The sequence below is a fragment of the Xanthomonas fragariae genome (assembly GCF_017603965.1).
In the GTDB taxonomy this organism is placed as follows: Bacteria; Pseudomonadota; Gammaproteobacteria; order Xanthomonadales; family Xanthomonadaceae; genus Xanthomonas; species Xanthomonas fragariae_A.
Genome location: NZ_CP071955.1, coordinates 627,118 through 684,788 on the forward strand (window position 1 = coordinate 627,118; position 57,671 = coordinate 684,788).

Below are 57,671 nucleotides of genomic sequence, written 5' to 3' on the forward strand. Positions count from 1 at the left end.
GTCATGACGTAATAAGCCAGCAGGACCAGCGTGAACTCAACGCTGCAGGCCAACGAAAGCAGAAGTCCGGCGACGGTCAGCGCGGGAGCGACCAATAGACCTTGCAACAAGGGAAGTCGACCAGCGGCGAAAGGCCGCTCGCGCTTGCGCGGATGCTGGCGGTCCGGCGTCAGGTCGAGTAAATCATTAAGGACATACACGCCAGAAGCGCACAGCCCGAATGCGATCAATGCGATCGTGGATTGCACGACCCATTCCAGATCGAGGAAGCGGTGCGCTGTGAGCAGCGGGACGAACACCAGCAGATTCTTCAGCCACTGATGCAACCGCAGGGCCTTGAGCCACGCGCGGGCACGTGACGGTGCAGGCCAGTGCGCGTGAACGGTCGTGCGTTGTGCAGCTCCCCTGGCAAGTAAGGTTCCGTTGTTGACGACCCAGGCGCCGCCCGCCTTTTCCCACACATGCAGATCCACGCTGCCGTTGCCGGCGTAATCGAAGTTGCCCTGTCCAAAGATTTCGACTAGCACATCTGCCTTGTTACGGCCTGAGAGATTGCGTTTGCCGTCACTGGCTATGACCTGTTCGAACAGGCCCAGATGGTCGGCAATGGGCTGCACCAGCAACGCATCGGATGCGGTGCACAGTACCCGCGGGCGTTGTGTTGTGGTACGCAGCAGCTCCAGTACCTGGTGGTTGTATGGCAGGGTTTCGGCAGGCAAGGACACGCGCGAAGCCAGCTCGCGCTTCAGCGCAGCCTTGCCGCGCAACAACCACAGCGGTAGCAAAAATACGTACAGCGGGTTGCGTGCCAGCAAGGCAAGCACCGACTCGTAGAGGATGTCCGAATTCAGAAGCGTGCCATCCAGATCCACGCACAAGGCGCGTCCCGAAACAACTGGACCAGTGGAACTGTTGGTAGGGGCGGGCATCGACGACCTAGCGATCCATGGCAAGGCGGCAATTATACCTAGTCGATCAACCTGCTCTCTTGCGAGAGGCAAATTCCGCAATCGGCATTGCCAATGCACCGACCAGAATCGCGTACCAGAGCGTGACCAAGCGCGCCGCGACAGCCACCGCAATTGCGTCTGCAGTGGAGATCCCGAGCCGGTTGAGCATCAAGACGATAGCCAGTTCGGTGGTGCCGACGCCGCCGGGAACGAAAGACAGAGCGCCGATCAGCATCGCCAGCGGATAGATGCCGAACGCGACAACAGGATCCAGAGGTAAGCCCATCCCGACGCACAATCCCACGAAGACAGCCGATGTCAGTCCCCAGGCAATCGATCCGGCGAGCATGCTTTGCCCGAATGCCTGCAGGTCCAGGCAGCTACGCAGTTCCAGCACTGCGGCAAGGCCCAAGCGCATCAGGCGTTGCAGCCAACGGCCCGGCAGGCGTTCAGTCAAACGCTTCAACTGGCCAAGCAACTGAGGCCACGCCGCTGCGCCGAACAACACACAGACAAATCCTAAAACCACCGCAACCAGTGTGCCCAGCGTTGGAAACACTGCTGCGGCCAATAACGAAAGAGCGAGGATGACCAGCAAGTCGGAAGCACGCTCGAACACGAACACGCCCAACGTGCGCTCAGCAGGTACACCCATGCGCGCGAAATAGCGAATCCGCATCAGTTCGCCTGCCTTGCCAGGCGTGGCGGTCAGCGCGAAGCCCGCCAGATAGCCGGCCAAGCCAGGCAACACCGGTACCCGATGCCCCTTGCGGCGCAGCAGCCACTGCCAGCGCCAGTAGCGAAACAGATAGGTGATGGAGACAGGCACGATTGCGAGCGACATCAACTGCCAGACCTCGCTCAGGCGCGAAAATGTGCCGTTTCCGTGATCCACCCACACCAGTGTGGCGACGTACCCGGCACATAACACGAGGACGAAAACGGCCAGATAATCCAGACGGTGCCGCAGCGTTGCGGCACCGTTGATGTTGGGGGGCGAGAATAACGCCATTGCAGCCGATGGGCCTTAGCCCAGCGCTGCCTCCAGCTCCGGCAGCAGAGAGAACAGATCACCCACCAACCCGATATCGGCAATCTCGAAGATCGGCGACTCCGGGTCCTTGTTGATCGCCACGATCGTGCCGGCGTCCTTGATGCCGGTCAGATGTTGGATTGCGCCGCTGATGCCGATGGCCATATACAACTCGGGCGCGATGATCTTGCCGGTCTGGCCGACCTGCAGCTCATTGGGCACATAGCCCGCGTCCACCGCCGCGCGCGATGCACCGACGGCGGCACCGAGTTTGTCGGCCAGGCTGTAGATATGCTGGAAATTCTCGGCCGAGCCGACGCCGCGGCCGCCGGAGACCACGCGCTTGGCGCTCTGCAGGTCCGGGCGGTCGGAGCTGCCTGCGGCCAGGCCGATGAAGCGGGTGTGGGTCGGTAGCGTGGCATCGACTGTGACGGGCTCTACCGTTGCGTTCCCGCCAGTCGCCGCTTCCGGCCACGAGGCGCTGCGCACAGTCGCCACCACGATCTGGTCGGCCGGCGCCTGTACGGTGATAATCGCGTTGCCGGCGTAGATCGGGCGCTTGAAGGTATGCGCATCCTCGACCGACATCAGGTCGGAGATCTGGTTGACGCCAAGCAATGCTGCCACGACCGGCATCAGATCCTTGCCGAAGGTCGTAGAGGGGCCGAAGACATGGGTGTAACCCTGACCGGCGAGCTGGGCGATCTGCGGGCCAAGCACCTGTGCGATGGCGTGTTCGTTGGCAGCATTGGCCACCGTCAGCACGCGTGCAACGCCCGCCAACTGCGCGGCCTGGGCGGCAACCGCGGCCGGATCTGCCGCCAGCACGACGACGTCGATGGATTCGGCCGACACCGCCAGTGCGGCGCTGAGGGTCTTGGCGGTGGCTGCATTGAGCTGGCCGTTGAAATGTTCGGCAACAACGAGAACCTTGACCATTACAACAACCCCTTCTGCTTGAGTGCGGCCACCAGTTCGGCGGCGTCCTTGACCATCACGCCGCGGCTGCGCTTGGACGGCGCGGCGTAGTGCGTGGTGCTGAGGCTGTCATGCGCAGCAACGCCAAGGTCGGCAAATGCCAACGTCTCCAGTGGCTTGCTCTTGGCCTTCATAATATCCGGCAGCTTGATGAAGCGCGGTTCGTTCAGGCGCAGATCGGTGGTGATCACCGCCGGCAGATCCACTTCCAATGTTTCCAGGCCGGCGTCGACTTCACGGGTCACCGTGGCTTTGCCACCGGCGACGACCAGCTTGCCGGCAAAGGTCGCCTGGGGGCGGCCCCACAGCGTGGCGAGCATCTGGCCGGTCTGGTTGGCATCATCGTCGATTGCCTGCTTGCCCAGGATAACGAGGTCCGGTTGTTCTTTCTCGACCAGCTTGAGCAACGTGCGCGCTGCGGTCAGCGGCTGGATGGCCGCGTCGGTGACCACATGGATGGCGCGATTGGCGCCCATGGCCAGGCCGTTACGCAGATGGGCGGCAGCATCGGCCGGTGCCAGTGTGGCGACGACGACTTCGGTGGCGATACCGGCGTCGCGCAGGCGCAGGGCCTCTTCCAGTGCGATTTCGTCGAACGGATTGGGCGACAGCTTGACGCCGTCGGTGACCACACCGGAGCCGTCCGGCTTGACCTGAATGCGGACGTTGTAGTCCACCACGCGCTTGTAGGCGACGAGGATTTTCATCGTGTACGAGATCCTTCAGCTATTGCGGGAAGGCCCGGCCGCGGCGGCGGGCCCGGGAGTGCCGTCATTCTAACCGGGCAAGGCGCACCATGCGATGGCGTATGGATGCGACGGCGCAGCACTTCGATGCGTCGTTGGATCAATGCCTAGGCCCGATATTGCTCTGACCGTATATCCTGTGCGGTCTGAAAACGCAGCGCGGTTCGCGCGCGACCAATGAGGGTAGACAGTGGCGACTTGGTTAGTAACCGGCGGTGCCGGCTTCATCGGCGGCAATTTTGTTCTTGAGGCGGTCTCTCGCGGTATCCGCGTGATCAATCTGGACGCGCTCACCTATGCCGGCAATCTGAACACGTTGGCACCGTTGGAGGGAAACCCCGGCCATGTCTTCGTCAAGGGCGATATCGGCGACGGTGCGCTCGTCACCCGCCTGCTGCAGGAGCATCGGCCGGACGCGGTGCTGAACTTCGCTGCAGAAAGCCATGTGGACCGCTCGATCGAAGGCCCTGGCGCGTTCATTCAGACCAACGTGGTCGGCACCTTGGCCTTGCTTGAGGCCGTGCGCGATTACTGGAAAGCACTGCCGGACGTGCGTCGTGATGCGTTCCGTTTCCTGCATGTGTCCACCGACGAGGTCTACGGCACGCTGGGAGAGACCGGCAAGTTCACCGAAACCACGCCGTACGCGCCGAATTCGCCGTATTCGGCATCCAAGGCGGCATCGGATCATCTTGTACGTGCGTTCCACCACACCTACGGGCTGCCGGTGCTGACTACCAACTGCTCGAACAACTACGGTCCGTACCACTTCCCTGAAAAACTCATCCCGCTGGTGATTGCCAAGGCGTTGGCAGGCGAGCCGCTGCCGGTATACGGCGACGGCAAGCAAGTGCGCGACTGGCTGTTCGTCAGCGATCACTGCGAAGCGATCCGCACCGTGCTCGCGAAAGGCCGGATCGGCGAGACCTATAACGTGGGCGGCAACTCCGAGCGCCAGAATATCGAGGTCGTCCAGGCGATCTGCGCGCTGTTGGATCAGCATCGCCCGCGTGAAGACGGCAAGCCGCGCGAGAGCCAGATCACCTACGTCACCGACCGACCTGGACATGATCGCCGTTATGCGATCGATGCTTCCAAGTTGAAGAACGAATTGGGCTGGGAGCCGGCGTACACCTTCGAGCAGGGTATCGCGCAGACGGTGCAGTGGTATCTGACCAACCAGGCGTGGGTGCAGGGCGTGCTGGATGGCAGCTATCGGCTGGAACGCATCGGCGCCGCGGCATAAGCGAGCCCCTCGCAAGCGTTCGTGCACTCGTGTGCGGGCTTTAACAGGAATACCTCATGACACAACGTAAAGGCATCATTTTGGCGGGCGGGTCTGGCACACGCCTGTATCCGATCACCAAGGGCGTCAGCAAGCAGCTGCTGCCGGTATACGACAAGCCGATGATTTATTACCCGCTGAGCGTGCTGATGCTTGCGGGCATTCGCGACATTTTGATCATCAACACGCCGCACGAGCAGGCGCTGTTCCAGTCGTTACTGGGCGACGGTGCGCAGTGGGGGGTCAATATCCAGTACGCCGTGCAACCGAGCCCGGACGGGTTGGCGCAGGCCTATCTGATCGGCCGCGATTTCGTCGACGGCAAGCCGAGCTGTCTGGTGTTGGGCGACAACATTTTCCATGGACACGGTTTGACCGATACCTTGCGTCGCGCCGATGCCCGCGAGCAAGGCGCAACGGTGTTCGGCTACTGGGTCAACGATCCTGAGCGCTATGGCGTTGCCGAATTCGATCAGCAAGGCAAGGTCATCGACATTGCCGAAAAGCCGGCGCAGCCGCGTTCCAATTATGCGGTCACCGGTCTGTATTTCTACGACGGAAAGGCCAGCGACTACGCCGCTGCCTTGAAACCGTCGCTACGCGGCGAGCTGGAAATCACCGATCTCAATCGTTGTTATCTCGATGCTGGCGACCTGCACCTTGAGCCCTTGGGGCGCGGATATGCGTGGCTGGATACCGGCACGCATCAGTCGTTGCACGAAGCGTCCAATTTCATCGAAACCATCCAGATGCGCCAGGGTCTGCAGGTGTGCTGCCCGGAGGAAATCGCATTCGGTCAGAGTTGGATCGATGCGGAGCAGCTGGAGCGTCTGGCGGCGCCGTTGTTGAAGAATGACTATGGCAGGTATCTGCACGAATTGGCCGTACGAGGAGTAGTGCCTTGAAAGTGATCGAAACGCGTCTACCCGGTTGCGTCGTCATCGAGCCGGCGGTGTTCGGCGATGCGCGCGGCTATTTCTTCGAAACATGGAATGCCGAACGCTTCGGCCAGCACGGCTTGCCGACGCAATTCGTGCAAAGCAACGTGTCCACCTCCGCCAAGGGCGTGCTGCGTGGTCTGCACTACCAATGGCCGCGTCCGCAGGGCAAGTTGGTCAGCGTGCTGGAGGGCGAGGTCTATGACGTCGCCGTCGATGTGCGCCACGGCTCGCCCAACTTCGGTCAATGGGCGGCGGTGGTGCTTAGCGCGGAGAACAAGAAGCAGTTCTGGATTCCGGAAGGCTTCGCGCACGGTTTTGCGGTCTTGTCCGAACGTGCAGTGTTCAGTTATCTGTGCACCGACGTCTATGTCAAGGAAGCCGATGCCGGCGTGCGCTGGGACGACGCTGCGATTGGGATCGATTGGCCGATCAGCGATCCGTTGCTGTCTGCCAAGGATGCCGACGCGCCGTTCCTGGGCGACGTATCGGTCGATCGCTTGCCGGTGTTTACCCCTTGACCACATTGGTCTTTGGGGCGAACGGGCAGGTCGGCACCGAGCTGCTGCGCGCACTGGCAGCCGATGGTGCAGTACAAGCCACCACGCGCAGCGGTCGGTTGCCTGACGGCAGTGCCTGCAAGGTAGCGGACTTCGACGCACCGCAGACGCTGACGTCCTTGCTGGACCGGATCGGCCCGAGCCGTGTCGTCAATGCCGCCGCCTATACAGCAGTGGATCGCGCCGAGCAGGATCGGGATGGCGCATTGCGTGCCAATGCGACTTCGCCCGGCGTCATCGCGGCATGGTGTGCATCCAACAACGTACCGTTGGTGCACTACTCGACCGACTACGTCTTCGATGGTCAGGGCAACGCGCCGTATCCGGAGGATGCACGAACCTCGCCGCTGGGCGTGTATGGCGAGACCAAGCTTGCTGGCGAGGATGCGATCCGCGCTTCCGGCGGGCAGCATCTGATCCTGCGCACGGCATGGGTGTATGCCTCGCATGGCGCGAATTTCCTGCGCACCATGTTGCGTGTCGGTGCCGAGCGCGAGGAACTGCGTGTGGTGGCCGACCAGGTCGGAACACCGACACCCGCCGCCCTGATCGCCGATGTCACCGCGCAGTTGCTGCGCCAACGCACATCCGACACTTCGGGTACCTGGCACCTCACGGCTGCAGGGCAGACCAGCTGGTATGGCTTTGCCGAGGCGATCTTCCAAGAAGCTGTCAGCGCAGGCTTGCTGTCGCGCGCACCGCGCGTGGTGCCGATCACTACCGCCGACTACCCGACGCCCGCAAAGCGGCCCGCGTATTCGCGGCTGTCGATCGACAAACTGCAGCGCGATTTCGATATCGTGTTGCCGGACTGGCAGGTCGGCCTGCAACGCGTGATTGCCGAAATCGCCGCTGCCAGGTAGTAAATCGGCGACTCTGGGCGGTGGCGATATTTCCGCCGACCAATGCAAGCCGCAAAAACAAACAGCCGGAAATCCCCGGCTGTTTGCTTATGTGTTGCAGAGTCTTGCAAGCGACCTATCAGGTGCGCCCGTAGGTGTCTTCGAAACGCACGATGTCGTCTTCGCCGAGATAGCTGCCGGACTGCACTTCGATCAGCTCCAGCGGCAATTTGCCCGGGTTTTTCAGGCGATGGGTGACGCCCAGCGGGATATAGGTACTCTGGTTCTCGGTCAGCAGCAGCACTTCTTCGCCACGGGTGACCTCGGCGGTGCCGCTCACCACGATCCAGTGCTCGGCGCGGTGGTGATGCATCTGCAGGCTGAGCGTGGCGCCCGGCTTGACGGTGATGCGCTTGACCTGGAAGCGCTGGCCCATGTCGATCGAATCGTAGGCGCCCCACGGGCGATAGACCTTGCGGTGCCAGGTCGCCTCGGAACGGCCGGCCGATTTGATCTGGCTGACCACTTCTTTGACTTCCTGGATACGGTCACGATGTCCGACCAATACCGCGTCGTCGGTTTCTACCACTACCACATTCTCCAGACCAACCATGGCGATCAGGCGCGAGCCGTACGCGTAGGTGTTCTGGCAATCCAGCTGGATGACATCGCCGTGGTGGGCGTTGCCCTGGGCATCCTGCTTGGACACATCCAGCAGCGACGACCATGAACCGACATCGTTCCAGCCGGCATCCAGCGGCACCACCACCGCATCGGCGGTCTTTTCCATCACCGCATAGTCGATCGAATCCGACGGGCTGGAGGCGAACGCATCCTTGTCCAAGCGGATGAAGTCGGCGTCGCGCTTGCCGCCTTCCCACGCCTTCTGGCACGCATCGGCAATGGAGGGCTGGAACTTGCGCAGTTCTTCCAGATAGCGCGAGGCGCGGAACAGGAACATGCCGCTGTTCCAGTAATACTCGCCGCTGGCCAGATAGCCTTGTGCGGTAGCCAGGTCGGGCTTTTCGACGAAGCGCTCGACGGCGCTGACGCCTGTACCCGCGCTTGCTTTGATATAGCCGTAGCCGGTTTCAGGCGCGGTGGGCTTGATGCCGAAGGTGACCAGCTTGCCCTGTTCTGCCGCAGTCGCCGCCAAGGCGACCGCTGCCTGGAACGCAGCTTCATCCTGAATCACGTGATCGGACGGCAGCACCAGCAACAGCGGGTCACTGCCGTTGCGAGTAGCTTCCAGTGCAGCAACGGCGATGGCCGGTGCGGTATTACGACCCTTGTGCTCCAGCAAAATGGCCGACGGCTTCACGCCCAACTGCTGCAGCTGCTCGGCGGCCATGAAGCGGTGTTCTTCGTTGGCCACCACGATGGGTGCATGCGCCGCCACCGGGGCGGAACGCAGCCAGGTGGCCTGCAGCATGCTGTGCTCGCCGACCAGCGGCAGGAACTGCTTCGGATACGATTCGCGCGACAACGGCCACAGGCGCGTGCCGGAACCGCCGGACAGGATAATGGGGAGGATGTCGCTCATGGGCGGGGGAAACTCCAAAGTGCGTCTAAAGATGGGAGAGGGGGTGAATCAGCCGCGCAGCAGATTGGAAATTTCCTGCGTACGCGTTTCCAGCAGTGCGGCGTCGCCGCGCGTTTCCACGTTCAGACGCAGCAGCGGCTCGGTGTTGGAGCTGCGCAGGTTGAAGCGCCATTGGCCGAAGTCGGCACTGATGCCGTCGGTGTAGTCCAGTTCCGGCGACTGATCGCCGTAGTGATCCATCACGCGGGCAACCGCCGCCTTGGCATCGTCCACCTTGAAGTTGATCTCGCCGCTGCAGGGGAATTTCTGCATGCGCGCTTCGACCAGATCCGCCAGCGAACGACCCGACTGCGATACCAGCTCGGCGATCAACAACCACGGAATCATGCCGGAGTCGGCGTAGGCGAACTCGCGGAAATAATGGTGCGCGCTCATCTCGCCGCCATACACGGCGTTTTCGCTGCGCATCTTTTCCTTGATGAAGGCATGGCCACTCTTGCACAGCACCGGGATGCCGCCGGCGTCCTCGACCATCTCGACGGTGTTCCAGGTCAGGCGCGGGTCGTGCACGACCTTGCCACCCGGCTGCTTGGCCAGGATCGCCTGGGCCAGCAGGCCGACCAGGTAATAGCCTTCGATGAAACGGCCGGTGTGGTCGAAAAAGAAGCAACGGTCGAAGTCGCCGTCCCAGGCGATACCGAAGTCGGCGCCGTGTTGCTTGACCGCCTTGGCGGTGGCATCGCGGTTTTCCGGCAGCAAGGGGTTGGGAATGCCGTTGGGGAAGTTGCCATCGGGCTCGTGGAAGACCCGCACGAATTCGAACGGTAGATGCGGCGCGAGCAGATCGACAATCAAGCCGGCGCCACCGTTGCCGGCGTTGACCACCAACTTGAGCGGCTTGAGCGTGCTGCGGTCCACGTAGCTGAGCAGATGCTCCAGGTAGGCGGTCTTGTCGGTGCGGCTCTGCTCGTTGGCGGTGGGCTCGCCTGGCGCCGCCGTATCGGCCGAAACCGTGTCGCGGATCGCAAACAGGCCGGTGTCGGAACTGATCGGTCGCGCCTGCTCGCGGACCAGCTTCATGCCGTTGTAGTCCATCGGGTTATGGCTGGCAGTGACCATCACGCCGCCAGCTGCCTTGAGGTAATCGGTCTGGAAATAGACCTCCTCGGTGCCGCACAGGCCGATGTCGATCACCTCGCGGCCGCTGGCGCGCAGACCGGCCGAGAGTGCTTCCTGCAGCCCGGGGCTGGCCAGGCGCACGTCATGGCCCAAGACCACGGGTCCTTGATCTAGCTGTGCCGCCAATGCCACGCCGATGCGGCGCGCCAAGTCCTCGTTGAGTTCATCCGGCACGCGGCCGCGAATATCGTAGGCCTTGAAGGCGGGTAGCGTCATGGGCAATTCCTACAGTGGGGGACGGATGAGTTTAGCGGCTGCGCCGCGTCTTGGGTGTTGCAGAATTGCGACCGAGGACAGGGAACAGTCAGCGGCTAGAATGAGCGCTTCACACCAGCGGGCGAGGGCAGTGATGCGCAATCATGCATGTGGTGCGGCAAGCGATAAGCGCTATACCGATGCCAAAGCGGCGCTGGATGGAGTGCTGGCCGATGGTCAAACTCTGGCGGTCGGCGGCTTTGGATTGTGTGGAATCCCGGAGGCATTGATTGCAGCCGTACGCGCCAGTGGAATCAGCGGGCTGACGGTGATCTCCAACAACGCCGGCATCGATGGCTTTGGGCTCGGTCAATTATTGGCCACCCGGCAAATCCGCAAGATGATTTCGTCCTACGTGGGCGAAAACAAGGAATTCGAGCGGCAATATCTGGCCGGCGAACTCGAACTGGAGTTCAACCCACAAGGCACATTGGCCGAACGCCTGCGCGCTGGCGGTGCCGGGATTCCAGCGTTCTACACAGCGACCGGCTACGGCACCATCGTTGCCGACGGTAAGCAAACCCGCCAATTCGACGGCAAGCATTACGTGCTGGAAACCGCGCTGCATGCCGACCTTGCACTGGTCAAAGCTTGGCGTGGCGATACGGCCGGCAACCTGGTGTTCCGCAAGACCGCGCGCAACTTCAATCCGGCCTGCGCCATGGCCGGTCGCGTCTGCATTGCCGAAGTGGAGGAGATTGTGGAATTGGGTACGATCGATCCCGACCAAGTGCATCTGCCCGGCATCTACGTCGACCGCATGGTGCTCAATGCCACGCCGGAAAAACGCATCGAACAGCGCACCGTGCGCGAAGGACAGCAGTGATGGTCTGGACCAGAGATCAGATGGCCAAACGTGCGGCACGCGAACTGACCGATGGCGCTTATGTCAACTTGGGCATCGGCCTGCCGACGCTGGTGGCCAATCATATTCCCGATGGCGTGGACGTGTGGTTGCAATCGGAAAATGGCCTGCTTGGCATTGGCCCATTTCCCACGGAAGACGCAGTCGATGCTGACCTGATCAATGCCGGCAAGCAGACAGTCACTGCGCGCGCCGGTGCGAGTTATTTCGGTAGCCACGATTCGTTCGCGATGATCCGCGGCGGTCATATCGACCTGGCGATCCTCGGCGCGATGCAGGTCACCGAGCGCGGCGACCTGGCCAACTGGATGGTGCCCGGCAAGATGGTCAAGGGCATGGGCGGGGCAATGGATCTAGTTGCCGGCGTCAAGCGCGTGGTGGTGTTGATGGAGCACGTCGCCAAAGACGGCAGCCATAAGATCCTGCGCGAATGCGACCTGCCGCTGACGGGCGTCGGCGTGGTCGATCGCATCATTACCGACCTTGCGGTGTTCGACGTCACCGATCGCGGGCTGGTGTTGGTGGAGTCGGCCGATGGAGTAGACCTGGAGGAGTTGCGCGCCAAAACCGGTGTCGCATTCGTTGTGCAAACACTAGACTAGTTGCGTTGCAATCCGCAAGGCGCCGTCACGGCGCCTTGCGTGCATACCGATAAGGCTCGGCTGATGGTGTTTTGGTAATGCCCAGTGTTTGTTCGATCGTGGTGACGCGATGCCCGGAACTGGTCACTGCAAGACCGACGAAGCGCTCGATTGCATGCGCAAGGGTGCCGTCGATCTGTCCTTGTTCGCTTTCAAACTCGCTCGGATGAAGATGCGCATCCAGCAATGGGCGTAGCGCCTCCAGCCGTGTCCAGAACATGCTGCCGGAAGCAAACAAGCTATTTGCGTCCGGTGCATCCGTGCCTGTGCGAATAGCAAGATAATCCAGTGCGTCAGCGTTGCCGCCGATAAATTCGGTTACCGGTAATAGATGGCCGTCAGGTGCCACGAGACCGACAAGCGGATCGGTAGAGAAAGCGTTCACGATCGCATCGACCCGCTGCGGTTCAAGCAATGCTGCGAGCATCTCGTTCCGCCATGCATTTCCGTCATCGCGATGGGTCGATTTCTTGGTATGCAGCTTCAAAACCAGCTGCACGCCCTCATCGAGTAGCCGGTTGGCCACTTGTAGGAAAGGCAGGATGTCGCGGCCACGATTTTCAAAGCCTTCCACCTCGGCCTGGATGCCGCGCTGCTGTATGCATTTATTGACTTCGATGACCTGCGTGAGGTCGGTCGTGATGATGATGCGCAGTGGAGTTGCGCACTCAACAATTGCATCGAGCATCTCGTTCAGTACATCAAGATACCAGGCGTGCAAGACCACGCATGCGCTTGGCGAATGTGCTTTGGTTGCAACCTCTGGTGTACGCGTCAGCGCCTGACGTGTTGCCTCCAGCCACGCATGTCCCAAGCGCGCATCTGGTTCGAGTACCGCACCTTCGGCCCACTCGTTCCATGCATTGATGAACACCATGCGGTTAGCCTGCGGCGTACTGGCGAGGCGATGTCGCAGGGTGCGCGATAGCCAGTCCCGATAGCGACGGGGGGATGCATGCAGGTAGATGCGCCCTTTTCCCGAGCGTCGTGGTTCGTTGTCCCAGCCCGGATTTACGCCTGGATATAGCGTGTAATCGCGTAGCGGTCGCTGTTCCATGTCGCGCGCAAGTTCTCGCCAATCGAGTACATCGCCATTGAACTCCGGGTTCACCAATCGCTGCCTGGCAGTGACCGACGCTGGCGTACTCATATTGGGAGGGAATTCGACTGCGGCATCGAATCCGATGTCGCGCGGATCGGGGCGCTCAAAACCCTGCACGTAGGCCAGGTGAATTTCGCCGACCCCGTTATCGCGACACCACTTGCGCCAACGCGCTGCGGTCTGTGCGGGATCGGGCAATAAATGTGGCCGATACACCAACAGCAATGGGCGGCCATCCACGCGCAGATACGTCGGATTACGTAGATATGTCGCGACATGGGCAATAAAGGCGAGGTCGTCGTCGGCGCTGTGCGACTGGTCGATCAGAATGTCATCGCCACGGCCATCCCAGCGGCGTGCCCACTTCTCGTTTGCCCAGCAAAGGCAGAAAGGCAACGTGATCGAGGCATCTTCGTGCCATTGGGTAATCGGCGTTTCCAGCAAGGTTTTGCCGGCAAACCAGTAGAAATAAAAGCAAAACGCGCCAAGGCCATACTCCTTTGCCAAACGTGCCTGTTCGCGCATGACCTGCGGAGTGCGAAGGTCATAAAAGCCCAGATCCGCCGGAAGGCGCGGTTGTTGGTGGCCTTCAAATTGTGCGAGCGCGCGGCTGACGTTGCGCCATTCGGTAAAGCCTTTGCCCCACCACGCATCGTTCTCCGGGATGGGATGAAATTGCGGCAAATAGAACGCAACCAGGGTTGCCGGAAGCGTCTCGGGCAATGCGGCACTGCGATAAGGTACGTGGCCGATCGCCGCTTCGTCACTGCGTGTTGCAGGGCGTCGCGAGATGCCATGGGCTGCACGGCCGCGTACAGGCTCAGGTACCCAGTCGGCATGTCGGTCCAGGAACCAGCTACGCCACCGGTCACGTGTTGCATCATTTAAAGGAATTGCACGAAACCCCGCGCGTAACAGTCCAAACAGTTGCGCGCGCACACGTGACTGCATCGAGCGTCCAGCTGTACTCACAGATTCTGGTAGTTCGGGCCCGAGCCACCCTCCGGCGTGACCCAGTTGATGATCTCGTAGGGGTCCTTGATGTCGCAGGTCTTGCAATGCACGCAGTTGGCGGCGTTGATCTGCAGGCGTTTGCCGGAGGGGCTGCTGGCGTCTGCGACCATTTCGTAAACGTTGGCCGGGCAGAAGCGGGTGCAGGGGTTGTCGTATTCGGCGACGCAGCGTGTGGCGCAGATCGTGGTGTCGAGAACCTGCAGATGTACGGGCTGGTCTTCGTCGTGTTCGGTGGCGGCGAAGTAGACCGCTTGCAGACGATCGCGTGGTGCGAGCTCGCGTTGTCCGTAGTCGCGCTTGGGCTGCTCGTAGTCGCCGATCTTGTGCAATGCCGACCAGTCGGGTTTGTTCTTCAGCGTCCATGGCGAGGCGCCCTTGAGCGCAGTTTCCCAGGCGGCGTTGAGCAGGCCGAACCACAGGCCTTTCTTGAAGCCTGGCTTGATGTTGCGTACCTGCTTCAGCTCGGCCATCGCATCTGACGCGCGCAGTTTCGCGTCGAAGCCTTGCGGCGCCAGCTGCGATTGCACCAGATGTTCGGCGGCCAGCATGCCGCTGCGGATCGCTTGGTGGGTGCCCTTGATCTTGGGAACGTTGAGCAGGCCTGCAGTGTCGCCGATCAGCAAGGCGCCGGGCATCTCCACTTTCGGCAGCGACTGCCAGCCGCCGGTGACGATTGCGCGTGCGCCGGCCGAGAGGATGCTGCCGCCTTCGAGCAGCGATTTGATCAGCGCATGGTTCTTCCATTGCTGGAAGGCTTCCCACGGCTGATATTGCGGGTCGCTGTAGTCCAGTCCGCTAACGTAGCCGAGCGCGATCTGGTTGCTGTCCAAGTGATACAGAAAGCTGCCGCCGTAGGTGCGGTTGTCGGCCGGCCAGCCAAGCGTGTGTACGATCTTGCCGGGGCTGACGCGGCCTTCGGGCACCTGCCACAGCTCCTTGATGCCGATCGAATAGCCCTGTGGGTCGGAGTCGGCAGTCAGGTCGAACCGCTTGAGCAGGCGCTTGGTCAGATGGCCGCGTGCGCCTTCGGCCAGCACGGTGACCCTGGTGCGGATGTCGATGCCGGCCGTATAGCCAGGTTTGTGCGATCCATCCTTGGCCACGCCCATGTCGCCGATGCGCACGCCCACCACCTGACCGCTGTCGTCATGCAACGTTTCGGCGGCGGCAAAGCCGGGGTAGATTTCCACGCCCAGAGCTTCGGCCTTTGGCGCGAGCCACGCGCACATCGCACCCAAGCTGACGATGAAGTTACCGTGGTTGCGCATGCCCGGTGGCACCACCGGGAACTTGCGTGCGCTGTCCTTGCCGAGAAACCAGAATTCGTCGTCGGTGGCCGCCACGCAGATCGGCGGCGGGTTGTCGCGCCAGCCCGGCAATAAGGCATCCAGCGGGCCGGGCTCGATCACTGCGCCGGAGAGGATATGCGCGCCGATGATGCTTGATTTTTCGATCACGCATACGCTGATGGTCGGATCTAGCTGCTTGAGCCGGATCGCAAAGGCCAGCCCGGCCGGGCCGGCGCCGACGGTGACGACGTCGTACTCCATCACGTCGCGCTCGACCTGCTCTGGCGCACGTGCGCCGACTCCTGCTTCCGACATTGTTCCGCTCCCGTTGGCTCGATGGCTGACAGGCATTTTCCGGGATTCGGTGTGATGGCGGCAAATCGCGGTGATTCATCCCTCTGCCATCGGCACGGCTGAGCGCGCGCGTGCTAGCGTTTCGGGCATGAAGATGCGCGTTGCACTGCCTGGGGCGGAGATCGGTTGGTGTCGCGGTTGGTTGCAGGGCGCGCAGGCCGATGCACTGATGCAGGTGTTGCTGGTGCAGGTGCAATGGGACGTGCACCGCATCCGCATCTTTGGACGGCTCGTGGATTCGCCGCGCTTGAGCAGCTGGATCGGCGATCCGCAGGCGAGCTATCGCTATTCGGGCACGCAGTTCGCGCCGCATCCGTGGCTGGAGGTTCTGCAGCCATTACGTAGGCGCCTGCAGGAGGAGACCGGGCATTGGTTCAACAGCGTGCTGGTCAATCGCTACCGTTGCGGCAGCGATGCCATGGGCTGGCATAGCGACGACGAGCCGGAGCTGGGGCCGCAACCGCTGATTGCGTCATTGAGCCTGGGCGCGATGCGCCGCTTCGCGTTCAAACATCGCGACGATGCTACGTTGAAGCAGACGTTGGAGTTGGGGCATGGCGATCTGTTGCTGATGGGCGGCGACACCCAGCGACATTACCGACATGCCTTGCCGCGCACCGCAAAGCCGATCGGCGAGCGCATCAATCTGACGTTTCGCCAGATTGCGCTGCGCTTCCCCGAGCGCTAGGTCGGCTCTTGCTGTTACAGCGAACGCGGCAAGCGTTCGCTGTCATGCTGCCCGGTGATCAAAGTCCAACCGACCAGCTCGGTCGTGACCTGCGTCATCGCCTGTTCGAACGCCGCCGCAACCGCAGCAATATCGCTGCCACTGGACGGGCGCGCGACCATGAAGGTGCGCGAGGCCACCACGCGCTGATCGGCGGCGTGCAGCAGTTTGGCGTTGAGTTCGATGGTAGCCGACGGCAGCGACTGGCCGGCATAGTCGGACTCGAAGCGGCGCAGGTCGATCGCCAGCCTGTAGTCCGAGCGAATGCCGATGCCGATGCGCGCGACCGCGGCGATTTTGCCGGAATCCTCGAACGCACGCACCACGCTGTCTTCCAGCATGTCGGTGGCCGGTTGTGCCCAGCCGGCGCCGTGATACACCTGCAACTCGCCCGGGGTCGGGCGCACATTGATGCGCGGGCTGTCGATAACGCGCGCCGAGCTGGGCTTGGAGACCGACAGCTGCCAGGTCACCTGCGGCCAGGCGGGATTCGGGGCGACCCGCACGTTGGGGGCGTAGATCGTGGCCGGTTTCTGGTCGCCGCCGGTCAGGGCCGAGCAGCCGCCCAGCGCCAGTAACCAGACGCACAAAAAGGGACGTAACAGGCGCATGGCAGTCATTTCGGTTCGAACTCCTTCGGTGCGTCGCGGCCGAGCAGGTAGCGCGCAGGGTTGTTGTCCAGTTTGTCGCTGACCCGGCGCAGGTCGCGGATCAGGCCGCGCAATTCGGTAAGCGTGGGGCCGAGCTGGCCTAGTCCGTCATTGGCAAAACTATTGATGGCCGCGCGGTTCTCGCCAAGGATGTTGTCGGCGTTGCCGGCTGCAGAATCCAGCTTGAACAACGTGGCATCGAGCTTCTCCAAGATGCCCGGCAGCTGCTGTACCAGATTCTGATCCAGCCGCTTGATGGTGCCGTTGGTGGTGGTCAGGGTGGTGTCAAGATTGCGCGCGGCATTGCGCGCGCTGACGATCAGCGCCTGCATGCCCTCGTCACGATCGGCGATGCCGCCGCTGATCTTTTCCAGGTTCTGCAAGGTGGCAGTGATGCTGGCGACGTTTTTGTCCGACAGCATCTGATCCATGCGCTCGACGATGCGGTTGGCGATGTCGGTGATGTTTTGCAGCGCCGACGGCGTGGTCTGGATGATCGGTGCATCGCTCTTGTCGAGGGTGGTCAGCGACGGTGCTTCGGGCGTGCCGCCGGAGAGCTGGATGATCGACGGGCCAGTCAGGCTGGTGATCGCCAGCTTGGCGCGGGTGTCGCTCTTGATCGGCGTGGTGGAGTTGACCCGCACATGCGCGACTACTTGACGCGGGTCGTTCGGCGCCAGCGTCAGCTCGGTGATCGAGCCGACCGCGATGCCGTTGTATTGCACGGGGCTACCGACCGACAGGCCGGTCACCGCCTCTCGAAATACCACCCGGTATTGTTGCCAGGTGCGGTCGGAGGAGTATTTGGCCGCCCAAAGACCGAACAGCAGCAGGGCCAGGCCCGCCACGATGGTGAAGGCGCCGATCAGCACGTAATTGGCTTTGGTTTCCATGCTCAGGCGGTCTCGGTGGAGTCGGTCTTGGCCGCGCGCGCGGCGCGCGCGCGCGGACCGTGGAAATATTCCTGGATCCAGGGGTGATCGATCTGTTCGACCTCGGCCAGCGGCGCGTTGGCGATGACCTTGCGATCGGCCAGCACCGCGATGCGGTCGCAGATGGCGTACAGCGTATCCAGGTCATGGGTGATTAAGAACACGGTCAGGCCCAGTGCCTGCTGCAAGGTCCGGATCAACCGGTCGAAGGCGGCTGCGCCGATCGGGTCCAGCCCGGCGGTTGGCTCGTCCAGGAACAGCAGCGGCGGGTCCAGCGCCAGCGCACGCGCCAGGCCCGCACGTTTGCGCATGCCGCCGGACAATTGCGACGGCAGCTTGTCCAGCGCGTCGGCCGGTAAGCCTGCCAGCTTGATCTTCAGCAGCGCCAGCTCGAAATGCCAGCGCTCCGGGAACTCGCCGTGATGTTCTTTCAGCGGCACCTGCACGTTCTCACCGACCGTCATCGACGAGAACAACGCGCCGTCCTGAAACAGCACGCCGGTGTTGCGGGTGATGTGCTGGCGGTCGGCGAAGCGGCCTGAGCGCGCATCCGCCCCCAGCACATGGATGCTGCCGGCTTCAGGCTCGCGCAGGCCCAGGATGCTGCGCATCAACACCGATTTGCCGGTGCCCGAGCCGCCGACTACGCCGAGGATCTCGCCATGGCGCACGTCCAGGTCCAGTTCTTCATGCACGGTCTGGCTGCCGAAGCGGTTGGTCAGCCCGCGCACGGAAATGGCCAGTTCGTCGTCGGTATCGATCTCGGGATGAGTGATTGGGGATTGGTGATGAGTCACAGCGCATTCCCCATATGTCGGGGCACGGTGCACGCGCCCGCTTTGGTTAATCTCACATTGCCAATGCCCAATCCCTCCCTCACCTCACCACCCCATCTTCATAAACCACAGCGCGGCGATCGCGTCGAGGATGATGACCAGGGAAATCGTCTGCACCACCGCCGAGGTGGTGCGCTCGCCGACCGACTGCGCGGTGCCACTGACCTTCAAACCTTCAAGGCAGCCGATCAGGCCGATCACCACCGCAAACAACGGTGCTTTCGACAAGCCGACCAGGAAATGCCGCAACTGGATGGTGTCGTCCATGCGCGCCAGATACATCTGCGGCGGAATATCCAGATCGAATGCGCCCACCGTCACGCCACCGGCCAGGCCGGCGATCATCGCGATGAATGTCAGCAGCGGAAGGGTCAGGATCAAGGCGAGCAAGCGCGGGATCACCAACAGGTCGATCGGGTCCAGGCCCAGGGTGCGGATCGCATCCACTTCCTCGCGCGATTTCATCGCACCGATTTGCGCAGTAAAGGCGCTGGCGGTTCGGCCGGCCAAGACAATTGCGGTCAGCAGCACGGCGAATTCGCGCAGGAAGGCGATGGAGACCAGTTCCACTACATAGATTTCCGCGCCGAAGTCGCGCAGGATGGTCGAACCAAGAAACGCGATCACCGCGCCAACCAGATACGACAGCAGCACCACCAGCGGCACCGCATCCAGGCCGACTTGCTCCATGTGGTGCACAGTGGAGGTTAGGCGGAAGCGGCGCGGCTCGTGGATCAGCCGCATGATCTTGACCAGGTTCTCGCCTAGGAAACTGTTCAGTTCCAGGATGTCCTTGCCCACCCCATGGGTGGCGCGGCCCAGGCGATCCAGTGCGGCGACAAAGCCGTAATCGCGCTTGGGCTTGGGGCGCTCGTCGTTGAGTTCCTCGATGGTGCATACCAGTGCTTGGTGCTCATCGCGGAAATGGATCGCGTCTTCCTTCAAGCCCATGCGGCTGGCGAAGCGCAGCAATTGCAGCACGCCGGCTGAATCCAGTTGCTTGATGCCACGCGCGTCGATGCGCCGGACGCCATCGGGCACGGCCTGCAGCAGCTCTGCCTGGGGCAGAGCGGTCGCAAGGACCCAACTGCCAGCGAGGCGGACCTGTGCGTGATCTTGCGAGTCTTGTTCGATGCGTGGAGGTTGCGGCTTGATCATTGGTGGCCTGTCCGTGGCTCCAGCATACAGCGGCTGGCGTAAGCGAATGTTGGGGGCGCTTCTCAGCCTGGGCCGTTGTACTGCCAATCGGAGCGCCGGCCGCGCGCGCGGCGGCATACACTGACAGTCTCGCCAGAAGGCATTTCTCCGATCCGACTCGCCACGCATGTCCGCTGCCACCATCGTCCTCCAGTCCGTCAGCGCTACCTACGCCCAGCGCGTCGCCTTTGTCTCGGAAATCGCCGGGCGCCTGCATTCCTATGGCACCACCTCGCAGCGTCTTGAGGCCGCGCTGATCGGCCTGTCGCAAAAGCTGGGTCTGGACTGTGAGCCTTGGTCCAATCCCACCGGCATTATTTTGAGCTTCAGCGACCCGACCAAGGTGATCGGCTCCAGCGACATCACCCGCGTGATCCGGCTGGCCCCGGGCGAAAACGACCTTTACAAGCTCAGCGTGGCCGATTACGTGGCCGACAGTGTGGCCAATGGGCGCATGAGCATCGCGCAGGGCCACACCGCGCTGCGGCGGTTGGACGGCGAGCCGGATCGACGCGGCAAGACCATGCAGGTACTGGCGTTCGGGCTGGCCGCAGCCGGCGTGGCCGGGTTGTGGAAGCTACCATGGCTGGATATCGCCACCGCCGGTGCGATCGGCATGTCGATCGGCTTGCTGACCCAATACACCGACAAGCGCGCGGCGACCAGAGAGGCTGGTGAAGCACTGGCCGGCTTGCTGGCCGGTGTGGTGGCAGCGGTGGTGGCCTCGCTGCTCGGGCCGCTGAACCTCAATACGGTGATCATCGCCTCGCTGGTGGTGCTGCTGCCGGGCATGTCGTTGACCAATGCGTTCAACGAGTTGGCCAGCCAGCATTGGGTGTCCGGCACTGCGCGTTTGGCCGGTGCGGTGACCACAGTGCTCAAGCTCACCGTCGGCGCGGTGATTGCGGTGACGCTGACCCAATTGGTAGGCCTGCATCCACAGGTGGCCGCGTTGCGACCTCAGGCCGGCTGGGTGGAATGGGCTTCGCTGCCAGTGGCCGCCTACGCGTTTGCGGTGTTGTTCAAAGCCAGTCGGCGCGATTATTTATGGGTAATGGCGGCGGCTATGTCCGGTTATGTCATTGCGCGTCATGCAGGATATGCTTGGGGTGGTCCGGCCGGTGTATTTGCCTCGGCCATGGCATTGACGGCTGCCGGGAATCTGTTCGGGCGGGTGGTGCACAAACCAGGTGCGCTGATCCGATTACCCGGCATCATCATGCTGGTTCCGGGTAGCGTCAGTCTGCGTGGCTTGTTGGCTCTGGTGCAACAACAAGATGTCAGCGTCGGAGAAAATGCGCTGTTGGCGGTCACCAATATTGTGATGGCGCTGATGGCCGGATTGCTGTTTGGCAATCTGCTGATTCCGGCCCGCAAGAATTTATGACGGGCAGAAACACAGCGCAATAAAGACGCCGGGATTGCCGGCGTTTTTATTGGTTTGAATCAAGCGGCCTTGGACTTCTTGGTGGCGCGCTTGGTGACGGCTTTCCGCAGCGAGGTCTTCTTTGCCGGTGCCTTCTTGGCGCCAGCCTTGATGATCAAAAAGTCTTCCACCTTCTTGCCGGCGGCGGTCAGCTCGGCCAGCCAGCGTGGCTGCTTGCCACGGCCGGTCCAGGCTTCCTGGGGATTGGCAGGGTTGCGATACTTCGGCGGAACCTTGCCCAGTTTGAGGCCAGCGCGAGGGCCCGGCTTGCTGGCAGCGGCCGGACGACCCGGGCCTGCACTGGCAGAAGCGCCAAACAACTCTTCAATGGAATAACCATGGGCTTTTGCAGCGCGGGTCAGCTGAGTGCGGACCTTGGCAATCGGGTCGCGCTTGGCAACCACGGTCTGCTGCTTCTTTGCATTCTTGATCAATGCAACCAACTGCTTGGCCGATAGGCCGCTAAGATCGATCGACATCACTACTCCGGAAGATGAGGGAAAAAGAATGCCGGTCCGTGGCACTGCTGACCATCATAATGTCAGAAAACCCGCGTGACAAATGCGCCGAAATAATTCGGCGTGTTGTGTTCATCCAATTGAAGCGGTTCCAGGCGGTTTGATCAACGGCCCAAGCGGGAGAATAACCCGGCCTTACCCAGGTTTTCTGTCGTATCGGCGGTACGGGCGCGATATTCAAATGTGCCGGCCGCCACTCCGCGTTCTGAGACGACCACCCGATGCGGAATGCCCAATAGTTCCATATCGGCAAACATGGCGCCTGGGCGCAGCCCGCGGTCGTCCAGCACCGCATCGATGCCGGCAGCGATCAATTCGTCCAGCAATGTCTGGGCCGCGGCAATCACCTGCGCGTCCTGCTTGGGATTGATTACGCACACCACCAGCTGCCACGGCGCCATCGGCGCAGGCCAGACAATGCCGGCGTCATCGTGGTTCTGTTCGATGGCCGCAGCCACGATGCGCGAAATACCGATGCCGTAGCAGCCCATCTTCATCACCGCGACCTTGCCGTTCTCGTCGATCACGGTGGCCTGCAGCGCCTGCGCGTACTGGCTGCCGAGCTGGAACACATGGCCTACTTCGATGCCGCGGGTCAAGCGCAGTTCGCCGCCATCGGCCGCGCGCTCGCCTTCGACCACGTTGCGCACATCGGCCACGGTTTCCGGTTCGGGCAGGTCACGGCCCCAGTTGACGCCAACCAGATGCGCGCCGGGCACATTGGCGCCAACCACGAAATCAGCCAACGCTGCGACATCGCGATCAGCGACCACGCGCACCGGGCGCGCGGTGTTCATCGGTCCCAGGAAGCCGGGCTCGCAACCCAGGTGCTCGCGGATTTCGGTTTCGTTGGCCAGGCGGTAGTCGGCCATGCCTGCGACCTTGCCTAGCTTGATCTCGTTGACTGCGTGATCGCCACGCACCAGCACCAGCACGAAGCCGGCCGCCGTCATCACCGCTACCGACTTGACGGTACGCTGCAGCGCGATGCCCAGCAACCGGGCGACGTCTTCGCAGGTTTTCTGGGTGGGGGTGTCGACCCGGCGCATCGCCTCGCCAGCCTCGGCCCGCGGGGCGGGCAGAGCGGCGCTGGCGGTTTCCACGTTGGCCGCGTAATCGGAGCCGGTGGAGAACGCTAGCGAGTCTTCGCCGGATTCGGCAATGACGTGGAATTCCTGCGAGGCGTCGCCGCCGATCGCGCCGGAGTCGGCCTGCACGGCGCGGAAGTCCAGCCCCAGGCGGGTAAAGATGCGGTGGTAGGCCGCCTTCATGTTGTCGTATTCGCGCGCCATATCCGCATCGGTAAGATGGAACGAATAGGCGTCCTTCATCAGGAACTCGCGCGCACGCATCACGCCGAAGCGCGGGCGGATCTCATCGCGGAACTTCGTCTGGATCTGATAGAAATTCCGCGGCAGCTGCTTGTAGCTGTTGATTTCCTGGCGCGCGAACTCGGCTGCGGCCTCTTCGGCGGTCGGGCTGTAGCAGAATTCCTGCTCCTTGCGGTCCTTGATCTTGAGCAGCTGCCCGCCGAACTTTTCCCAACGGTCGGTGGCGTCCCACAACTCGCGCGGCTGGATGGTGGGGAACAGCACTTCCAGCGCCCCGGCGCGGTTCATCTCCTCGCGCACGATGGCTTCGACCTTACGCAGCACACGCAGGCCCAACGGCGACCAGGTGTACAGCCCTGAGGCCAGCTTGCGGATCATGCCCGCGCGCAGCATCAGACGGTGGCTGACCAGCTCGGCATCGGCCGGGGTTTCCTTGGTGGTGTGCAGGTGGAACTGGGAAAGACGCATCTGGCTTCGCTTGAGCGGAAAGCTGCTAGTTTGCCAGTGTCGTGCCTTGCCGGTCATCGCCGACGGCGTTGCGCGGTCGCGGCAGGGCGGCAAGGGCCGGTGCGTGATCGGTCTGGCTAAGCGCACGAAGGAAGCTTTGAACAACTCGTCCATGCGCCTTCGATCAACAACCGTGGCGAACGCCGCGACGGGTTAAGAGCGGCTAACAACACGACTGCGCCGCTGTCTGGCGGGCGCGGCCGGTGCTCGGAATCGGCATGTACCACGCGTACACTTCGGTTCCTGCGCGCCGTCCGCACCCACCAGACGGTGGCTACGTGTTGTTCGCCGCTTCGGACTCAGGTGGCCGGGCCGCCGCCCGCTGCAGGCGTGCAATAGGCCTTGGCGGCAGCCTCGGCAAGATTGCGCTGGGCGGCTCGGGCCTCAGGGTTCAGCGGGGCGCCCGGATTGCCGTCGGTGCCGGCGCCCATGGTGACTTCGCCCTTGCCCCTGAGCAGTTCCAGGTTGCGGCGTGCGGTGAGGCAGTCGGCCGATTCGGGCGCCGCAGTCTCCGGCGTGGCTGCGGTGCCGGCGCGTGCGTCGATGCGGCGCGCTTCGTAACGCTGGCCTGTCGGCGGCGGGGTTTCGGTGTAGTGGGTCACGCCCTTGGCGTCTCTCCACTTATAGAGGTCGGTCGCGCCGGCGGCGGCGCTGACCAGCATCAACAGGGCGCAAACCCCGGACGACAACTGCATGTGGCTTCCCCTGGATGATTGCCCCGACAATTGCAGCATCCATGACCTGCCCTGGCAAGTGATATGGCGCTGTGGCACTGGAAGAATGAAGGGCGCGCTACCGCCGGACGGACCTCAGGCCCTACACTTGTCGCATGGATGAAATGAGACCGCCTCCGCGCTCGCGCACGATTTACCTGCTGCCGAACCTGTTCACCACCGCCGGGTTGTTTTCCGGTTTCTACGCCATCATTGCCGCCGCCAACGGGCAATTCGTCCAGGCGGCCATGGCGGTGTTCGTGGCTGCGGTGATGGACGGGCTGGACGGCCGGGTCGCGCGCCTGACCAATACCAGCAGCGAATTCGGCGTGCAGTACGACTCGCTGGCCGATCTGGTCAGCTTCGGCATGGCCCCGGCACTGGTGATGTACCACTGGTCGCTGTGGGCGCTGAAGTACGACAGCAATGTGATGGGCCGGGTCGGTTGGTCGGCTGCCTTTTTGTATGCGGCCTGCGCGGCGCTGCGGCTGGCGCGTTTCAACACCCAGGTGGGAGTGGTCGACAAGCGTTGGTTCATCGGCCTGGCCAGCCCGGCTGCGGCCGGCTTGATGATGGCGTTCGTGTGGGCATTTGCCGACGACAGCCTGGGTTTCGATGGAGCACAGCTGCGCTACCTGGCGTTGGCAATCACGGTGGTGTCTGCCTTGCTGATGGTCAGCCGGATCCGTTTCTGGAGCTTCAAGGGCGGCGCGCGTGGTCCGCGCGCCGATCGCGTGCCGTTTCTTGCACTGGCCGTCGCTACGGTGGTGATCGCGCTGCTGGTGATCGATCTGGCCCGTTCGTTGCTGGTAATCGGCATGCTATATGCGCTGTCCGGCCCGCTGATGTGGCTGTGGCGGCGCTGGCGGCGCACGCCCGAGTTGCCATGAGCGGGCTGTTATGAGCGATTGGTCATGAGTGAGATGGCGTCCGAGCCGATGTGGTCCGATTTGCAGGTGTCGTATCTGCAAGCCTTGGGGCATACCGTGTATTTGGATCGCGATGCGGTCGATGCCTTGCCTGCACCTGTGGATGTGGTCGACAGCGCACCCGTACCCGCACCTGCACGGCTGGAACGAGTACCGCACTCTGCGTCTGTCGCTGCCCCTGTCGTATGCCGCACGGTCCCGGCTGCGCGGGCCGGGGCGCCGCGTGCTGTCAATACGACACCGGCTGCTGCGCCACAGCGGCGCAGTCGTGTCGGCATGCCGGACCGTCTGCAGATGGCGTTGCTTCGTGCCTCTGGCTGCAATCCGGGCGACCCGGACACCCAAGCCTTGATGGCGTCCTGGCCGCTGGCCGATCTGCGTGGTAACCCGGCCGCCAAGCGCGCTCTATGGCCGCAGTTGCGTGCGCTGCGGCGCCGTCCGCATTCGGCGTGAGCGCATCGAACGTAACCCATCAGCCCACCTCACTGCGCGCACTGCGCGAGAGCGATCTGGATGTGGTGATGGAGATTGAGCATCGCGCCTATCCGTTTCCGTGGACGCGCAACATCTTTCGCGACTGTCTGCAGGCCGGCTATCCCGGCTGGGTGATGGAGCAGGACGGGCAGGTCATCGGCTATGGTGTGATCAGCATCGCCGCCGACGAGGCGCATGTGCTCAATGTCTGCATCGCACCGGAGGCCCAATCGCAAGGCCATGGTCGCGTGCTGTTGCGCGCGCTGATCAAGGGTGCCTGCGATCGCGGTGCACGGCGTGCGTTTCTGGAAGTGCGGCCATCCAATCCGTCGGCGATCGCGCTCTACCATTCCGAAGGCTTCAACGAAATCGGGCGGCGCCCGCGCTACTACCCGTCCAACACCGGGCGCGAGGATGCGTTGGTGATGGCGATCGAATTGTTCTTCGAAGGGTTTTCCTGAGCACAATCAGCATGTGCTGATGAGTGTGCTTTGGCGCGGTTGGTGCCATCTGTGCTTTGGTCTGCAATGGATCTCACCACAACGCGCGTATGCGCGGCGGCGCAGTAGTTTTGTTAGTCGCTCTTACAGCTTACTTTCGGTCGACAAAGTCCCTGCAGACGTCAAGGCAAAGGCTGGCGCAGTCAAGTTGTAAGCGTGGCTGCAAGTTGCAACGCTGCGATGACGGGAGCATCCTCGCACAAGAAATCGCACAACGCCTGCAGCCATGCAGGCGTTGTGCGATTGCCCAGTATCCTCATCGATGTCCCGATGTCCCGATGTCCCGATGTCCCGATGTCCCGATGTCCCGAGACATACGGTATGTACGCAACGCAGTGAATGTGCCGAACATCACGCCGCTTCGGGTCACTGCAGCAGAACGTAAGAACCCTGCAATCAATCTCAGAAGTCCACTAGGGTTGACTTTGGTTTGGTAGATCGCGCCCGTCATGGTGATCACGCTGAGTGCACAAGCAAGCCTATGACAACTCGCAACGTGGCGAGTGAACTTGAGGATGTCCGTGTGCATGGTTGCATGCAGTGCGTGAGCTGCGTCGATCGGACGATGGCGCGCCCGATCAGATTCTTCGGTCGGATCGGTTGTCCCTCCGAACACCGAGCGTGACCGCCAAGCGGCGCGCTCGAATGATCAACCGCTTCAGATCTTGGCGCGTTGCTCGCGCAAACCAGTCAACTGGGTGGTCCAGTCGTTCAAGCGCGCGCGTTCCTGTTCGACCACCACGGCCGGTGCGTTCTGCACGAAGGTGGCGTTGCCGAGTTTGCCGTTGCACTTGCCGATCTCGCCTTCCACGCGCTTGATTTCCTTGTCCAGTCGCGTGCGCTCGGCATCCATATCGACCAGGCCCTCCAGCGGCACCAGCAGCGTGAGCTCACCGACGATGGCGGCGGCCGACGGTGCGTCCTGGCCGGCCTCCAGCCAGTCGATCGCTTCGAGCTTGAGCAGGAACGATAGCTGCGAGGCGAAGCGGGCAACACGGGTGCGATCGTCGGCAGTGCCTGCCTGCAGCAGCAGGCGCACTTGCCTGGACGGCGGCACGTTCAATTCGCTGCGCACGCGGCGTAGCGCCGACACCATCGACTTTAACCATTCGACATCGGCTTCCGCCGTGGTGTAGCCACCGATGTCGATATCGCCTGCCTGTGGGAACGTCTGCAACGAGATCGTGGCGGCGTTGATGCCCAGGCGCGGGGCAACCTGCTGCCACAATTCTTCGGTGACGAAAGGAGTGAGCGGGTGCAGCAGACGTAGCAGCGCTTCGAGCGCGTAGAGCAGGGTGTGTCGGGTACTGGCTGCAGCGTCGATGTCATGACCATTGAGCGCAGGCTTTGCCAGTTCGACGAACCAGTCGCAAAACGCATTCCAGGCGAACTCGTACAGCGATTGCGCGAGCAGATCGAAGCGATAGCTGGCGTAGTGGGCATGCGTTTCTGCAGTGACCTTGTCCAGTCGTGTCAGGATCCACTTCTCCGCTTCGGTGCGCGGCTGCGGGACACCGACAAAGCGCGCGCCTTCGGTGTTCATCAGCACAAAGCGCGTGGCGTTCCATAGCTTGTTGCAGAAGTTCTTGTAGCCTTCGGCGCGGCCGAGATCGAACTTGATGTCGCGGCCGTGCGTGGCGAGCGCGGCGATGGTGAAGCGCAGCGCGTCCGCACCGTGCGCGATGATGCCGTCCGGGAATTCCTTGCGCGTGGCTTTTTCGATCTTCTCGGCCATGCGCGGCTGCATCAGCCCGCTGGTGCGCTTGGCGACCAGGTCTTCGATGCTGATGCCGTCGATGATGTCCAGCGGATCGAGCACGTTGCCCTTGGACTTGGACATCTTCTGGCCCTGCGCATCGCGGATCAGGCCGGTGATGTAGACATCGCGGAACGGCACCTGGCCGGTGAAGCTGTCGGTGGCCATGATCATGCGCGCCACCCAGAAGAAGATGATATCGAAGCCGGTGACCAGCACCGACGACGGCAGATAGCGCTCGAAACCACGCTCGGCCATCGCGTTCGCATCCGGCCAGCCCAGCGTGGAGAACGGCCACAGTTGCGAGGAAAACCAGGTTTCCAGCACGTCTTCTTCCCGGCGCAACGGGTAGCTTTCTGCGAGGCCGTTTTTCTCCCGCACTTCCTCAATGGACCGGCCAACGAAGATGCGATGCTCTAAATCGTCGTACCACGCTGGAATGCGATGGCCCCACCATAGCTGGCGGCTGATGCACCAATCCTGGATGTTCTCCATCCAGTGGCGATAGGTGTTGATCCAGTTCGGCGGCACGAACTGGATCTGGCCGCTTTCGACCAGCTCCAGCCCGCGCTTGGCCAGCGCGTCCATCTTCACGAACCATTGGTCGGTGAGATAGGGCTCGATCACTTGGCCGGTGCGGTCGCCGCGCGGTACCTGAAGTTTGTGAGGTTTTGTTTCAACTAGTAACGCTAGCTCTTCAAGATCGGCGAGCACTGCCTTTCGTGCGTCGTAACGATCCAATCCCGCGAATTTATCGAAGGAAACAATACTTTTGACTGGACTCAGTAGCTTTACGTTACCGCCCGGCTCTTGTTGATGGCTAGGATCAATGAAGCTGGAGTGTCCAAGAATTTTTGCATCAGTAGTAAGAATATTGATGGGTGATGCCATCTCATCTTGATGACGTTGCCAGACCGCGTAATCGTTGAAGTCATGCGCAGGCGTGACCTTGACCACGCCGGTGCCGAACGCGCGATCGACATAATCGTCGGTGATCACCGGCACGCGGCGGCCGGTCAGCGGCAGCACAATGCGCGCGCTGTGCAGCGTGGCGTAGCGTGGGTCTTCCGGATGCACCATCACCGCGGTATCGCCCAGCATGGTTTCCGGGCGCGTGGTGGCGACCACCAGATAATCGCGAGTTTCGCGCAGGGTCTCGACGCCGTCGGCATCGTGCTCGACGTGTTCGTAGCTCACGCCATCGGCCAGCGGATAGCGGATGGACCACAGAAAGCCGTCTTCTTCGACGTTTTCCACTTCCAGATCGGAGATGGCGGTCTTCAGCACCGGGTCCCAGTTGACCAAGCGCTGGCCGCGATAGATCAGGCCCTGCTCGTACCAGCGCACGAACGCTTCGTTGACCGCGGCCGACGGCTGCGGGTCCATGGTGAAGGTACTGCGCGACCAATCGCTGGAGGTGCCCAGACGGCGCATCTGGCGCTCGATGGTGTCGCCGGATTCTGCCTTCCACTCCCACACCTTGGCAATGAAGCCCTCGCGCCCTAGCGAATCGCGCGTGTCGCCATTGGCTCCCAGCGCCAGATTGCGCGACACCACCATCTCGGTGGCGATGCCCGCGTGGTCGGTGCCCACCTGCCACAGCGTGTCGAAGCCGCGCATGCGGTGATAACGCACCAACGCATCCATCAGCGTTTGTTGAAACGCGTGGCCCATGTGCAGTGTGCCGGTCACATTCGGCGGCGGCAGTAGCACCGTGTAGGGCTCACCCTCACCGGACGGCGCGAAATAACCGGCAGCCTCCCACTGAGCGTACAAGCGCGATTCGAAGGAAGAGGGTTCGTAGCTGGAGGCGAGTTGAGTCATGGTGGAACCGAAAGGAGGCCGGTAGTTGGTTTGGTTTGACCTTGCTGCCGTTAACGCTTTGACAGCGCTCATGTTTACAGCGGTGATGGGGTGTCGTAGATGTTGGTTCGCTTGTCAAGGGCCATTGCACTTTATATCTTCAATTAATTTACGTATCCCATCGCGGAACTTGCGGAAGCTTGGGGACTGATTGATTTCAATATCCATTTTTGGGCATATCTTTTCAGCCCAAGCATGCTTGATTTCGCCAGGCAACGGCCATCCCGCTTTGATGATGGTCGCGGATCCTCCAGGGTGGACTGCATCTGCCAATAGTTCCCAAGTTCCACAGATGCTGTCCTGTTGATAGCCTGAAAGGATATCTCTTCTTGCTCTTGGATACGCAGAAAAAATAGCTTGCTTGTCACCCAGAAACCAAGATTCCATCTCCTCGATTGCAAGACGAAAGATCGTTTTCGGCGCAGGATTGCAGCTTCTCAGCATAGCCTTCAGTTCGGACAGAAATGCAGCGCAATCGCGTTGATCGGTATCCAGAACGACGACGACCGCATCAATGCCTGGTGTCCTGCCGTAACCGCGAATTATTCTAGGCAGCTGGTTCAGTAATGCTCGCTTGGCAGGATCAGAAGAGCTTGAAAGGCCAGTGGGTAGTTTTCCAATTCCCTTATATTCATGAATGTGCCAAGTGTGTGGATCTGCATGCGTACCAATGACCTTCGGTAGCAGCATGCCAATCATTTTGGCCCCCGAGCTGTCTTCCACAAGAACTTCAATATGCATACTTATTTTGTATCCAAGTAGTCGCTATACCAAAGTCCGCCAAGGGGTAGTCCTTCTTCTACCAGATTGCGCACGAGTTCGATATCGGATGCCCGGCGAATGGCCGAAAACCCGTTTTTTCCTTTCTCAAGTATCCAAACTTCCTTTGGGGAAAGCGCATCGACAAAATAAGGTTGATGAGTAGTTACAAAGATCTGCGGCGCGTTCTTCTTTCCTGTTGCATGGCTGCGCAGTTCCCGTGCCAATGAGTCGAGTAGACGGTGGTAAAGGCCGTTTTCGGGCTCTTCGATGCAGATGAAGGGCGGTGGGTCAGGATCTTCCATCAATAACAGATATGCGAATATCTTAAGCGTGCCATCAGACATCTGGCCTGCATAAAATGGATCGTCGAATGCGCCATCGTTGAATTGAAGAAGTACCCGTTTGTCTTCGGTCACTGTTGTTTTGATGCTGTGCACACCAGGAATTTTGGCTGCGATGCGATCGAGGATGGTCTTGAAGCGTTCCTTGTGCTCGCGCTCCATGTACTGGACAACGTTTCCGATGTTGTCGCCGTGCATATCTAGATGTCGTTGAGCGCCGGCCGACGGCATTGAACGTGCAGCGTCTGGATGAAAATATGAAAGGTACCAGCCTTTCAGAAAATCACGGAAACGTTTGATGCGTGGATGCTCTTTCAGCGTACCGAGAGTTGCAATTCCCATTTGGCGCAGGTCAGTAAGTTCAACGTCTTCCTGTGCGCGATCTTCTTCGCCGCTGGACGTTTCGACTGCTTCTTCGCCAGCCCACACCTTTCCAACGCCATGATGCAGACGTAGGAAGGGATACGGTCGCCCATGCTTCTGCCCCTTGCGGCGTTGTTTGAGAACTTCTGATTCAACAAATGGCCTCCCGCTGCTGTCCAGGTTGATGGAAAGCTCATAGGTGATAGGGCGTTCGCCTATTGCTTCTCTATAGTAGATGTCGAAACGGATTGGTTCTTCAGTCCCTAACGAGCGCATACGTTCGAAACCACCGCGCTGCTTGTCATCACAAGCGGATTCAACGTCTTTTGAAAGGCAGTCCGCGACGAAACCGAAAGCATCGAATAATGTGCTTTTACCTACACCATTTTTGCCAATCACTACGGTGAAAGGAGTGAGCGGATCTCCTTGTTGCTCGGCAGAAAGCCGGCCAAGAGTGATGTCGCGCAGCGCGCGATAGTTGCGGACCCGGAAGCCTTCGATCAATGCCATTCCCTTTCCTTTCCTTACATGTCGTATTTCGTGAGTTCCAGGCCCCGGGCCTTGTACTGCTTCCAGCGTTCGCGCAGCGGTTCGCGGGCGGCGGGGTCGGCGGGGACGACTTCCAGCACGCGGTCGCAGGCGCCCAGGTAAGGGTCGTCGCGCAGGTTGATCACCAGCGGACGCGAGGGGGCGGTGAACTCGGGCGCGGCGATCAGCACCGGGGTCAGTTCGTCATCCTCATCGGTGCCGGCGATCTGGTGCGGCACATAGGCCTCGTCGTCGAACGCCCACAGCAAATCGTCCAATGCCTGCGCCTGCGCTGCGTCGCGCGCCAGGATCAACGTGGACAGATTGGCGTCGTTGGCCTTGCGCGCCAGCTCGCAGACCAGCCGCAGCGGTTCGTCGAGAAAGCGCGGTTTGGCGATCAGGTAGAAATCGGCACGGGGCATCAGGGCAGAAAATCGGGAGAGGGGAGTCGGGAATGGCCACAGTATCGCTGCGACCTCGAAGGTCGCGGCGATGCCTGAGAGAAGAGGGCTTTCACGATTCCCTATTCCCGATGCTCAATTCCCACCTGCGGCGCGATCCAGCAACCACTGCGTCAGCAAGCCCACCGGTCGTCCGGTCGCCATGCCGCGCTTGCCCTCGTCGCTGGCCACGCCAGCGATGTCCAGATGCGCCCAGCGCTGGTTTTCGGTGAAGCGCGACAGGAAGCAGCCGGCAGTGATCGCACCGCCCCAGCGGCCGCCGATGTTGTAGACGTCGGCGAACGTGGAATCCAGCAGGCCCTGGTACTCGTCCCACAGCGGCAGGCGCCAGGCGCGGTCGAACACGTGCTCGCCAGCGGCCAGCAGCTCATTGGCCAGGTCGTCGTGCTTGCTCATCAGGCCGGCGGTTTGGTGGCCGAGCGCCACCATGCAGGCGCCGGTGAGCGTGGCCACGTCCACCAGCGCTTCAGGGTTGAAGCGCTCGGCGTAGGTCAGCGCATCGCACAGGATCAGGCGACCTTCGGCGTCGGTATTGCCGACCTCGATGGTCTTGCCGGACATGCTGGTGATCACGTCCGACGGGCGGTAGGCATTGCCGTCGATGGCGTTTTCCACCGCCGGCACCACCACCACCAGATTGATCGGCAGCTCGGCCTTGACCGTGGCCACGAAGGTGCCGATGACGTTGGCGCCGCCGCACATGTCGTACTTCATTTCCTCGATGCCACCCTGCGTCTTGAGGTTGACGCCGCCGGTATCGAAGGTAATGCCCTTGCCGACCAGCACGTACGGGCGGGCGTCACCGCCGCCGTTCCACTTCAGCACGATCAGGCGCGGGCGGTTAGCCGAACCACGCGCCACCGACAGCAGCGAGCCCATGCCCAGTGCGTCCATCTGCGCCTCGTCCAGGATCTGCGCTTCGGCGCCGGGGAATTGGCCGGCGAACGCGGCGGCAGTCTCTGCCAGGTAGGCCGGGGTACAGTAGTTCGGCGGCAGGTTGCCCAGCTCGCGGGCGAACTCCACGCCCTCGGCGGTGGCCACGCCAACGGCCAATGCGCGGGCGTCGGCGCCGGCGATCGCCAGGCTGGTCAGGCCGGTCTCATCGACTTTTTTCTTGTCCAGCGTGGCGGTGTAGCGGTAGGCGGCGTGGTCGCTGACGATCACAGCCTGGCGGATGTTCCAGGCGGCATCGCGGGCTTTGACGGGGAGTTCGGTCAGGGTGAGCAGGGCAGTGCCGACCGCGCCGGTCTTCAGCGCACAGGTCGCATCGCCGATCGCCTTGAGGTAGGGCGCCACGCCAAATTTGCCGGCTTCGCCCAGGCCGACCACCAGCACGCGCGGGGCGGCCACGCCGGGCAGGTCGTGCAGCAGGGTGGTGCTGCCGGTCTTGCCGGCCACATCGCCGCGTGCCACCAATGCCGTCAAACGGCCCTGGCTGGCGCTGTCCAGCGCCTGGGCAGCAGGCGAAAGGGTCTTGTCGGCGAACACGCCAACTACGATGCAGTCGACGTGGGTGCTTGCCGGCGCGTCTTGGTTCAGGATGAATTGCAGGGCCATTGATCAGATTCCGTAGGCAAATCCGTACAATCGCGGGCTGTTTACGCCAACCGGACTAGGCTGGCGACGCCGCGAACGAATCCGAGAGTTTAAGACAAGCCCACCTCATGCCGAAGCTCGATCGATACCTGCTTAGCGATTTCACCCAGAGCTTCCTGGCCACCTTGATCGTGCTGCTGGTCGTCAGCGTGGGCGGTGTGCTGGTGGATATCCTCGGCAACATCGCCGATGGCCGCATCCCGGCACGCTTGCTGCTGTCCCAGGTTGGCCTGCAGTTCGTGGCCTATTTGCCCATCATCCTGCCGCTTGCGCTCATGCTCGGCCTGCTGCTGGCACTGGCGCGCCTGTACCGCGATTCAGAAATGCCCGTCATAACCGCCATCGGCGTTGGCCCGCGGCGCATGTTGCGGCCAATGTTGATGCTGGTGGTGCCAGTCGTGGTGGTGATCGGGCTGTGCTCGCTGTGGCTGGGTCCCTGGGCCAACCGTACCGCCGAGACGATGCTGGAAGACGCCAACCGCAGCGTGCTGATGGCCGGCCTGGAGTCGGGCAAGTTCACGCCGCTGTCCGGTGGCGGGGTGGTCTACCTGGCGACGATTTCCGCCGACGGCAAGGGCCTGGGCAAGGTCTTCATGCAGCGCCAGAAGGACGACCGCATCGATGTGGTCACCGCCGATCGCGGCGCGATGTTCTTCGAAGGCAAGACCGACCGTTTCCTGCGCCTGGAGGACGGCTACCGCATCGAAGGCCCGGCTGCCGGCGACACCCTGGACTACCGGCTGATGAAGTTCGCCAGCAACGATGTGGCCTTACCTGATCGCACCCGCGGACACGACGCCAACGATCCGGAAGTGATGTGGACGACACAGTTGCTCTCCGACGAGCGCCCGGCCGCGCGTGCGCAGCTGCATGAGCGCCTGGCGCCGCCGCTGCTGGCGCTGGCGTTCGCGCTGCTGACCCTGCCGTTGTCGCGCAGCGCGCCGCGCCAGCAGCGCTACGGTCGGATCATGGTGGCCTTCCTGGCCTACATGGTCGGCACCAATCTGATGATCGTCGGTACTCAGTGGATCGCCAACGGCAAGACCCCTGCTGCGCTGGGTCTGTGGTGGCTGACGCTGCCACTGCTGGCGGTGGCGATCTGGGCGTATGCGCGCGATGGCCGCGTGCGTCGGCCGAGGGCAGGCGCATGAGGCTGATGCCGCGAGTACACGATGTGTACGTCGGCCGCGTGGTGTTGTTCACCGTGCTGCTGACCTGGTCGGTATTGCTGGGCCTGGACCTGGTCAACGCCTTCGCCAGCGAGGCCAAGAACATCGGCCAGGGCAGCTATAGCTTCGGTCATGCGGTGGCTTACGTGGCCTACACCGTGCCGCGCCGGGCCTATACCTTGTTTCCCACGGCCGCAGTGATCGGCGCGCTAATGGGCCTGGGCCAGTTGGCAGCGACGTCCGAATTGACCGCCTTGCGCGCACTGGGCGTGTCGCGCAAGCGCATGTCAGCTTCGGTAGTTGCGGCGATGGCGCTGCTGACCGTCGGCATGGTGATCAGTGGCGAGACTGTGGGCCCCTGGGCGCAAAACCAGGCCGACACGCTGAAAACCACCGCCCGCTACAACAGCAATATGGCGGCGTCGCGCTATTCCGGCCTGTGGGCGCGAGAGGGCGACACCTTCCTCAATGCGCTGAGCGGCGAAGAAAAGCTGCTCGACGGCGGCGGCACCGCGTTGGATCTGCACGATGTGCGGTTGTACCACCTCGATCCAGGCGGCCGTCTGCAGCAGCTGACCTATGCGGCCGTTGCCGAGCACCGCAGTGGCACTTGGACGCTGCGGAACGTGCGCCGCGATACCTTCCAGGAACGCTCGGTGCAGCGCGAAACCTTCCCTGAGCTACCGTGGCAATCGCAGCTGAGCCCGGCAGCGCTGGCAGCCGGCCTGGCCAAGCCGCGTAATCTGTCCGCGCACGATCTGGAACAGAGCATCGAATACCGTCGCCGCAATGGGCTGGATGCGCGCGATTACGAGGATCAGTACTGGAGCCGCTGGTTTTATCCGCTCAACGTGCTGGCATTGTGCATGGCGGCGATCCCGTTCTCCTTCGGGTCGCTGCGCAGCGGCGGGCTGGGTAAGCGCCTGTTCCTTGGCATCCTGTTCGCGCTCGGGTTCTGGCTGCTGCAGCTGTTCTTCGGCCGCATGGCCGGCGCGCTCAAGCTCGATTACCGCATCGCCTACGCGCTGCCGCCGATGGTGATGATGGGCGTGTCGGCGTGGTTGTTCCGGCGGCGCAGTAGCTAGAGCGACTAACAACACGACTGCGCGGCCACTATGCGGTTGCGGCCGGTGCCCGGAATCCACATGTACCATGACTCGTACAACTCCGGCTCCTCCGCGCCGTCCGCACCCACCTGACGAGCGCTCGCTACGTGTTGTTAGCTGCTTTTACGCGCGATCCGCGTTGCAGATGCAGCTTGTGGCGATAGCTATCGCATCGCGTGATTGCCGCTTAGGTCTTCGGTTTGGGAATTCTCCGCAACTGCGTCCCACTGGCTCGGTCGTGCCACGCCAGTCCACCGCGATCCACCCAGGCCCACCAGAACCCTGCGCCTGCCAAGGCCAGCGACAAAGTGCCGACCGCGTAGCGTATCCACAGCGTGCGCCATGAAGCTTGCGGGCCGATCAACGACAACCGCCACGGGCGCATGCCCAGGGTCTGGCCGCCGTGGCGCCAGCTCAAGGTGGCATACACGCCGGCGGCGATCCAGCAGCACAGCCACAGCAGCCATTGCCAGCCGCTGAAAGGGGCGATGTTCTGGCGTGCCGGGTGCCCGGCAAGCGTGAAGGCCAGCGTGAAGGCGGCGGAAATCAACATCGATAGCGCCAGCACCGGCCAAACGTCGTAGCACATGGCCAGCAGTCGCCAGCCCACCAGGGCAGGAGCGCGTACAACGCAAGGCGAGGGGAGCGAGGTCATGTCGCCAGCATAGCGGGCGCGAACGATCGAGCAACGCAGCGCTGCGGCAGCGGCGAGTCCCACATGGGGTGGCTACCTCGAAGTACGAGCGTCTATCAAACGCCTGCGCTAGCGCCCAGACGATATGGCCAGCGCTCGTGCGGCATGCGTCTATTCCGGCAACGGCGATTCAGTCTTCCGATCATCGACTGACCGGAGAGACGACAAGTGATGGTCTCGTCATCACGTTCCGAGCGCGAGCTTCGCCCTATAGCTGTATGACCGTTCGTTACGCTTGTTAGCCGCTCAAGGTAGAACGGTTGGCTGGGTATCGAGGCAAGCCGCATGGCTGGCAAGCAACGCATTTGATCCAACGTGAGCGCCATGTTCTATGCTGGTGCGATGTCTGCCAGCAGTCCCGCCGAACGCCGTCAGATTGTCCAACAACTGCCACCAGTGCAGGCAGCCGATGCCGCCACCATCGAGCGCTTTGTCGACCGTTTCTGGGCCGAGCAAGGCGTGGCGCGGCAGACCTTGGACAGTTATCGGCGCGACCTGGAAGGGCTGGCGCGCTGGCGCGACGGTGCCGGCGGCGGGTTGCTCGGCCTTGATCGTGCGACGTTGTTCGATTATCTGCGCTGGCGCTCGCAGGCTCATTACTCCCCGCGCAGCACTGCCCGGCTGCTGTCGACCTTGCGCGCGTTCTACGGACTGTGTCTGCGCGACGGGGTGCGCAGCGACGATCCGACCGCGCTGATCGATCCGCCCCACTTGCCGCGTTCGCTGCCCAAAGCACTGACCGAAAGCCAGATCGAGGCGCTGTTGGCGGCGCCCGACATCGGCACCCCGCTGGGCCTGCGCGACCGCGCCATGCTGGAGTTGATGTATGCCGCCGGCCTGCGCGTCAGCGAACTGGTCAATCTGCCGGCGGTGGGGGTCAACCTGCGTCAAGGCGTGCTGCGGGTGATCGGCAAGGGCAGCAAGGATCGGCTGGTGCCGCTAGGCGAGGAATCCCAGCATTGGCTCGAGCGTTATTTACGCGATGCGCGCGCACTGCTGGCCGAGCACAAGCCGGTGGCGCCGGTGGACGGGCAGGTGCCGCTGTTCATCGATGCCACGCGTAGGCCGCTCAGCCGTCAGAGGTTCTGGGCATTGGTCAAACGCTACGCAGCCGTGGCCGGCATCGACCCGGCCACCGTCAGCCCGCACGGGCTGCGCCACAGCTTCGCCACCCATCTGCTCAATCACGGCGCCGATCTGCGCGCGCTGCAGATGCTGCTCGGTCACAGTTCGCTGTCGACCACCCAGATCTACACGCTGGTGGCGCGGCAACACCTGCAGAAGCTGCACGCCACGCATCATCCGCGCGGGTAACGGCCGGGGATCCTTGCGACATTCCGCTTGCCTAGCCACGCCTGCGCTGCCGGGCGCAACCAACCCAGCTTCTGACAACCGAGCGAACTGTCACGGCCGCTGCCTGGCTTCATCCGCGCTGTGCGAGAATCCGTGCACCCCATTCCATCCGGATGCGTGAATGTATCGTCTTGCCATCGCCGCGCTGCTGGGCGCAATCAGCCTTACCGCCTGCGCGCAATCGTCGCAAACTGCGGCAAGCAATGCCGGCGCCGCGCCTGCTACAGCCACCGGCAGCGTGGATCAGCGCGTGAGCACGGCGCTCAAGGCGCTGGACCCTGACTCCAAGCCCGATTACATCGGCGCCGCACCGTTTCCCGGCTTCCGCGAAGTGGTCGTTGGTGGGCAGGTGCTGTACGTCAGCGACAACGGCCGTTACCTGATTCAGGCGCAGCCGTTCGATATCCAGAACAAGCAGTTCGCTGCCAGCCCCGGCCTTCTGGCCTATCGGCGCAAGCAGCTGGAGACTGTTCCCAAGGCCGACCGCATCGTGTTCGCGCCGGCAAATCCCAAGTACACCGTGACGGTGTTTACCGATGTGGAGTGCGGCTACTGCCGCAAGCTGCATAGCGAGATCGGCGAACTCAACAAGCATGGGATTGCGGTGGAATATCTGGCATTTCCGCGCATGGGCCTGGGCAGCCAGGACCACAAGGAGATGATCGCGGTGTGGTGTGCTGCCGACCGTAAGCAAGCGCTGACGGCTGCCAAGTCCGGGCAGCCGGTGAATTCCAGGGACTGTAAGAATCCGGTGTCGATGGAGTACACCTTGGGCCAGCGTTTGGGCGTCAACGGCACCCCGGCGATCTTTGCGCCGGACGGCACCCAGCTTGGTGGCTATCTGCCGCCGGCGCAGCTGCGTGAGGCGTTGGAAAAGCGCGCCGTGACCACGGCGGGCGGCAGCCGCTGATCCACGAAAAAGCGGTTGGAAAAAGCGGTTGTCTAATGCCGCTTTGGCGCTGGCCGCTTCGACGGTCGGTGTGATTGCCCAGAAGGCCGGGGTGCGCATGCATTCGGGCCTTTTGCATGTATTGCAGGGCAGGCGGGTGGCATCGATTGTTCGGGTAAGAGCGGCTAACAAAACGTAGCGAGCAGTCGTCAGGTGGGTGCTCACGACGCGGAGGAACCGGAGTGTACTCGTGGTACATGCCGATTCCGAGCACCGGCCGCGCCCGCCTGACGGCGGCGCAGTCGTTTTGTTAGCCGCTCTAAGTGCACGGCTGCGTATCGGCCGTGACCAACGCTGCGTACCCTGCCATTGCGCTGGCATCTGAGCAGATGGCAGTTTTCGAGCGACGACCGATAAGCACTCGCCGGCATTGCTGCTGGCATCGCCACTGTCATGGCGAAGCGAATCCGGGCAGGGCTGTGGCGGATGATCACCCAGCCGATTTGCCAGCCGACGCACGCTCGGCCGGCGCTGAGCCCACCGGCTCCGTTACAATCTGCAGCCACGTTTCTGACACGGTTCCCCGGACATGATGGTCCTCGAGGGCGCTTCCGCCCTTTCGCCGTTCCGCCGCGCTCGGCTCGAAACCCGCCTGCAAACTCTCGTCCCCGCGCTGCGCATCACCGGCGCTTGGCACGTGTACTTCATCCGCGCCGAGGCCGGGCAATTGGCAGATCAGGCCACCTTGCAGCGGATCCTGCAGGCCGGAGCCGCCCCTGCGCCGCGCGATGATGACGCTTCCTCGCGCTACGTGGTGCCGCGTCTGGGCACGCTATCGCCATGGTCGAGCAAGGCCACCGAACTGGTGCGCGGGGCCGGGCAGCCGATCCAGCGGGTGGAGCGCGGCACCCGTATCGATCTGGCCGGTTTGCCGGAAGATGCTGCCGACCAGACCGCCGTGGCCAAGCTGCTGCACGACCCAATGACCCAGTCGTTGCTCGGCTCGGCCGCCGCCGCCGAGGCGTTGTTCAACGTGCCCGATCGCGGCCATCTGCAATGCGTGCGGCTGGATGCGCTGGAGCAGGCCAACCGCGACCTGGGTCTGGCCCTGGCGCAGGACGAGATCGACTACCTGCGCGAACGCTTCGCCGAATTGGGCCGCGACCCGGTCGACGTCGAGCTGATGATGTTTGCCCAGGCCAACTCCGAGCACTGCCGGCACAAGATCTTCAACGCCAGCTGGACCATCGACGGCAAGCCGCAAGAGCGCTCGCTGTTTCGCATGATCAAGCACACCCATCAGCAGACTCCGCAGTACACCTTGTCGGCTTACAGCGACAACGCGGCGGTGGTGGAAGGTGTGCCGGCTGCGCGCTATCGCCCGGATCCGGCCACCGGCCAATACCGCAGCGAGACGGTTGTGCCGTCGGCGTTTGCGATCAAGGTCGAAACCCACAATCACCCGACCGCGATCGCGCCGTTTCCGGGCGCAGCCACCGGTGCAGGTGGCGAGATTCGCGACGAAGGCGCCACCGGTCGTGGCGGCAAGCCCAAGGCCGGCTTGACCGGTTTTTCGGTCTCGCACCTGCGTATTCCGACCCTGCCCCAGCCGTGGGAAGCGCCGCGTACGCTGAACCCGCGCATGGCTCCGGCGCTGGACATCATGCTTGAGGGCCCGCTCGGCGGCGCCGCGTTCAACAACGAATTCGGCCGCCCGAATCTGCTCGGTTATTTCCGCAGTTTCGAACTGGCCGAAGGCCCGGGCCTGAGCCGTGCCTACGACAAGCCGATCATGCTGGCCGGTGGCCTCGGCGCGATCGATCGCAATCAGGTCCAAAAGCTGCGCCTTCAGCCGGGCGATGCGGTGATCGTGCTCGGCGGCCCGGCGATGCTGATCGGCCTGGGCGGTGGTGCGGCCAGCTCGGTAGCCGCCGGCGACAGCGCCGAGGCACTGGATTTCGCCAGCGTGCAGCGCGAAAACCCGGAGATGGAGCGCCGCTGCCAGGAGGTCATCGACCGCTGCGTTGCGCTGGGTACCGACAACCCGATCCGCTGGTTCCACGACGTGGGCGCGGGCGGTTTGTCCAACGCCATTCCCGAGCTGCTGCACGACTCCGGCGTGGGCGGCATCATCGACCTGGGCCGCGTGCTCACCGACGACCCCTCGCTGTCGCCGCTGGAACTGTGGTGCAACGAATCGCAGGAGCGATACGTGCTTGGCGTGCCGCAAGCGCGCCTGCAAGAATTCGCTGCCATCTGCGCCCGCGAACGCTGCCCGTTTGCCGCAGTCGGCGTGGCTACTGCGGAGGAATGGCTGGTTGTCGGGTACGGCGTGTTTGGTGACGAGATTGGGGATGGCCGGCCACAGCCTGGCCATCCCCAATCCCCACTCCCAATCGATCTGCCCATGGACGTGCTGTTCGGCAAAGCGCCGAAGATGCATCGCGATGCGGTGCATCCGCCGGCGCCGCGTTGGCCGGTGCTGCAGACCGCCACGCTGGATCTGCAGCAGGCCGGTCTGCGCGTGCTGGCGCATCCCACTGTGGCGTCCAAGAGCTTTTTGGTGACCATCGGCGATCGCAGCGTTGGCGGGTTGACCGCGCGCGAGCAGATGATCGGGCCGTGGCAGCTGCCGCTGGCCGATTGCGCGATCACCATGGCCGGGTTCGATACCTTCGCTGGCGAAGCGATGTCGATCGGTGAACGTACCCCGCTGGCGCTGTTGAACGCTGCCGCATCGGCACGCATGGCGGTGGGCGAGGCGATCACCAACCTGTGCGCCGCACCGGTGCGGACGCTGGATAGCATCAAGCTGTCGGCAAACTGGATGGCCGCCGCCGGCCATGCGGGCGAAGACGCCTTGTTGTACGACGCAGTGCGCGCGATCGGTATGGAACTGTGCCCGGCATTGGAGCTGAGCATACCGGTAGGCAAAGACTCGCTATCGATGCAGGCGCAGTGGGTTGAAACCGGGATTGCTGATTCAACGGTCGTGATTGGCGAAACGCCAGAGCCCTCAGTTTCTGCGAATCCCGAATCCAGGCTCTCCAATCCCGTCACGCACAAAAGCGTTTCGCCGGTGTCGCTGATCATCAGTGCGTTCGCGCCCGTGGGCGATGTGCGCACTCAGCTGACGCCGTTGCTGCGTAACGACGAAGAAAGCGAGCTCTGGTTGATCGGGCTGGGTGGCGGCAAACAGCGGTTGGGCGGGTCGGTGCTGGCGCAGGTATATGCCGACGATGCGGCGCTGCCTGCGTTCGGTGGCGAGGTGCCGGATCTGGACGATGCGCAGCGGCTGCGTAGTTTCTTCGAGCTGATTGGCGATGCGCGTGGGAGCGGGCTGTTGCTGGCGTATCACGATCGCAGCGATGGCGGCGCGTTTGCAGCGTTGTGCGAAATGGCGTTCGCCTCGCGTCAGGGACTGGATATCACGCTCGATGCATGGGGCGATGATGCTTTCCGCAGCCTGTTCAACGAAGAGCTCGGTGCGGTGGTGCAGATCGCCAGCGAAGATCGCGCCGCGTTTGCCGATCTGGTCGAGCGTCACGCGCTGACCGAATGCGCGCAGCGCATTGCTCGCCCCATCGGCACGCCGCGCATTCGCGTGAGCGGGCAGGGGCGCGTACTGGCCGAGTGGCGTTGGGAAGAATTGTTCGATGCCTGGTGGTCGGTAACGCACGCCATGCAAAAGTTGCGCGACAACCCCGAAACCGCTGACGAAGAGCGCGCGCTGGCGCGTCATTTCCAGGCGCCGGGATTGCGTCCGAAGCTGGTATTCGATCCGTCCGAGGACGTGGCAGCGCCGTTTGTGGCGACCGGTGCACGGCCCAAGGTGGCGATCCTGCGCGAGCAGGGCGTCAACGGGCAGATCGAGATGGCCTACAACTTCGAACGCGCTGGTTTCCGCGCCTACGACGTGCACATGAGCGACCTGATCGAAGGTCGCGTGGATCTGGCGCAGTTCGCAGGTGTCGCTGCCTGCGGCGGTTTCAGCTACGGCGACGTGCTGGGTGCCGGCCGTGGTTGGGCGACTTCGATCCTGGAGCGTTCGGCCTTGCGCGATGCATTCGCCGCGTTCTTCGCACGCAGCGATACCTTTGCGCTGGGCGTGTGCAACGGCTGCCAGATGCTCAGTCAGCTCAAGGAGATTATCCCCGGTGCCGAGCACTGGCCGCGCTTCCTGCGCAATCGCAGCGAACAGTTCGAAGCACGTACTGCGATGCTGGAAGTGGTGGAGTCGCCGTCGATCTTCCTGCGCGGCATGGCCGGTTCGCGGATTCCGGTGGCAGTGGCGCATGGCGAAGGTCGCGCCGAGTTCGACACCGCCGTGGACCTGGCTGCTGCACGCGTGGCGTTGCGTTTCATTGATGGCGATGGCGCAGTGGCATTGCAGTACCCGCTCAATCCGAACGGCTCGCCGGACGGTATTACCGGGCTGACCAGCAGCGACGGTCGCGCCACCATTTTGATGCCGCATCCCGAGCGTACCCCGCGCAGCGCAAATCTGAGCTGGTATCCGGCTGGTTGGGGCGATGACTCGCCATGGCTGCGGATATTCCGCAATGCGCGGGTGTGGTGCGGTTAATGGCAGCTCGTCGGACGCGGTAAGGCAGGCGCGCGCGGCCGCGCAACCTCAGCAGGCCATGCGCGATGGCGCCGGTCGACGGCATCATCGTCAAATATCGCAGTGACAAAGGTCACTGCACGCAGCGTTGGCATTGCCACTTCTGCCACGCTCACCGCAGCTGCGTCGCGCGCGGCAGTTCAGTTGGCACAGGCGGCAGCGCGCAGCGGCATGCAGGCCGCACCGAAGCATGTGCGCACGCTGGCAGTGGACAGTGAGTTGCTCAAGCTGCCTGCACAACATTAGAGCGGCTAACAAAACGACTGCGCTCACCGTCAGGCGGGCGCGGCCGGTGCTCGGAATCGGCATGTACCACGCGTACACTGCGGTTCCTGCGCGCCGTCCGCACACACCTGACGATTGCTCGCTACGTTTTGTTAGCCGCTCTTACATTGGGCCTGGATTTGCCGGAACCGCGATGGCGGCGCCGCACTTGGCGGGCACTGCTGCACTGGTGCAAAGCGCCTTGATCGCCGATGGCGAGTCGCCGCTGACGCCAGCGGCGCTAGAGCGCCTGCTCAAGCGCAGCGCACGGGCGTTCCCGGTGCAACTGCCGTTGAGCACACCGGCTGGTAGCGGCATCGTGGATGCAGGCGTTGCCGTCAATCGTGCATTGCGTCATTGCAACTGGGGCGATGTGGGTGCCAGTTGGATGCACGGGCACTACGTAACAGCGTGCCCAAGCGCAGCTTGTCCAACGCGGCTGGCGACACCGGATCTTTCACTTTCGAAGCGGCTGCCGGCGCGATACTGAGCTTCATCAGCTATGGCGGTAGCGGGCAGGCATCGTTGTATGTGGCGTTGGCGCGCGAGCCGACCGCCACCGATAACCATAGCGTGTCCAGTCGCAGCGGCACCAGCCAGACAGTGCGCTTCACCGCGCCGCGTGCGGGGACCTGCATCGTCAAGCTCGATGGTGCGCGATTGGATGAAGTGAGCCTGCTGGCGCGTCAGTGATCCGACACACGACAGCGCGCTGGTCCGGCCCGACGTGTCGGCGCCACGCGTGTTGACCCGTCCGCTGGCACATACCAGCGCTGTTTCTGCGCAACCAAGTCTGCTGGCATCCTGCCAGCGGTTTTTTTTGTCTGCAATGGACATGCGTATTCAGGATTAAAATGTCCTGTAGGACATCGTCTAGGTTGCTGTTTTCCAAATAGTTATCAAAAAATAATAAAAGCAAGCGGGACTTTAACGGAAATCATACATCGATTCGCCTCCTGTCAAAAACTTGACGCCTGATTTGACTGCGGTTAACACTTCGCCCAGTTCTCTGGTTGGGTAGCATTCATTTTTTGACTGCTCAGGATGCAGCTTTCCGCGCATCGCCAGCAGGCCTATGGCGTCAATAACTCCGGGGAATCGTTAGCGGCTGGGTAAGGCCTCGCGACGGTGGGATTCGCCAAAATCCAGTCCAAAACGTCAGGAGTCGTGCGTTGATGAATTGCATTTATCGCAAGGTTTGGAAGAAATCGTTGAGCGTGTTGGCCGTGGCATCGCAATTGCTCAGCGGCGACAGCCCGGGTGCAGGGGCCCCGGCCATGTCGACCGACCGTCGCTGCGGGGGAGGGCTGGCCGCCGCGATCGCCATGGTGCTGGGTAGCGCTGCGACCGCAATCCCTCTTTGCGCGATGGCGAAACCGGTCGAAAGCGGCGTTGCATCGGCACAGGTCGGCAAGGACACCGCAATTGGCGCAAACGCCGTTGCCGTCGGCTACAACACTTTCTTGCGCCAGAGCGGCGAAAACGGCGTAGTGCTCGTTGCCAACGCTGGCGGGACCGGTGTCAACTCGGTGACGTTGGGCGCAGGCTCGCGCACCCACGAAGACGGCGTGGTGTCGGTGGGCAGCGGTGGCCTTGCCAGGCGCCGCATCACCAACGTCACCCCCGGTATCAACGTCACCGATTCGGTCAACGTGGCGCAGTCGCAGGACGTGGCCGATGACACCGCAATCTTCTTCAAGGCAACGCCGGGCCAAGACAGTGTCGGCGCGTATGTCGAAGGCGCCAGCGCGCTGGCTGCGGGCGACGCCGCCAATGCGACCGGCACGGCGACAACGGCGTTGGGAACCGGCGCCACTGCCGTGGCCGACAATGCCACCGCAGTGGGCGCCAACGCACTGGCTGCCGGCCAGAACAGCGCAGCCTTCGGTCAGAACTCACAGGCCAACGGCCCGGGCAGTGTGGCCGTCGGCGGCGCGGCGGTGAACGAAAATGGCGAGCCTTTGATCGCCAACGGCGGCTTGCCGGTCACGACCGGCGCCACCAGTGCCGGCGTCGGCGGAACCGCAGTCGGTGCCAGCGCCAGTGCCGATGGATTTGCCGCTTCGTCGTTCGGTGTCGGGGCGTATGCGGCCGGCGCGCAATCGTCCGCATTCGGTGCGGTTGCCAACGCCGGTGGCGATTACGCCACCGCTGTCGGTACGCAGACCAGCGCCAGTGGCACCAGCAGCACCGCGCTCGGCGGTCCGGTGGATCTTATTCCGGGCCTGGGTTTGTTCGTGCAGACCCAAGCCAGCGGCGAAGCATCAACCGCGCTGGGCGCCGGTGCGATCGCATCGGGCACGTACACCGCGGCGGTGGGCACGCTTAGCGCAGCCTCCGGCACCGAAGCCACCGCTGTGGGTTATTTCGCTTACGCATCTGGCGAAGGCGCAACTGCAATCGGTCCGGAATCTTTGGCCAGCGGTGAACTCAGCACGGCGTTGGGTGACTACAGCACTGCACGCGGTGCCAATTCGGTTGCGTTGGGTGCCAATGCGGTGGCCACGCGCGCCAACACGGTGTCGGTCGGTGCGGCCGGCGATGAGCGTCAGATCACCAACGTTGCTGCCGGTACCGAAGGCAGCGATGCGGTGAATCTGGACCAGCTCAACGCGGTCGGCGAGACCGCTGAGACCACTGCGCGTTTGTACGCGGGCACCGGCATCGGTATTGCCGATGCACAGGGTGAGGACGCCACCGCTGCCGGCTCCAGCGCCAGCGCACAGGGCGATTACAGCAGCGCGTTCGGCTCCAGCAGCCAGGCGCTCGACACCGGTGCCCTGGCGGTTGGCAGTGGTGCCAGCGCCGCCGCGCAGTTCGCCAGCGCTTCGGGTTACAACGCCGCGGCCAGCGGCTACAGCAGCGTGGCCACCGGTGCCTACAGCCAGGCCAGCGGCGACTATGCCATAGCCGTGGGTGGTGGGAGCGAAGCGGCTGGTGCGCAGAGCACCGCACTCGGTGCAGCCGCGGTTGCCTACGGCGACGGATCGTTGGCCGCCGGCATGCTGAGCGTGGCCGATGGCAGCGAAACCACTGCGGTGGGTTACTTCGCCAGCGCCAGTGGCAAATCGGCCACTGCGGTCGGCGCGCAGAGCGTTGCCGATGGAACCAGCGCCGCCGCATTCGGCTTCGGCGCTAAAGCCACCGGCAACTACACCACTGCTTTGGGCGGCTATTCCAGCGCGACTGGCTTCAACAGCACGGCGCTGGGCAATTTCTCCGAAGCCACTGCCCAAGGCAGCGTGGCACTGGGCGCCGACTCGGTGGCCGACCGCGCGTTTGCGGTGTCGGTCGGCAGTACAGGCAATGAGCGTCAGATCACCAATGTCGCTGCCGGCACGCAAGGCACCGATGCGGTGAATCTGGACCAGCTCAACGCAGTTGCCGAAACCGCCCAATCCACCAGCAAGTATTTTCAGGCCAGCGGCAGCGCCGACAGCGCCGCCGGCGCCTACGTGGAAGGCGACAACGCCTTGGCTGCAGGCGAGGGCGCTAATGCGACCGGCACTGGTACCACTGCATTGGGTGCAGGCGCGCAAGCGGTGGTCGATAGCGCAACTGCGGTGGGCGTCAACGCCCTGGCCAGCGGAATCGGCGCGGCAGCTGTGGGCAGCAACGCCCAGGCGCTAGGCGAAAACAGCAGCGCGGTCGGCAGTAACGCGGTGGCCAACGATGTTGGGGCCGCTGCAAACGGTGCTGGCGCGCAGGCGATTTCGACCTACACAACCGCGCTCGGCAGCGAAGCGGTAGCCTCCGACAATATGGCAACCGCTGCGGGTTTCCGAAGTGCCGCGTCCAATGTCGGCAGTACCGCTTTCGGTGGTTACAGCAAATCCAGCGGCCAGTTGGCGTCGGCACTGGGCTACGGGGCAGTCGCATCGAGCGACTACAGCACCGCAGTCGGTGCCTCATCGCTGGCCTCCGGTGCCAATGCCGTGGCAGTAGGTGAATTCAGCGAGGCCACTGGCGAAGAAAGCGTCGTCGTCGGCGGCGGCAAGTTTTTCGGGTTCATCCCGGCGCGTGCGTCCGGCACTGGTGCGGCCGCATTCGGTGCCGGTGCCTGGGCCACGGCCGACTACACCACTGCCATCGGCTGGAATTCGTATGCCGACGGCGTCAATGCCACGGCATTGGGCAAGAGTGCGGCAGCACTGACCGACAACGCGCTGGCACTGGGTGGTGGCAGCCTCGCCAATGCGGTCGGCGCCAGTGTAGTGGGTGTAGATGCGTCGGCCACCGGCATCAACAGCACCGGTGTCGGTCGGCGGGTCAACGTCATTGGCGAAAACGCGGTCTCGGTGGGCTACCAGTCGTTTGTGCGCCAAAGCGCGGTCAACGGTGTAGCACTCGGTGCCAATGCCGGCGCCAGCGGTGCAGATTCGGTGGCCTTGGGCTCGGGTTCGCGCACCTACGAAGCCGAGACGGTGTCGATCGGCAGCGGTAATGGCCGCGGTGGCCCGGCCACGCGTCGCATCGTCAATGTGGGCGCCGGTGCGATTGCCGATGCCAGCAGCGATGCGATCACCGGCGGCCAGTTGTTCCAGTCGCTGAGCAACGCGGCCAGCTTCCTCGGCGGTGGTGCGGCGATCGGTGCGCAAGGCGTGTTCGTGGCACCGACCTACGTGATCCAGGGCGCCAGCTACAACAACGTGGGTGCGGCATTGACCGCGCTGGACAACAAGTTTACCGAGCTGGATGCGGCGGCGGGTGGCGGCATCGCAACCGCCAGCACGGCGGCGCGCACGCTGTCGCTGCGCACGACATCTGTGCCTGCGGTGGCTTCTGCGGCAGTGACCGAGTCCGTCGCTGACGACACCGCCGATGCAACGGCAAGCGTGCAAGGCACGCCGACCGCAGCGGTGGTCGGCACCACTGCAGCCGCAACATCGACGGCGGTCGGCACGGCCGCACTGGCCAACGACGTCACCGGCACTGCCATTGGCGGCGGTGCCTATGCGCATGGTCCTAACGACACTGCGATCGGCAGCAATGCACGCGTCAACGCCGATGGCAGCACCGCAGTTGGGGCCAACACGCAGATTGCGGCGGTGGCGACCAATGCAGTGGCGGTGGGCGAAGGGGCGCAGGTCACCGCGGCATCCGGTACGGCCATCGGCCAAGGTTCACGCGCCAGTGCCCAAGGTGCGGTTGCCTTGGGCCAGGGCTCGGTTGCAGATCGTGCCGATACGGTGTCGGTGGGCAGCGTCGGCGGCGAGCGTCAGGTGGCCAATGTGGCGGCCGGTACGCGTGCCACCGATGCGGTCAACAAGGGCCAGTTGGACAACGGCGTTGCCGCTGCCAACAGCTATACCGACAGCCGCTACGACGCGATGGCCGACAGCTTCGAAACCTACCAGGGCGATATCGAAGACCGCCTGCGTCGGCAGAACCGTCGTCTGGATCGTCAGGGCGCGATGGGTTCGGCGATGTTGAACATGTCCGCCAGCGTGGCCGGTATTGCCTCGCAAAACCGTGTCGGTGCTGGCGTTGGTTTCCAGAACGGCGAGTCGGCGTTGTCGGTGGGCTATCAGCGTGCGATCAACCCGCGCGCCACGGTGACCGTTGGTGGCGCACTCAGTGGACAGGACCGCTCGATCGGTGTGGGTGCCGGTTTCGGCTGGTAACGCGCGTTTGCATGAAACGCGGCGGCGCCGATGTGCGCCGTCGTGGTAGAGCAAGGCCTGAGGGTGTGGGCAAGGACCGTGGCTAGGCCGGCCAACGGATTCTCATGAGTGATGGCCGTAGCAGGAGTGGCCTAAAAAACGTAGCGAACCGCCTGGCGATTGCGTAGCGGTTTCGATAGCTGCTCCAAGCCTGACCCACGAAAAACACGAAGAGGACTTCACCGTGATTGACAAGAATTTCCGTCTCAAGCCACTGGCCGGTGCCATCCTGATGATGGCCCTCAGTGCTTCGGGCACCCTCGCTGCAGCCCCCAAACTGCTGGTAAAGGAACCGACCCAGGCAGCGCCGGCCAGCGCGGCGTCCAGTAGCCGGTTGATCGTCCGTTATAAAGACAACACCGCTGCCGCGACCGATCGCGCCAGGAAGTTGACCACCGTGCAGGCTGCAGTCGGTCGCGTCGGTGCGATCAGCGGCGCGCGCGCCAGCGCAGCCGCCGCCAAGGCGACATATGTGCGCAAGCTCGGCATCGGTTCGGACCTGATCAAGCTGTCCAGCACGCTGACCACCGCGCAGGTGAACAATGTCGTGGTCGAGCTCAGGAACGACCCGTCCGTGGCCGACGTGCAGATCGACCGCATGCTGCATCCGGTCGAGATCGATATAAAGCGTCTTGCAGCCACCGATGTGAGCCCGCAGCTGGTTCCCAACGACCCGCTGTATGCGCAGCGCCAGTGGCATCTGAGCAACCCCAACGGCGGCATCAATGCGCCGGCCGCATGGGATCTGTCGCAAGGCGCCGGTGTGGTGGTGGCGGTGCTGGATACCGGCATCCTGCCGGATCACCCCGACTTTGCCGGCAACCTGCTGCAGGGTTACGACTTCATCACCGATGCCGAAGTCTCGCGTCGCCCGACAGATGAGCGCGTCCCTGGCGCGCTCGATTATGGCGACTGGCAAGAGGCCGACAACGTCTGTTACGCCGGCTCGGCGGCGAAGCAAAGCTCCTGGCACGGCACCCATGTTTCGGGCACCGTCGCCGAAGCAACCAATAACGGCTTAGGCATGGCGGGCGTCGCACCGAAGGCGACCATCCTGCCGGTGCGCGTGCTCGGCCGTTGCGGCGGTTACATCTCCGACATCGTCGATGCGATCGTGTGGGCCTCCGGTGGTACCGTCCAAGGCGTGCCGGCCAATATCAACCCGGCCGAAGTGATCAACATGAGCTTCGGTGGCGGCGAAGTCTGCGATTCGGCCACCCAGTTGGCGATCGATGACGCGGTCTCGCGCGGCACCACTGTGGTGGTGGCGGCCGGCAACGGTGGCGAAGATGTGGCCAACCATTCGCCGGCCAATTGCGACAACACGATCACCGTGGGTGCCACGCGCATTACCGGCGGTATTGCCTTGTACTCCAACTACGGCAGCAAGGTCGACCTGTCTGGCCCGGGCGGTGGTGGCAGCGTGGACGGCAATCCGGACGGTTACATCTGGCAGGCCGGCTACACCGGTGCGACCACGCCGACCTCCGGGACCTATGATTATATGGGCTTAGGCGGCACCTCGATGGCGTCTCCGCATGTGGCCGGCGTCGTCGCCCTGGTTCAGAGTGCATCGATCGGTCTGGGCAATGGCCCGCTCACCCCGGCCGCCGTCGACGCATTGCTCAAGCAGACCAGCCGTCGCTTCCCGGTGACTCCGATGGCCAGCACTCCGGTCGGCAGCGGTATCGTCGATGCCAAGGCCGCGCTGGAAGCGGTGCTGGTTGAGCCATGCGATCCGGCCACCGAGAGCTGCGCGCTGCCCGCCATCGCCTTGACCAACAAGCTACCGGTGACCGACCTGAGCGGTGCCTATGCCAGATCCACGCTGTACAGCTTCGAAGCCAAGGCCGGCGCCGTGCTCAGCTTCATGACCTACGGCGGTACCGGCGATGTGTCGGTCTACGTCAGCTTTGGCGCCGAGCCCAGCGCGACCAGTTACCACGCCAAGTCGACCCGCCCGGGCAACAGCGAAACCGTGCGCTTCACTGCTCCCAAGGCAGGGAGGTATTACATCAAGTTGGTGGGTGTGAAGGACTATGCGAAGCTGACGCTCGTTGCACGACAGTAAACAGTAAATAGCTAAATTGTGTGACCGATGCCCCCGCCAATCACCGGGGGCATCGTTTTTCGGGGCGTTACAAATGCGTACGGTTGATCGTCGCGGCAAACTGCTACAGTCAGGGTCGGACCAGTGGAGACGAGTGTGAACGCGGTTGCCGTCGATCCAATTGAGCATCCAAGTGCGGAGACGCGCATCGTCGAAGCGCTGCTTGAACGCCGTCGTCTCAAAGACACCGATCTGCTGCGCGCGCGCCAACTGCAGACCGAATCCGGCATGGGCTTGCTCGCCTTGCTTGGCCGTCTGGGACTGGTCTCCGAACGCGATCACGCAGAGACCTGCGCCGACGTGCTCGGCCTGCCGCTGGTGGACGCGCGGCAACTCGGCGACACCCCACCGGAAATGCTGCCTGAAGTACAGTGCCTGTCGCTCCGGTTTCTCAAACAATTCCATCTGTGTCCGGTCGGCGAACGCGACGGCCGTCTGGATCTGTGGATTGCCGATCCGTACGACGATTACGCCATCGATGCGGTGCGCCTTGCCACCGGATGTCCCTTGTTTCTGCAGGTTGGGCTGCGTTCGGAAATCGACGATCTGATCGAGCGTTGGTACGGTCAGGGTCGCAGTGCAATGGGCACGATCGTGGAAACCGCCGATGGCGATGCCAATAGCAGCGACGATATCGAAGCGCTGCGCGATCTGGCTTCCGAAGCGCCGGTGATTCGCCTGGTGAATCTGGTGATCCAGCACGCAGTGGAATTGCGCGCCTCCGACATTCATATCGAACCGTTCGAAAGCAGGCTCAAGGTGCGTTATCGCGTGGACGGCGTGCTGGTGGAAGGCGAAAGCCCGCCGGCCAAACTCACCGCTGCGGTGATCAGCCGCATCAAGATCATGGCCAAGCTCAACATCGCCGAACGCCGGCTGCCGCAGGACGGCCGCATCATGTTGCGCGTGCAGGGCAAGGAACTGGATCTGCGCGTCAGCACCGTGCCCACCGCCCACGGCGAAAGCGTGGTGATGCGTCTGCTCGACCGCGAAACGGTGGTGTTCGACTTCTACAAACTCGGCTTTACCGAAGATTTTCTGCCGCAGTTCCGCAAGGTGCTCGAGCAACCGCACGGCATCATGCTGGTGACCGGCCCGACCGGTTCGGGCAAGACCACCACGCTGTACACCGCGTTGAGCCAGCTCAATACCTCGGACGTGAAGATCATTACCGTCGAAGACCCGGTGGAATATCAGATCGAGGGCATCAACCAGATTCAGGCCAAGCCGCAGATCGGCCTGGATTTTGCCAACGCGCTGCGCAGCATCGTGCGTCAGGACCCGGACATCATCATGATCGGCGAAATGCGCGATCTGGAAACCGCGCGCATCGCGATCCAGTCTGCGCTCACCGGTCACCTGGTGCTGTCCACGTTGCACACCAACAACGCCGCCGGCGGCATCACTCGTTTGCTGGATATGGGCGTGGAAGACTATCTGCTCACCTCCACCATCAACGGCATTCTGGCGCAGCGGCTGGTGCGCAAACTCGATCTGGACAACGCCGAACGCTACGCCGCCTCGCCTGAGGAAATCGCCAAGTTCGATCTGCGGCGTCTGCAGCCGGATGGCGAAATCTATCTGTATCGTCCGCGTCCCTCGGCAGCCGCACCGACCGGCTATCTGGGCCGCACCACCATCGTCGAATTCCTGGTGATGAACGACGAACTGCGGCGTGCGGTCATGCGCCGGGCCGGCATGGGCGAGATCGAACAACTGGCCCGCAAGGCCGGCATGCGTACCATGTACGAAGACGGCTTGTCCAAAGCGCTGCGTGGCGAAACCACCATCGAAGAAGTCCTGCGCGTCACGGAGGATGCGTGAGCGGCGAGGTGACTGTGTGGTCGGGTAGTACGTGCTCGGGACCAGGGAGTTCGCGACCGGGGGCCGGCAATAGCCAGGGCAGCGGCAGGGTTGCGGCTTTCGCACGTGCCGACCGTAGCGCGGTCAGGTTCCAGTCGTGCGGTAAAACGCTTTTCCCGATTCCCGATTCCCGATTCCGCATTGCCGGCTCAACCACCTGATGCCGCTGTACCGCTACAAAGCGCTCGACGCTCACGGCGAAATGCTCGATGGCCAGATGGAAGCGGCCAGCGATGCGGACGTTGCGCTGCGTCTGCAGGAGCAGGGCCATCTGCCGGTGGAAACGCGTCTGGCTAACGGCGAAAACGACTCGCCGTCGTTGCGCGTGCTGCTGCGCAAGAAGCCGTTCGACAATGCGGCGCTGGTGCAATTCACCCAGCAGCTGGCGACCTTGATCGGCGCCGGGCAGCCGCTGGATCGCGCGCTGTCGATCCTGATGGATCTGCCCGAAGACGAAAAAAGCCGCCGCGTGATCGGTGATATCCGCGACACCGTGCGTGGCGGTGCGCCGCTGTCGTCGGCACTGGAACGCCAGCACGGGCTGTTTTCCAAGCTGTACATCAACATGGTGCGCGCAGGCGAAGCAGGCGGCAGCATGCAGGACACGCTGCAGCGTTTGGCTGATTATCTGGAACGCAGCCGCGCGCTCAAGGGCAAGGTGATCAACGCGTTGATTTACCCGGCGATCCTGCTGGCGGTGGTGGGGTGTGCGTTGTTGTTCCTGCTCGGTTACGTGGTACCGCAATTTGCGCAGATGTACGAAAGCCTGGACGTGGCCTTGCCGTGGTTCACGCAGGCGGTGTTGAGCGTGGGCTTGTTGGTGCGCGACTGGTGGGTCGTGCTGGTTGTGGTGCCCGGCGTGCTCGGGCTGTGGCTGGATCGCAAGCGTCGCAACGCCGTCTTTCGTGCGGCGCTGGACGAATGGCTGCTGCGGCAGAAAGTGGTTGGGAGCCTGATCGCACGTCTGGAAACCGCCCGGCTGACACGCACCTTGGGCACTTTGTTGCGCAATGGTGTGCCGCTGCTTGCGGCCATCGGCATCGCACGCAATGTCATGTCCAATCTTGCGTTGGTGGAGGATGTGGCCACCGCCGCCGACGACGTCAAGAACGGGCATGGTCTTGCCATATCGTTGGCGCGCGGCAAGCGGTTTCCACGGCTGGCCTTGCAAATGATTCAGGTGGGTGAAGAGTCCGGCGCGCTGGATACGATGCTGCTCAAGACTGCCGACACCTTCGAGCTGGAAACCGCACAAGCCATCGATCGCGCATTGGCCGCGCTGGTGCCGCTGATTACGTTGGTCCTGGCCTCGGTGGTGGGGCTGGTCATCATTTCGGTGCTGGTGCCGCTGTATGACCTCACCAATGCGATCGGCTAGGAGTGCCAACAAACCTACTGCGCTCACCGCCAGGCGGGCGCGGCCGGTGCTCGAAATCGGCATGTACCACTCGTACACTCCAGTTGTTATGCACCGTCCGCAGTCACCTACCGACTGCTCGCTAGGTGTTGCCAGCCGCTTTCTCGGTTGGGCAACGTCTTCACGACAACGTTCCGGCGACCGCGCAACGCAGACGCGGGAACCATTGCGATGCCCGCCGGGTCATCTTCTGGCGGCAGCATCCTTTATCGATGTACAAGGAAATCGTTCATGATCAAGCGCTCCATCACTCGCAGTCCGTTGCGCGCAGGCCAGGCCGGCATGAGCTTGCTGGAAATCATCATCGTCATCGTGCTGATCGGCGCGGTGCTTACGCTGGTCGGTAGCCGCGTGCTCGGCGGTGCCGATCGCGGCAAGGCCAATCTAGCCAAGTCGCAAATCCAGACCCTGGCCGGCAAGATCGAAAACTTCCAGCTCGACACCGGCAAGTTGCCGAGCAAGCTCGATGACCTGGTCACCCAGCCGGGCGGCAGTAGCGGTTGGCTGGGCCCTTACGCCAAGCCGGTCGAACTCAACGATCCGTGGGGCCACACCATCGAATACCGCGTGCCGGGCGATGGGCAGCCGTTCGATCTGATCAGCCTGGGCAAGGATGGTCGTCCCGGTGGCAGCAGCTACGACTCGGACATCAAGTACCAATAAGCCGTCGCCATGCGCGTTGCGTATCAGCCGTTGCGTCATCCACGTGCGCTAGTGCGCCCTGGCCGTACACGCACGCGTGGCACTTCGTTGCTGGAGATGCTGCTGGTCATCGCGCTGATCGCGATGGCAGGTGTGCTCGCCGCCGCTGCATTGAATGGCGGGATCGATGGCATGCGCTTGCGCACCGCAGGCAAGGCGATCGCCGCGCAGCTGCGTTACACGCGCACCCAGGCGATTGCCACCGGTACGCCGCAGCGCTTTTTGATCGATCCGCAGCAACGTCGTTGGGAAGCCCCCGGCGGCCATTACGGCGATCTGCCGTCGTCGCTGGAGGTACGTTTCACCGGCGCGCGCCAGGTGCAGTCGCGGCAGGATCAAGGCGGGATTCAGTTCTTCCCCGATGGCGCCTCCACCGGCGGGCGCATCGATCTGCGCGTCAAGGACGCGACCTGGCGTGTCGACGTAGGCTGGATCACCGGCGAAGTGCGCTCCGGGCAAGTGCGCACGCCATCGCCATGAAGCGTCAGCGCGGCTATACGTTGATCGAAGTGATCGTCGCCTTTGCGTTGCTCGCACTGGCGTTGAGTCTCTTGCTGGGATCGCTGTCCGGTGCCGCACGCCAGGTGCGCGCAGCCGACGAAAGCACGCGCGCCACGTTGCACGCACAATCCCTGCTCGCGCTGCAAGGCATGGATAAACCGCTGGTGCCCGAGCAGCAGCAAGGCACGTTCGAAGACGGGCATTTCCGCTGGTCGATGGATGTGCGCCCATACGACGAACCGCGACGTAATCCCCAGGCGCCGGTGTCGCCTGGCGCGCTCATGCTGCTGCAACTTACCCTGGTGGTGCGCTGGGGTGAGCAGCCCAATCAGATGCTGCGATGGCGCACCTTGCGGCTGGTCGCTGCAACCCAAGGCAGCGCCCCGTGAGCCGTTCGCGCAGCGCCGGCTTCACCTTGATCGAAGTGCTGCTGGCCACGATGTTGCTGGTCGGCGGGCTCGCATTGGCATTCGCTACGCTGCGCTCGGCCAGTGTGGTCAGTCAGCGCGGCGAAGCGATCGCCCAGCGCAGCGAGCGGGTGCGTGCGGTGGAAGAGTTCCTGCGGCGGCGTTTGGCGGCCGCATTGCCGATTGCGATGGGCATCGACCCGCAGAGCCAGCAGCCGATGTTGTTCGTCGGTGAGTCGCAGCGCATGCGCTTTACTGCCGATGTGCCGGATTATCTGGGCCGTGGCGGGCCGTATCTGCATGACCTATCGGTGGCCGGCGATGGCGAGCAGCGCAATGTACTGATCGCGCTGACCATGCTGCAATCGGGCAAGTCGATCGAAGAAGGCACCACGCTGCCGCCGGAAAAACTCGCCGAGGGCATGCAGCAGGTGAGCTTTCGTTATCGCGGCATGGATCCGCAAAGCGGCCGTCTGAGCGGTTGGTTGCCGCGATGGGAATGGCATGACCGCCTGCCCTTGTTGGTGCGCATCCAGATCCGCAGCGGCGATGCTGCTTGGCCGCCGCTGGTGGTGGCGCTGCCGCAATCCAGCAACGCCGGAGCGATGGGGCAATGAGCCAGATGCGCGGCGCTGCCTTGGTATTGGTGTTGTGGTTGATCGCACTGCTCACCGCGATGATCGGTGCGTTCGCGTTGACCGCGCGTGTGGAAGCGTTGCAAGGCAGCATGCTGCGCAATGGCGCGCAAGCGCAGGAGTATGCTCAGTCTGGCCTGGAGTATGCGCTGTCTCGATTGCGAAGCACCGATACGCAGTCACGCTGGCGCGCAGACGGTCGGCGCTATCGTTGGCAGATGGACGATGCCACCGTGGAAATTCGTATCACCGACGAAACCGGCAAGGTGGACCTGAACATGGCCGAGCCT

The 57,671-nt window shown here is 63.0% G+C and carries 47 protein-coding genes, 5 other RNA genes and 1 pseudogene (2 of these 53 only partly in view); 31 read left to right on the plus strand and 22 right to left on the minus strand.

Annotation, left to right across the window (positions count from 1 at the left end):
- The 4 genes from J5I97_RS02970 to J5I97_RS02985 all read right to left on the minus strand — a co-directional run.
- Window positions 1-872, minus strand: the 5' portion of a protein-coding gene (locus J5I97_RS02970; RefSeq protein WP_208591529.1) for a UbiA family prenyltransferase. Its footprint begins 517 nt before the window's first position; 872 of the gene's 1,389 nt are visible here — the first part of the coding sequence; the start codon lies at window positions 870-872; the stop codon falls past the left edge of the window.
- A 103-nt stretch (window positions 873-975) separates the two neighbouring features.
- A complete protein-coding gene (locus tag J5I97_RS02975; RefSeq protein WP_208588964.1) occupies window positions 976-1,962 on the minus strand; it encodes a lysylphosphatidylglycerol synthase transmembrane domain-containing protein in 987 nt (328 codons plus the stop codon).
- A gap of 15 nt (window positions 1,963-1,977) precedes the next feature.
- Window positions 1,978-2,922, minus strand: coding sequence for an electron transfer flavoprotein subunit alpha/FixB family protein (locus J5I97_RS02980; RefSeq protein ID WP_208588965.1), 945 nt, complete (start codon window positions 2,920-2,922; stop codon window positions 1,978-1,980).
- Window positions 2,922-3,668 (minus strand): electron transfer flavoprotein subunit beta/FixA family protein, encoded by a 747-nt coding sequence (locus J5I97_RS02985; RefSeq protein WP_208588966.1) that lies wholly within the window; start codon window positions 3,666-3,668, stop codon window positions 2,922-2,924. The genes J5I97_RS02980 and J5I97_RS02985 overlap by 1 nt, the downstream gene beginning before the upstream one ends.
- 229 nt (window positions 3,669-3,897) lie before the next feature.
- On the opposite strand from J5I97_RS02985, the gene rfbB reads away from it, so the two are divergent.
- Genes rfbB through rfbD form a run of 4 tightly spaced genes read left to right on the plus strand, consistent with a single transcriptional unit; the run spans window position 3,898 to window position 7,353 of the window.
- Window positions 3,898-4,953 carry a dTDP-glucose 4,6-dehydratase gene (rfbB, locus tag J5I97_RS02990; RefSeq protein WP_208588967.1) on the plus strand — a complete coding sequence of 352 codons (1,056 nt, stop codon included), beginning with the start codon at window positions 3,898-3,900 and terminating at the stop codon, window positions 4,951-4,953.
- Window positions 4,954-5,009: 56 nt separating this feature from the next.
- Window positions 5,010-5,897 carry a glucose-1-phosphate thymidylyltransferase RfbA gene (gene rfbA, locus J5I97_RS02995; protein WP_208588968.1) on the plus strand — a complete coding sequence of 296 codons (888 nt, stop codon included), beginning with the start codon at window positions 5,010-5,012 and terminating at the stop codon, window positions 5,895-5,897.
- Window positions 5,894-6,451, plus strand: a complete 558-nt coding sequence (gene rfbC, locus J5I97_RS03000; protein ID WP_208588970.1) for a dTDP-4-dehydrorhamnose 3,5-epimerase — start codon at window positions 5,894-5,896, stop codon at window positions 6,449-6,451. Before rfbA ends, rfbC begins: the two co-directional genes overlap by 4 nt.
- The gene (gene rfbD / locus J5I97_RS03005) at window positions 6,448-7,353 is read left to right on the plus strand and encodes a dTDP-4-dehydrorhamnose reductase (protein ID WP_208588972.1); all 906 of its coding nucleotides are present in this window, start codon (window positions 6,448-6,450) and stop codon (window positions 7,351-7,353) included. The genes rfbC and rfbD overlap by 4 nt, the downstream gene beginning before the upstream one ends.
- A gap of 118 nt (window positions 7,354-7,471) precedes the next feature.
- Here rfbD and J5I97_RS03010 read toward each other — a convergent pair whose 3' ends face one another.
- Entirely contained in the window at window positions 7,472-8,875 is a 1,404-nt protein-coding gene (locus J5I97_RS03010; RefSeq protein ID WP_208588973.1) for a mannose-1-phosphate guanylyltransferase/mannose-6-phosphate isomerase, read from the minus strand.
- Between the two features lie 48 nt (window positions 8,876-8,923).
- The gene (locus J5I97_RS03015) at window positions 8,924-10,270 is read right to left on the minus strand and encodes a phosphomannomutase (RefSeq protein WP_208588974.1); all 1,347 of its coding nucleotides are present in this window, start codon (window positions 10,268-10,270) and stop codon (window positions 8,924-8,926) included.
- Window positions 10,271-10,403: 133 nt separating this feature from the next.
- Here J5I97_RS03015 and J5I97_RS03020 point away from each other — a divergent pair, with 133 nt between their 5' ends.
- Window positions 10,404-11,135 (plus strand): CoA transferase subunit A, encoded by a 732-nt coding sequence (locus tag J5I97_RS03020; RefSeq protein ID WP_208588975.1) that lies wholly within the window; start codon window positions 10,404-10,406, stop codon window positions 11,133-11,135.
- Window positions 11,135-11,776, plus strand: a complete 642-nt coding sequence (locus J5I97_RS03025) for a CoA transferase subunit B (protein WP_208588976.1) — start codon at window positions 11,135-11,137, stop codon at window positions 11,774-11,776. Before J5I97_RS03020 ends, J5I97_RS03025 begins: the two co-directional genes overlap by 1 nt.
- A 25-nt stretch (window positions 11,777-11,801) precedes the next feature.
- Here J5I97_RS03025 and J5I97_RS03030 read toward each other — a convergent pair whose 3' ends face one another.
- Both J5I97_RS03030 and J5I97_RS03035 read right to left on the minus strand, forming a co-directional pair.
- Window positions 11,802-13,868 carry a glycoside hydrolase family 99-like domain-containing protein gene (locus tag J5I97_RS03030; RefSeq protein WP_208591531.1) on the minus strand — a complete coding sequence of 689 codons (2,067 nt, stop codon included), beginning with the start codon at window positions 13,866-13,868 and terminating at the stop codon, window positions 11,802-11,804.
- Window positions 13,869-13,885: 17 nt separating this feature from the next.
- Window positions 13,886-15,535 carry an electron transfer flavoprotein-ubiquinone oxidoreductase gene (locus J5I97_RS03035; RefSeq protein ID WP_208588977.1) on the minus strand — a complete coding sequence of 550 codons (1,650 nt, stop codon included), beginning with the start codon at window positions 15,533-15,535 and terminating at the stop codon, window positions 13,886-13,888.
- 127 nt (window positions 15,536-15,662) lie between these two features.
- On the opposite strand from J5I97_RS03035, the gene J5I97_RS03040 reads away from it, so the two are divergent.
- Window positions 15,663-16,262: an alpha-ketoglutarate-dependent dioxygenase AlkB family protein gene (locus J5I97_RS03040; protein ID WP_208588978.1), complete on the plus strand. Its 600-nt coding sequence runs from the start codon at window positions 15,663-15,665 to the stop codon at window positions 16,260-16,262.
- A 14-nt stretch (window positions 16,263-16,276) separates the two neighbouring features.
- On the opposite strand, the gene J5I97_RS03045 is transcribed toward J5I97_RS03040, so the two are convergent.
- From J5I97_RS03045 to J5I97_RS03060, 4 genes are all read right to left on the minus strand, one after another.
- Window positions 16,277-16,921 (minus strand): ABC-type transport auxiliary lipoprotein family protein, encoded by a 645-nt coding sequence (locus J5I97_RS03045; protein ID WP_208588980.1) that lies wholly within the window; start codon window positions 16,919-16,921, stop codon window positions 16,277-16,279.
- Window positions 16,918-17,844: an MlaD family protein gene (locus J5I97_RS03050; protein ID WP_208588982.1), complete on the minus strand. Its 927-nt coding sequence runs from the start codon at window positions 17,842-17,844 to the stop codon at window positions 16,918-16,920. The genes J5I97_RS03045 and J5I97_RS03050 overlap by 4 nt, the downstream gene beginning before the upstream one ends.
- A gap of 2 nt (window positions 17,845-17,846) precedes the next feature.
- A complete protein-coding gene (locus J5I97_RS03055) occupies window positions 17,847-18,680 on the minus strand; it encodes an ABC transporter ATP-binding protein (protein ID WP_208588983.1) in 834 nt (277 codons plus the stop codon).
- An 84-nt stretch (window positions 18,681-18,764) separates the two neighbouring features.
- Entirely contained in the window at window positions 18,765-19,994 is a 1,230-nt protein-coding gene (locus J5I97_RS03060) for an MlaE family ABC transporter permease (RefSeq protein ID WP_371885815.1), read from the minus strand.
- 49 nt (window positions 19,995-20,043) lie between these two features.
- Between J5I97_RS03060 and J5I97_RS03065 the strand changes: the two genes are divergently transcribed.
- The gene (locus tag J5I97_RS03065) at window positions 20,044-21,303 is read left to right on the plus strand and encodes a threonine/serine ThrE exporter family protein (protein WP_208588985.1); all 1,260 of its coding nucleotides are present in this window, start codon (window positions 20,044-20,046) and stop codon (window positions 21,301-21,303) included.
- Window positions 21,304-21,362: 59 nt separating this feature from the next.
- Here the strand turns inward: J5I97_RS03065 and J5I97_RS03070 are convergent, their stop codons facing one another.
- Window positions 21,363-21,821, minus strand: a complete 459-nt coding sequence (locus J5I97_RS03070; RefSeq protein WP_208588989.1) for an H-NS family nucleoid-associated regulatory protein — start codon at window positions 21,819-21,821, stop codon at window positions 21,363-21,365.
- A 143-nt stretch (window positions 21,822-21,964) separates the two neighbouring features.
- Entirely contained in the window at window positions 21,965-23,659 is a 1,695-nt protein-coding gene (locus J5I97_RS03075) for a proline--tRNA ligase (protein ID WP_208588990.1), read from the minus strand.
- 257 nt (window positions 23,660-23,916) lie between these two features.
- Between J5I97_RS03075 and J5I97_RS03080 the strand changes: the two genes are divergently transcribed.
- Window positions 23,917-23,988, plus strand: a non-coding RNA gene (locus tag J5I97_RS03080) — sX9 sRNA.
- Window positions 23,989-23,997: 9 nt separating this feature from the next.
- Here J5I97_RS03080 and J5I97_RS03085 read toward each other — a convergent pair.
- Window positions 23,998-24,393 carry a DUF4124 domain-containing protein gene (locus J5I97_RS03085; protein WP_208588992.1) on the minus strand — a complete coding sequence of 132 codons (396 nt, stop codon included), beginning with the start codon at window positions 24,391-24,393 and terminating at the stop codon, window positions 23,998-24,000.
- Window positions 24,394-24,527: 134 nt separating this feature from the next.
- Between J5I97_RS03085 and pssA the strand changes: the two genes are divergently transcribed.
- The 3 genes from pssA to rimI are packed head-to-tail and all read left to right on the plus strand — an operon-like array spanning window position 24,528 to window position 26,275.
- Window positions 24,528-25,301, plus strand: a complete 774-nt coding sequence (gene pssA, locus J5I97_RS03090; RefSeq protein ID WP_208588994.1) for a CDP-diacylglycerol--serine O-phosphatidyltransferase — start codon at window positions 24,528-24,530, stop codon at window positions 25,299-25,301.
- A 24-nt stretch (window positions 25,302-25,325) separates the two neighbouring features.
- On the plus strand, window positions 25,326-25,793 hold the full coding sequence (locus J5I97_RS03095) for an alanine acetyltransferase (RefSeq protein WP_208588996.1): 468 nt from the start codon (window positions 25,326-25,328) through the stop codon (window positions 25,791-25,793).
- Window positions 25,790-26,275 carry a ribosomal protein S18-alanine N-acetyltransferase gene (gene rimI, locus J5I97_RS03100; RefSeq protein ID WP_208588999.1) on the plus strand — a complete coding sequence of 162 codons (486 nt, stop codon included), beginning with the start codon at window positions 25,790-25,792 and terminating at the stop codon, window positions 26,273-26,275. The genes J5I97_RS03095 and rimI overlap by 4 nt, the downstream gene beginning before the upstream one ends.
- A 697-nt stretch (window positions 26,276-26,972) precedes the next feature.
- On the opposite strand, the gene J5I97_RS03105 is transcribed toward rimI, so the two are convergent.
- From J5I97_RS03105 to J5I97_RS03125, 5 genes are all read right to left on the minus strand, one after another.
- Window positions 26,973-29,894: a valine--tRNA ligase gene (locus J5I97_RS03105; protein WP_208589000.1), complete on the minus strand. Its 2,922-nt coding sequence runs from the start codon at window positions 29,892-29,894 to the stop codon at window positions 26,973-26,975.
- A gap of 114 nt (window positions 29,895-30,008) precedes the next feature.
- Window positions 30,009-30,674, minus strand: coding sequence for a DUF4276 family protein (locus J5I97_RS03110; RefSeq protein WP_238135627.1), 666 nt, complete (start codon window positions 30,672-30,674; stop codon window positions 30,009-30,011).
- A 2-nt stretch (window positions 30,675-30,676) separates the two neighbouring features.
- Window positions 30,677-31,909, minus strand: coding sequence for an AAA family ATPase (locus J5I97_RS03115; RefSeq protein WP_208589002.1), 1,233 nt, complete (start codon window positions 31,907-31,909; stop codon window positions 30,677-30,679).
- A gap of 14 nt (window positions 31,910-31,923) precedes the next feature.
- Window positions 31,924-32,349 (minus strand): DNA polymerase III subunit chi, encoded by a 426-nt coding sequence (locus tag J5I97_RS03120; RefSeq protein ID WP_208589004.1) that lies wholly within the window; start codon window positions 32,347-32,349, stop codon window positions 31,924-31,926.
- A gap of 114 nt (window positions 32,350-32,463) precedes the next feature.
- Window positions 32,464-33,945 carry a leucyl aminopeptidase gene (locus J5I97_RS03125; protein WP_208589006.1) on the minus strand — a complete coding sequence of 494 codons (1,482 nt, stop codon included), beginning with the start codon at window positions 33,943-33,945 and terminating at the stop codon, window positions 32,464-32,466.
- Between the two features lie 107 nt (window positions 33,946-34,052).
- Between J5I97_RS03125 and lptF the strand changes: the two genes are divergently transcribed.
- From lptF to J5I97_RS03140, 3 genes are all read left to right on the plus strand, one after another.
- Window positions 34,053-35,135, plus strand: coding sequence for an LPS export ABC transporter permease LptF (gene lptF / locus J5I97_RS03130; protein WP_208589008.1), 1,083 nt, complete (start codon window positions 34,053-34,055; stop codon window positions 35,133-35,135).
- Window positions 35,132-36,238 carry an LPS export ABC transporter permease LptG gene (lptG, locus tag J5I97_RS03135; RefSeq protein WP_208589009.1) on the plus strand — a complete coding sequence of 369 codons (1,107 nt, stop codon included), beginning with the start codon at window positions 35,132-35,134 and terminating at the stop codon, window positions 36,236-36,238. The genes lptF and lptG overlap by 4 nt, the downstream gene beginning before the upstream one ends.
- A 60-nt stretch (window positions 36,239-36,298) precedes the next feature.
- Window positions 36,299-36,378, plus strand: a non-coding RNA gene (locus J5I97_RS03140) — sX9 sRNA.
- Between the two features lie 68 nt (window positions 36,379-36,446).
- On the opposite strand, the gene J5I97_RS03145 is transcribed toward J5I97_RS03140, so the two are convergent.
- On the minus strand, window positions 36,447-36,914 hold the full coding sequence (locus tag J5I97_RS03145; protein ID WP_208589012.1) for an RDD family protein: 468 nt from the start codon (window positions 36,912-36,914) through the stop codon (window positions 36,447-36,449).
- Between the two features lie 363 nt (window positions 36,915-37,277).
- Here J5I97_RS03145 and xerD point away from each other — a divergent pair, with 363 nt between their 5' ends.
- Both xerD and J5I97_RS03155 read left to right on the plus strand, forming a co-directional pair.
- Window positions 37,278-38,267, plus strand: a complete 990-nt coding sequence (gene xerD, locus J5I97_RS03150) for a site-specific tyrosine recombinase XerD (protein WP_345776696.1) — start codon at window positions 37,278-37,280, stop codon at window positions 38,265-38,267.
- 160 nt (window positions 38,268-38,427) lie between these two features.
- On the plus strand, window positions 38,428-39,216 hold the full coding sequence (locus tag J5I97_RS03155) for a DsbC family protein (protein ID WP_208589015.1): 789 nt from the start codon (window positions 38,428-38,430) through the stop codon (window positions 39,214-39,216).
- A gap of 162 nt (window positions 39,217-39,378) precedes the next feature.
- On the opposite strand, the gene J5I97_RS03160 is transcribed toward J5I97_RS03155, so the two are convergent.
- A non-coding RNA gene (locus tag J5I97_RS03160) (sX9 sRNA) lies at window positions 39,379-39,454 on the minus strand.
- A gap of 330 nt (window positions 39,455-39,784) precedes the next feature.
- On the opposite strand from J5I97_RS03160, the gene purL reads away from it, so the two are divergent.
- The 14 genes and pseudogenes from purL to J5I97_RS03230 form a co-directional block, all read left to right on the plus strand.
- Window positions 39,785-43,780 (plus strand): phosphoribosylformylglycinamidine synthase, encoded by a 3,996-nt coding sequence (purL, locus tag J5I97_RS03165; protein ID WP_208589017.1) that lies wholly within the window; start codon window positions 39,785-39,787, stop codon window positions 43,778-43,780.
- Between the two features lie 102 nt (window positions 43,781-43,882).
- A complete protein-coding gene (locus J5I97_RS20475) occupies window positions 43,883-44,065 on the plus strand; it encodes a hypothetical protein (RefSeq protein WP_371885816.1) in 183 nt (60 codons plus the stop codon).
- A gap of 61 nt (window positions 44,066-44,126) precedes the next feature.
- Window positions 44,127-44,202: non-coding RNA, sX9 sRNA (locus tag J5I97_RS03175), on the plus strand.
- Window positions 44,203-44,213: 11 nt separating this feature from the next.
- Window positions 44,214-44,776: pseudogene (locus J5I97_RS03180) on the plus strand (S8 family serine peptidase); the annotation flags it as partial.
- Between the two features lie 482 nt (window positions 44,777-45,258).
- Complete coding sequence (locus tag J5I97_RS03185) at window positions 45,259-49,707, plus strand: YadA-like family protein (RefSeq protein WP_208589023.1); 4,449 nt, start codon at window positions 45,259-45,261, stop codon at window positions 49,705-49,707.
- Window positions 49,708-49,930: 223 nt separating this feature from the next.
- Entirely contained in the window at window positions 49,931-51,817 is a 1,887-nt protein-coding gene (locus J5I97_RS03190; RefSeq protein ID WP_208589024.1) for a S8 family serine peptidase, read from the plus strand.
- 135 nt (window positions 51,818-51,952) lie between these two features.
- Window positions 51,953-53,680: a type II secretion system ATPase GspE gene (gene gspE, locus J5I97_RS03195; protein WP_208589026.1), complete on the plus strand. Its 1,728-nt coding sequence runs from the start codon at window positions 51,953-51,955 to the stop codon at window positions 53,678-53,680.
- Between the two features lie 199 nt (window positions 53,681-53,879).
- Entirely contained in the window at window positions 53,880-55,097 is a 1,218-nt protein-coding gene (gene xpsF, locus J5I97_RS03200; protein ID WP_208589027.1) for a type II secretion system protein XpsF, read from the plus strand.
- 61 nt (window positions 55,098-55,158) lie between these two features.
- Window positions 55,159-55,234: non-coding RNA, sX9 sRNA (locus tag J5I97_RS03205), on the plus strand.
- Window positions 55,235-55,367: 133 nt separating this feature from the next.
- Entirely contained in the window at window positions 55,368-55,799 is a 432-nt protein-coding gene (gspG, locus tag J5I97_RS03210) for a type II secretion system major pseudopilin GspG (RefSeq protein WP_208589029.1), read from the plus strand.
- A 9-nt stretch (window positions 55,800-55,808) separates the two neighbouring features.
- Window positions 55,809-56,318 carry a type II secretion system protein XpsH gene (gene xpsH / locus J5I97_RS03215; protein ID WP_208589035.1) on the plus strand — a complete coding sequence of 170 codons (510 nt, stop codon included), beginning with the start codon at window positions 55,809-55,811 and terminating at the stop codon, window positions 56,316-56,318.
- Window positions 56,315-56,728 carry a type II secretion system protein XpsI gene (gene xpsI, locus J5I97_RS03220; protein ID WP_208589036.1) on the plus strand — a complete coding sequence of 138 codons (414 nt, stop codon included), beginning with the start codon at window positions 56,315-56,317 and terminating at the stop codon, window positions 56,726-56,728. The genes xpsH and xpsI overlap by 4 nt, the downstream gene beginning before the upstream one ends.
- Window positions 56,725-57,363 carry a type II secretion system protein J gene (locus tag J5I97_RS03225; protein WP_208589037.1) on the plus strand — a complete coding sequence of 213 codons (639 nt, stop codon included), beginning with the start codon at window positions 56,725-56,727 and terminating at the stop codon, window positions 57,361-57,363. The genes xpsI and J5I97_RS03225 overlap by 4 nt, the downstream gene beginning before the upstream one ends.
- Window positions 57,360-57,671: the start of a general secretion pathway protein GspK gene (locus J5I97_RS03230; RefSeq protein WP_208589042.1), read on the plus strand. Its footprint extends 540 nt past the window's final position; only the first 312 of its 852 coding nucleotides appear in the window; the start codon lies at window positions 57,360-57,362; the stop codon falls past the right edge of the window. The genes J5I97_RS03225 and J5I97_RS03230 overlap by 4 nt, the downstream gene beginning before the upstream one ends.

Coding starts and splice junctions, on each gene's coding strand:
- xerD (WP_345776696.1), top strand. CDS start 37,278: ATGTTCTATGCTGGTGCGATGTCTGCCAGCAGTCCCGCCGAACGCCGT.
- J5I97_RS03115 (WP_208589002.1), bottom strand. CDS start 31,909: ATGGCATTGATCGAAGGCTTCCGGGTCCGCAACTATCGCGCGCTGCGC.
- xpsF (WP_208589027.1), top strand. CDS start 53,880: ATGCCGCTGTACCGCTACAAAGCGCTCGACGCTCACGGCGAAATGCTC.
- gspG (WP_208589029.1), top strand. CDS start 55,368: ATGATCAAGCGCTCCATCACTCGCAGTCCGTTGCGCGCAGGCCAGGCC.
- J5I97_RS03035 (WP_208588977.1), bottom strand. CDS start 15,535: ATGTCGGAAGCAGGAGTCGGCGCACGTGCGCCAGAGCAGGTCGAGCGC.
- J5I97_RS02975 (WP_208588964.1), bottom strand. CDS start 1,962: ATGGCGTTATTCTCGCCCCCCAACATCAACGGTGCCGCAACGCTGCGG.
- J5I97_RS03125 (WP_208589006.1), bottom strand. CDS start 33,945: ATGGCCCTGCAATTCATCCTGAACCAAGACGCGCCGGCAAGCACCCAC.
- J5I97_RS03105 (WP_208589000.1), bottom strand. CDS start 29,894: ATGACTCAACTCGCCTCCAGCTACGAACCCTCTTCCTTCGAATCGCGC.
- J5I97_RS03045 (WP_208588980.1), bottom strand. CDS start 16,921: ATGACTGCCATGCGCCTGTTACGTCCCTTTTTGTGCGTCTGGTTACTG.
- J5I97_RS03040 (WP_208588978.1), top strand. CDS start 15,663: ATGAAGATGCGCGTTGCACTGCCTGGGGCGGAGATCGGTTGGTGTCGC.
- rfbA (WP_208588968.1), top strand. CDS start 5,010: ATGACACAACGTAAAGGCATCATTTTGGCGGGCGGGTCTGGCACACGC.
- J5I97_RS03070 (WP_208588989.1), bottom strand. CDS start 21,821: ATGTCGATCGATCTTAGCGGCCTATCGGCCAAGCAGTTGGTTGCATTG.
- J5I97_RS03015 (WP_208588974.1), bottom strand. CDS start 10,270: ATGACGCTACCCGCCTTCAAGGCCTACGATATTCGCGGCCGCGTGCCG.
- J5I97_RS03020 (WP_208588975.1), top strand. CDS start 10,404: ATGCGCAATCATGCATGTGGTGCGGCAAGCGATAAGCGCTATACCGAT.
- J5I97_RS03110 (WP_238135627.1), bottom strand. CDS start 30,674: ATGCATATTGAAGTTCTTGTGGAAGACAGCTCGGGGGCCAAAATGATT.
- xpsI (WP_208589036.1), top strand. CDS start 56,315: ATGAAGCGTCAGCGCGGCTATACGTTGATCGAAGTGATCGTCGCCTTT.
- J5I97_RS03095 (WP_208588996.1), top strand. CDS start 25,326: ATGAGTGAGATGGCGTCCGAGCCGATGTGGTCCGATTTGCAGGTGTCG.
- J5I97_RS03155 (WP_208589015.1), top strand. CDS start 38,428: ATGTATCGTCTTGCCATCGCCGCGCTGCTGGGCGCAATCAGCCTTACC.
- J5I97_RS03075 (WP_208588990.1), bottom strand. CDS start 23,659: ATGCGTCTTTCCCAGTTCCACCTGCACACCACCAAGGAAACCCCGGCC.
- xpsH (WP_208589035.1), top strand. CDS start 55,809: ATGCGCGTTGCGTATCAGCCGTTGCGTCATCCACGTGCGCTAGTGCGC.
- purL (WP_208589017.1), top strand. CDS start 39,785: ATGATGGTCCTCGAGGGCGCTTCCGCCCTTTCGCCGTTCCGCCGCGCT.
- J5I97_RS03120 (WP_208589004.1), bottom strand. CDS start 32,349: ATGCCCCGTGCCGATTTCTACCTGATCGCCAAACCGCGCTTTCTCGAC.
- lptG (WP_208589009.1), top strand. CDS start 35,132: ATGAGGCTGATGCCGCGAGTACACGATGTGTACGTCGGCCGCGTGGTG.
- pssA (WP_208588994.1), top strand. CDS start 24,528: ATGGATGAAATGAGACCGCCTCCGCGCTCGCGCACGATTTACCTGCTG.
- J5I97_RS03025 (WP_208588976.1), top strand. CDS start 11,135: ATGGTCTGGACCAGAGATCAGATGGCCAAACGTGCGGCACGCGAACTG.
- J5I97_RS03060 (WP_371885815.1), bottom strand. CDS start 19,994: ATGCCGCCGCGCGCGCGGCCGGCGCTCCGATTGGCAGTACAACGGCCC.
- J5I97_RS03185 (WP_208589023.1), top strand. CDS start 45,259: ATGAATTGCATTTATCGCAAGGTTTGGAAGAAATCGTTGAGCGTGTTG.
- lptF (WP_208589008.1), top strand. CDS start 34,053: ATGCCGAAGCTCGATCGATACCTGCTTAGCGATTTCACCCAGAGCTTC.
- J5I97_RS02980 (WP_208588965.1), bottom strand. CDS start 2,922: ATGGTCAAGGTTCTCGTTGTTGCCGAACATTTCAACGGCCAGCTCAAT.
- J5I97_RS03065 (WP_208588985.1), top strand. CDS start 20,044: ATGTCCGCTGCCACCATCGTCCTCCAGTCCGTCAGCGCTACCTACGCC.
- J5I97_RS03085 (WP_208588992.1), bottom strand. CDS start 24,393: ATGCAGTTGTCGTCCGGGGTTTGCGCCCTGTTGATGCTGGTCAGCGCC.
- J5I97_RS03010 (WP_208588973.1), bottom strand. CDS start 8,875: ATGAGCGACATCCTCCCCATTATCCTGTCCGGCGGTTCCGGCACGCGC.
- J5I97_RS03030 (WP_208591531.1), bottom strand. CDS start 13,868: ATGCAGTCACGTGTGCGCGCGCAACTGTTTGGACTGTTACGCGCGGGG.
- J5I97_RS03050 (WP_208588982.1), bottom strand. CDS start 17,844: ATGGAAACCAAAGCCAATTACGTGCTGATCGGCGCCTTCACCATCGTG.
- J5I97_RS03145 (WP_208589012.1), bottom strand. CDS start 36,914: ATGACCTCGCTCCCCTCGCCTTGCGTTGTACGCGCTCCTGCCCTGGTG.
- J5I97_RS02985 (WP_208588966.1), bottom strand. CDS start 3,668: ATGAAAATCCTCGTCGCCTACAAGCGCGTGGTGGACTACAACGTCCGC.